This is a genomic window from Enterobacter genomosp. S (assembly GCF_001631805.1).
Taxonomy (GTDB): Bacteria; Pseudomonadota; Gammaproteobacteria; order Enterobacterales; family Enterobacteriaceae; genus Enterobacter; species Enterobacter quasihormaechei.
In genome coordinates, this window is sequence record NZ_LVVA01000004.1 from 57,672 (window position 1) to 111,822 (window position 54,151).

The 54,151-nt window shown below is 56.7% G+C and carries 48 protein-coding genes, 1 pseudogene and 1 riboswitch; of the genes and pseudogenes, 26 read left to right on the plus strand and 23 right to left on the minus strand.

Annotated features, from left to right (window positions below):
* Positions 1–105 precede the first annotated feature (105 nt).
* A complete protein-coding gene (rhaS, locus tag A3466_RS05250) occupies positions 106–942 on the plus strand; it encodes an HTH-type transcriptional activator RhaS (RefSeq protein ID WP_063449704.1) in 837 nt (278 codons plus the stop codon).
* Between the two features lie 73 nt (positions 943–1,015).
* Entirely contained in the window at positions 1,016–1,864 is an 849-nt protein-coding gene (gene rhaR, locus A3466_RS05255; protein WP_063449705.1) for an HTH-type transcriptional activator RhaR, read from the plus strand.
* Here the strand turns inward: rhaR and rhaT are convergent, their stop codons facing one another.
* Positions 1,865–2,899, minus strand: a complete 1,035-nt coding sequence (rhaT, locus tag A3466_RS05260) for an L-rhamnose/proton symporter RhaT (RefSeq protein ID WP_063449706.1) — start codon at positions 2,897–2,899, stop codon at positions 1,865–1,867.
* A gap of 288 nt (positions 2,900–3,187) precedes the next feature.
* On the opposite strand from rhaT, the gene sodA reads away from it, so the two are divergent.
* Both sodA and yiiM read left to right on the plus strand, forming a co-directional pair.
* Positions 3,188–3,808 (plus strand): superoxide dismutase [Mn], encoded by a 621-nt coding sequence (gene sodA / locus A3466_RS05265; RefSeq protein ID WP_003861999.1) that lies wholly within the window; start codon positions 3,188–3,190, stop codon positions 3,806–3,808.
* Between the two features lie 71 nt (positions 3,809–3,879).
* On the plus strand, positions 3,880–4,554 hold the full coding sequence (gene yiiM, locus A3466_RS05270; RefSeq protein WP_063449707.1) for a 6-hydroxyaminopurine reductase: 675 nt from the start codon (positions 3,880–3,882) through the stop codon (positions 4,552–4,554).
* A 52-nt stretch (positions 4,555–4,606) separates the two neighbouring features.
* On the opposite strand, the gene cpxA is transcribed toward yiiM, so the two are convergent.
* Both cpxA and cpxR read right to left on the minus strand, forming a co-directional pair.
* Positions 4,607–5,980, minus strand: a complete 1,374-nt coding sequence (cpxA, locus tag A3466_RS05275; protein ID WP_063449708.1) for an envelope stress sensor histidine kinase CpxA — start codon at positions 5,978–5,980, stop codon at positions 4,607–4,609.
* Positions 5,977–6,675 (minus strand): envelope stress response regulator transcription factor CpxR, encoded by a 699-nt coding sequence (cpxR, locus tag A3466_RS05280; protein WP_003862004.1) that lies wholly within the window; start codon positions 6,673–6,675, stop codon positions 5,977–5,979. The genes cpxA and cpxR overlap by 4 nt, the downstream gene beginning before the upstream one ends.
* 150 nt (positions 6,676–6,825) lie before the next feature.
* Between cpxR and cpxP the strand changes: the two genes are divergently transcribed.
* From cpxP to A3466_RS05310, 6 genes are all read left to right on the plus strand, one after another.
* Positions 6,826–7,332, plus strand: coding sequence for a cell-envelope stress modulator CpxP (gene cpxP / locus A3466_RS05285; protein ID WP_063449709.1), 507 nt, complete (start codon positions 6,826–6,828; stop codon positions 7,330–7,332).
* Positions 7,333–7,485: 153 nt separating this feature from the next.
* Positions 7,486–8,370 carry a CDF family cation-efflux transporter FieF gene (gene fieF / locus A3466_RS05290; protein ID WP_063449710.1) on the plus strand — a complete coding sequence of 295 codons (885 nt, stop codon included), beginning with the start codon at positions 7,486–7,488 and terminating at the stop codon, positions 8,368–8,370.
* 184 nt (positions 8,371–8,554) lie between these two features.
* Positions 8,555–9,517, plus strand: coding sequence for a 6-phosphofructokinase (pfkA, locus tag A3466_RS05295; RefSeq protein WP_003862009.1), 963 nt, complete (start codon positions 8,555–8,557; stop codon positions 9,515–9,517).
* A 212-nt stretch (positions 9,518–9,729) separates the two neighbouring features.
* The gene (locus A3466_RS05300; protein WP_063449711.1) at positions 9,730–10,719 is read left to right on the plus strand and encodes a sulfate ABC transporter substrate-binding protein; all 990 of its coding nucleotides are present in this window, start codon (positions 9,730–9,732) and stop codon (positions 10,717–10,719) included.
* 111 nt (positions 10,720–10,830) lie between these two features.
* On the plus strand, positions 10,831–11,574 hold the full coding sequence (locus A3466_RS05305; RefSeq protein WP_063449712.1) for a CDP-diacylglycerol diphosphatase: 744 nt from the start codon (positions 10,831–10,833) through the stop codon (positions 11,572–11,574).
* Between the two features lie 73 nt (positions 11,575–11,647).
* Positions 11,648–12,952, plus strand: coding sequence for an SLC13 family permease (locus tag A3466_RS05310; RefSeq protein WP_063449713.1), 1,305 nt, complete (start codon positions 11,648–11,650; stop codon positions 12,950–12,952).
* Positions 12,953–13,033: 81 nt separating this feature from the next.
* On the opposite strand, the gene tpiA is transcribed toward A3466_RS05310, so the two are convergent.
* Together tpiA and A3466_RS05320 are read right to left on the minus strand one after the other, a co-directional pair.
* Positions 13,034–13,801, minus strand: coding sequence for a triose-phosphate isomerase (gene tpiA / locus A3466_RS05315; protein ID WP_063449714.1), 768 nt, complete (start codon positions 13,799–13,801; stop codon positions 13,034–13,036).
* Positions 13,802–13,912: 111 nt separating this feature from the next.
* Positions 13,913–14,509, minus strand: a complete 597-nt coding sequence (locus A3466_RS05320) for a DUF1454 family protein (RefSeq protein ID WP_063449715.1) — start codon at positions 14,507–14,509, stop codon at positions 13,913–13,915.
* A gap of 112 nt (positions 14,510–14,621) precedes the next feature.
* Here A3466_RS05320 and A3466_RS05325 point away from each other — a divergent pair, with 112 nt between their 5' ends.
* Complete coding sequence (locus tag A3466_RS05325; protein ID WP_063449716.1) at positions 14,622–15,041, plus strand: DUF805 domain-containing protein; 420 nt, start codon at positions 14,622–14,624, stop codon at positions 15,039–15,041.
* Here the strand turns inward: A3466_RS05325 and fpr are convergent, their stop codons facing one another.
* The 4 genes from fpr to A3466_RS05345 all read right to left on the minus strand — a co-directional run bounded on the left by fpr (position 15,042) and on the right by A3466_RS05345 (position 19,394).
* Entirely contained in the window at positions 15,042–15,788 is a 747-nt protein-coding gene (gene fpr, locus A3466_RS05330) for a ferredoxin--NADP(+) reductase (RefSeq protein WP_063449717.1), read from the minus strand.
* 96 nt (positions 15,789–15,884) lie between these two features.
* Positions 15,885–16,895 carry a class II fructose-bisphosphatase gene (glpX, locus tag A3466_RS05335; protein ID WP_063449718.1) on the minus strand — a complete coding sequence of 337 codons (1,011 nt, stop codon included), beginning with the start codon at positions 16,893–16,895 and terminating at the stop codon, positions 15,885–15,887.
* 123 nt (positions 16,896–17,018) lie between these two features.
* Entirely contained in the window at positions 17,019–18,527 is a 1,509-nt protein-coding gene (gene glpK / locus A3466_RS05340) for a glycerol kinase GlpK (RefSeq protein ID WP_063449719.1), read from the minus strand.
* Between the two features lie 21 nt (positions 18,528–18,548).
* Positions 18,549–19,394: an MIP/aquaporin family protein gene (locus tag A3466_RS05345; RefSeq protein WP_010436934.1), complete on the minus strand. Its 846-nt coding sequence runs from the start codon at positions 19,392–19,394 to the stop codon at positions 18,549–18,551.
* Positions 19,395–19,793: 399 nt separating this feature from the next.
* Here A3466_RS05345 and zapB point away from each other — a divergent pair, with 399 nt between their 5' ends.
* Positions 19,794–20,033: a septal ring assembly protein ZapB gene (zapB, locus tag A3466_RS05350; protein ID WP_022649799.1), complete on the plus strand. Its 240-nt coding sequence runs from the start codon at positions 19,794–19,796 to the stop codon at positions 20,031–20,033.
* Between the two features lie 81 nt (positions 20,034–20,114).
* On the opposite strand, the gene rraA is transcribed toward zapB, so the two are convergent.
* The 7 genes from rraA to priA form a co-directional block, all read right to left on the minus strand.
* Positions 20,115–20,600, minus strand: coding sequence for a ribonuclease E activity regulator RraA (gene rraA / locus A3466_RS05355; RefSeq protein WP_003862032.1), 486 nt, complete (start codon positions 20,598–20,600; stop codon positions 20,115–20,117).
* Positions 20,601–20,692: 92 nt separating this feature from the next.
* The gene (gene menA / locus A3466_RS05360; protein WP_102750818.1) at positions 20,693–21,619 is read right to left on the minus strand and encodes a 1,4-dihydroxy-2-naphthoate polyprenyltransferase; all 927 of its coding nucleotides are present in this window, start codon (positions 21,617–21,619) and stop codon (positions 20,693–20,695) included.
* Positions 21,620–21,682: 63 nt separating this feature from the next.
* Positions 21,683–23,014, minus strand: a complete 1,332-nt coding sequence (gene hslU / locus A3466_RS05365; protein WP_063449721.1) for an HslU--HslV peptidase ATPase subunit — start codon at positions 23,012–23,014, stop codon at positions 21,683–21,685.
* Positions 23,015–23,023: 9 nt separating this feature from the next.
* Positions 23,024–23,554, minus strand: a complete 531-nt coding sequence (gene hslV / locus A3466_RS05370) for an ATP-dependent protease subunit HslV (RefSeq protein WP_022649795.1) — start codon at positions 23,552–23,554, stop codon at positions 23,024–23,026.
* Between the two features lie 94 nt (positions 23,555–23,648).
* Positions 23,649–24,617, minus strand: a complete 969-nt coding sequence (gene ftsN, locus A3466_RS05375) for a cell division protein FtsN (RefSeq protein WP_017383099.1) — start codon at positions 24,615–24,617, stop codon at positions 23,649–23,651.
* A 92-nt stretch (positions 24,618–24,709) separates the two neighbouring features.
* Positions 24,710–25,735 carry a DNA-binding transcriptional regulator CytR gene (gene cytR / locus A3466_RS05380; RefSeq protein WP_003862038.1) on the minus strand — a complete coding sequence of 342 codons (1,026 nt, stop codon included), beginning with the start codon at positions 25,733–25,735 and terminating at the stop codon, positions 24,710–24,712.
* 119 nt (positions 25,736–25,854) lie between these two features.
* The gene (gene priA / locus A3466_RS05385) at positions 25,855–28,050 is read right to left on the minus strand and encodes a primosomal protein N' (protein WP_063449722.1); all 2,196 of its coding nucleotides are present in this window, start codon (positions 28,048–28,050) and stop codon (positions 25,855–25,857) included.
* Between the two features lie 200 nt (positions 28,051–28,250).
* On the opposite strand from priA, the gene rpmE reads away from it, so the two are divergent.
* Together rpmE and A3466_RS05395 are read left to right on the plus strand one after the other, a co-directional pair.
* Entirely contained in the window at positions 28,251–28,463 is a 213-nt protein-coding gene (rpmE, locus tag A3466_RS05390) for a 50S ribosomal protein L31 (protein WP_003862040.1), read from the plus strand.
* A 320-nt stretch (positions 28,464–28,783) separates the two neighbouring features.
* Positions 28,784–29,464, plus strand: a complete 681-nt coding sequence (locus tag A3466_RS05395; RefSeq protein WP_063449723.1) for an oligogalacturonate-specific porin KdgM family protein — start codon at positions 28,784–28,786, stop codon at positions 29,462–29,464.
* A gap of 42 nt (positions 29,465–29,506) precedes the next feature.
* Here A3466_RS05395 and metJ read toward each other — a convergent pair whose 3' ends face one another.
* Positions 29,507–29,824: a met regulon transcriptional regulator MetJ gene (gene metJ / locus A3466_RS05400; RefSeq protein WP_015966498.1), complete on the minus strand. Its 318-nt coding sequence runs from the start codon at positions 29,822–29,824 to the stop codon at positions 29,507–29,509.
* 276 nt (positions 29,825–30,100) lie between these two features.
* On the opposite strand from metJ, the gene metB reads away from it, so the two are divergent.
* From metB to katG, 4 genes are all read left to right on the plus strand, one after another.
* Positions 30,101–31,261, plus strand: coding sequence for a cystathionine gamma-synthase (gene metB, locus A3466_RS05405; protein ID WP_063449724.1), 1,161 nt, complete (start codon positions 30,101–30,103; stop codon positions 31,259–31,261).
* 2 nt (positions 31,262–31,263) lie between these two features.
* The gene (locus A3466_RS05410; protein WP_063449725.1) at positions 31,264–33,696 is read left to right on the plus strand and encodes a bifunctional aspartate kinase/homoserine dehydrogenase II; all 2,433 of its coding nucleotides are present in this window, start codon (positions 31,264–31,266) and stop codon (positions 33,694–33,696) included.
* Positions 33,697–33,922: 226 nt separating this feature from the next.
* On the plus strand, positions 33,923–34,813 hold the full coding sequence (gene metF, locus A3466_RS05415) for a methylenetetrahydrofolate reductase (protein ID WP_063449726.1): 891 nt from the start codon (positions 33,923–33,925) through the stop codon (positions 34,811–34,813).
* Positions 34,814–34,957: 144 nt separating this feature from the next.
* Positions 34,958–37,138 carry a catalase/peroxidase HPI gene (gene katG / locus A3466_RS05420; protein ID WP_063449727.1) on the plus strand — a complete coding sequence of 727 codons (2,181 nt, stop codon included), beginning with the start codon at positions 34,958–34,960 and terminating at the stop codon, positions 37,136–37,138.
* Positions 37,139–37,180: 42 nt separating this feature from the next.
* On the opposite strand, the gene gldA is transcribed toward katG, so the two are convergent.
* The 4 genes and pseudogenes from gldA to argE all read right to left on the minus strand — a co-directional run bounded on the left by gldA (position 37,181) and on the right by argE (position 42,546).
* On the minus strand, positions 37,181–38,284 hold the full coding sequence (gene gldA, locus A3466_RS05425; RefSeq protein ID WP_063449728.1) for a bifunctional L-1,2-propanediol dehydrogenase/glycerol dehydrogenase: 1,104 nt from the start codon (positions 38,282–38,284) through the stop codon (positions 37,181–37,183).
* A 12-nt stretch (positions 38,285–38,296) separates the two neighbouring features.
* Positions 38,297–38,404: pseudogene (locus A3466_RS23620) on the minus strand (fructose-bisphosphate aldolase); the annotation flags it as partial.
* A gap of 67 nt (positions 38,405–38,471) precedes the next feature.
* Positions 38,472–41,123 (minus strand): phosphoenolpyruvate carboxylase, encoded by a 2,652-nt coding sequence (ppc, locus tag A3466_RS05430; protein ID WP_063449729.1) that lies wholly within the window; start codon positions 41,121–41,123, stop codon positions 38,472–38,474.
* 271 nt (positions 41,124–41,394) lie between these two features.
* Positions 41,395–42,546: an acetylornithine deacetylase gene (argE, locus tag A3466_RS05435; protein WP_058610676.1), complete on the minus strand. Its 1,152-nt coding sequence runs from the start codon at positions 42,544–42,546 to the stop codon at positions 41,395–41,397.
* Positions 42,547–42,634: 88 nt separating this feature from the next.
* Here argE and argC point away from each other — a divergent pair, with 88 nt between their 5' ends.
* From argC to oxyR, 4 genes are all read left to right on the plus strand, one after another.
* The gene (gene argC / locus A3466_RS05440; protein WP_063449730.1) at positions 42,635–43,639 is read left to right on the plus strand and encodes an N-acetyl-gamma-glutamyl-phosphate reductase; all 1,005 of its coding nucleotides are present in this window, start codon (positions 42,635–42,637) and stop codon (positions 43,637–43,639) included.
* Positions 43,640–43,645: 6 nt separating this feature from the next.
* Positions 43,646–44,422: an acetylglutamate kinase gene (argB, locus tag A3466_RS05445; protein WP_120286575.1), complete on the plus strand. Its 777-nt coding sequence runs from the start codon at positions 43,646–43,648 to the stop codon at positions 44,420–44,422.
* Positions 44,423–44,527: 105 nt separating this feature from the next.
* Positions 44,528–45,901 (plus strand): argininosuccinate lyase, encoded by a 1,374-nt coding sequence (argH, locus tag A3466_RS05450; protein ID WP_063449732.1) that lies wholly within the window; start codon positions 44,528–44,530, stop codon positions 45,899–45,901.
* 293 nt (positions 45,902–46,194) lie between these two features.
* Positions 46,195–47,112, plus strand: a complete 918-nt coding sequence (gene oxyR, locus A3466_RS05455; RefSeq protein WP_003862055.1) for a DNA-binding transcriptional regulator OxyR — start codon at positions 46,195–46,197, stop codon at positions 47,110–47,112.
* Here the strand turns inward: oxyR and sthA are convergent.
* A complete protein-coding gene (sthA, locus tag A3466_RS05460; RefSeq protein WP_003862057.1) occupies positions 47,095–48,495 on the minus strand; it encodes a Si-specific NAD(P)(+) transhydrogenase in 1,401 nt (466 codons plus the stop codon). The genes oxyR and sthA overlap by 18 nt on opposite strands.
* Before the next feature lie 196 nt (positions 48,496–48,691).
* Here sthA and fabR point away from each other — a divergent pair, with 196 nt between their 5' ends.
* Positions 48,692–49,330, plus strand: coding sequence for an HTH-type transcriptional repressor FabR (gene fabR, locus A3466_RS05465; RefSeq protein WP_003862059.1), 639 nt, complete (start codon positions 48,692–48,694; stop codon positions 49,328–49,330).
* Between the two features lie 9 nt (positions 49,331–49,339).
* Entirely contained in the window at positions 49,340–49,699 is a 360-nt protein-coding gene (locus A3466_RS05470; protein ID WP_006808647.1) for a YijD family membrane protein, read from the plus strand.
* A 54-nt stretch (positions 49,700–49,753) separates the two neighbouring features.
* Here A3466_RS05470 and trmA read toward each other — a convergent pair whose 3' ends face one another.
* Positions 49,754–50,854 (minus strand): tRNA (uridine(54)-C5)-methyltransferase TrmA, encoded by a 1,101-nt coding sequence (trmA, locus tag A3466_RS05475; RefSeq protein WP_063449733.1) that lies wholly within the window; start codon positions 50,852–50,854, stop codon positions 49,754–49,756.
* Positions 50,855–50,958: 104 nt separating this feature from the next.
* A riboswitch (cobalamin riboswitch) is annotated at positions 50,959–51,133 on the plus strand.
* A gap of 66 nt (positions 51,134–51,199) precedes the next feature.
* On the opposite strand from trmA, the gene btuB reads away from it, so the two are divergent.
* Positions 51,200–53,050: a TonB-dependent vitamin B12 receptor BtuB gene (btuB, locus tag A3466_RS05480; RefSeq protein WP_063449734.1), complete on the plus strand. Its 1,851-nt coding sequence runs from the start codon at positions 51,200–51,202 to the stop codon at positions 53,048–53,050.
* Positions 52,995–53,846, plus strand: coding sequence for a glutamate racemase (gene murI / locus A3466_RS05485; protein ID WP_032608099.1), 852 nt, complete (start codon positions 52,995–52,997; stop codon positions 53,844–53,846). The genes btuB and murI overlap by 56 nt, the downstream gene beginning before the upstream one ends.
* Positions 53,847–54,151 lie beyond the last annotated feature (305 nt).

Below are 54,151 nucleotides of genomic sequence, written 5' to 3' on the forward strand. Positions count from 1 at the left end.
TTGAAAAACCGGCAGCTTTTGCGCGGTTTACTGTCAAAAATTTAAGGTGAGCGTGGAAGGCCTTAATTACTATTTTGAGAACTTTTCTCATTGGTGGGGACCGTTATGACCGTACTGCACAGCGTCGATTTTTTTCCTTCGGGAGCTTCTCCGGTCGCGATTGAGCCACGGCTTCCTCAGGCTGCATTTCCTGAGCATCATCATGATTTTCATGAGATTGTGATTGTTGAGCACGGAACAGGCATCCACGTGTTTAACGGTCAGCCGTATACCATCAGCGGCGGTACGGTGTGCTTCGTGCGCGACCACGACAGGCACCTGTATGAACATACCGACAACCTGTGCCTGACCAACGTGCTCTATCGTTCTCCGGACGCGTTCCAGTTTCTCTCCGGGCTGAATCAGCTGTTGCCGCAAGAGAAGGATGGCCACTACCCGTCGCACTGGCGGGTGAATCAGTCCACGTTGCAGCAGGTGCGTCAGCTGGTGAGCCAGATGGAGCAGAGCGAGGACGCAGAGGAGACGCACGCGATTGCCACCCGCGAGCTGCTGTTTATGCAGCTGCTGGTGCTGCTGCGCCGCAGCAGCCTGGTGGAAGGGATGGAAAATAACGACGCGCGGCTGAACCAGCTCATGGCCTGGCTGGAAGATCATTTCGCTGAAGATGTCTGCTGGGAAACGCTGGCAGACGACTTTTCGCTCTCGCTGCGCACGCTGCATCGTCAGCTCAAGCAGCATACCGGGCTTACGCCGCAGCGTTACCTTAACCGTCTGCGCCTGATCAAAGCGCGCCATCTTTTACGCCATACCGATGAAAGCGTCACGGATATCGCTTATCGCTGCGGTTTCGGCGACAGTAACCACTTTTCGACGCTGTTTCGCCGGGAATTTAGCTGGTCGCCGCGCGATATTCGTCAGGGGAAAGACGCGTTGCTTCAGTAACGCGAGGGCAGTCACCGTTTTTTTGCCGCAAAAAGGCTAATAATGTCCGGTTATTCGCCCTAGAGGTTGTGGTGTGGCTGCTCAGTTAATTCTTCGCAAAGATGATTTTTTTGCCTCCGCGAGTCAGGCCGTCGCGGTGGCGGACCGCTACCCGCAAAATGTCTTTGCCGAGCACACCCACGAGTTCTGCGAGCTGGTGATGGTGTGGCGTGGCAATGGCTTACACGTTCTCAACGACCGGCCCTACCGCATCACGCGCGGGGATCTGTTTTACATACGCGCCGAAGACAAACACGCCTACGCCTCGGTTAACGATCTGGTGTTGCAGAACGTCATCTACTGCCCTGACAGGCTTAAACTGAATGTCGACTGGGCGGGCAACATTCCGGGCTTTCTGAATGCCGGAGGCGAACCGCACTGGCGCTTAAGCAGCAGCGGCATGGCTCAGGTGCGCCAGACAATTTCCCAGCTGGAGCAGGAGAGCCAGAAGAGCGACCCGGTGGCGAACCAGATGTCGGAGCTGCTTTTCGCCCAGCTGGTGATGACCCTGAAGCGCCATCGTTACGCCACGGATAATCCCTCCGCCACCACGCAGGAAGCGCTGCTGGATAAGCTGATCGCCCGGCTTGCGGGCAGTCTGAACAAGAGTTTCGTGCTGGAAAAATTCTGCGAGCAGGAGCAGTGCAGCGAGCGCGCGCTGCGCCAGCAGTTCCGCACCCAGACGGGAATGACGATAAACCATTACCTGCGCCAGCTGCGCATCTGCCACGCCCAGTATCTGTTACAGCATACCGAGCTGATGGTCAGCGAAGTGGCGATGCGCTGCGGATTTGAGGACAGTAATTACTTTTCGGTGGTGTTTAACCGCGAGGTGGGGATGACGCCGGTTCAGTGGCGTCATCGCAGTCGAAAGGCGGCGTAATCAGTTCGCCATGCCGAGGCCGACAATGTTGGCGGCGATAATAATCACCACGCAGCCCAGGCTCAGCACGCCAACCGGACGACGCCCGGCGTTGTTCCACTCCTTCAGCACCAGCCCAACCAGCCCGCCGCACAGCACGTAGAAGCTCATGTGCAGCATCCAGCTCATATAGTCATACTGCGCCGGAATGCTGGCGTGGCCCCAGGCGTAGAAGAAGAATTGCAGATACCACATCAGGCCGCCGAGCGCGGAGAGCAGAACGTTGGTAAGGATCAGGGGTTTTGCCAGCGAGAAGTCGGCTTTTACCGACAGATTTTTCACTTTTGCCAGACGAATGAAGCAGAAGCCGAGGTTTACCAGCGCGCCGCCGCCCATGATCACCACGTAGCTTGGCAGGGCAACATACAGCGGGTCGACGCCCAGCGCCGCAGCGGCCTCGTGCATCGGTTTGGCGGCATTCATGGCGAACGACATGCCCGCCGAGAAGACGCCGCACATCACCGCCAGCATCAGCCCTTTCTTCAGGTTGAACTCTTCGGCTCTGATGCCCATCTTGCGTTCTTTTAGCTGGCCTGCGCGGGTGACGATCCCCACGCCGATCACCGCCACCAGCACGCCCAGCAGCGTCATCCGGCCGCCCTGGGTGTTGATCAGCACGTCGAAATGGCCGTTAAGAATGGGCGTCATCAGGGTGCCCACTATCAGCGTAATGCCAATCGCGATGCCAATCCCCATCGACATGCCGAGGTAACGCATGGTGAGGCCGTAGTTGATATTACCGATGCCCCACATCGCGCCGAACAGAAACACCGGCAGTAACGTGGAGGCGTTGAAGGAGGAGAAGTAGCCCCAGAAATCGGGCAGCAGCACGGCGCTGATGGTCCACGGCAAAATCAGCCAGGAGACCGTACCGCCAACGGACCACATGGTTTCCCATGACCAGCCTTTAACCTTTTTAAACGGGGCATAGAAACAGGCAGCACTGGCCGCGCCTATCAAATGCCAGAAAATACCCATCGTAATCGCATGATTCATTTAATTATCCTCATCGTTTTTATTGTCGGTGGCTTCCCGCCGACTTGATGAGTGTAAAAATTAGGCGGTTTGGGAACCTTCAGAAGGTTGCCGCACTTTTGTGGAGGGTGGCAATCAGCACGTTAAGCGCGTGAGCAGACTCACAATTTTGTGATTCATCGAAATTGTAATAACCATATAAAAACTACGGCATTGATAATCATTTTCAATATCATTTAATTAACTATAATGAACCAACTGCTTACGCGGCATTAACAGCTGTGCCGCCCGACAATAATGGAGAGGATTATGAGTTATACACTGCCATCCCTGCCGTATGCCTACGACGCACTGGAACCGCATTTCGACAAGCAGACGATGGAAATCCATCACACTAAACACCACCAGACCTACGTGAACAACGCGAATGCTGCGCTGGAAAGCCTGCCAGAGTTCGCTAATCTGCCTGTTGAAGAGCTGATCACCAAGCTGGACCAGCTGCCAGCAGACAAGAAAACCGTACTGCGTAACAACGCGGGCGGTCACGCTAACCACAGCCTGTTCTGGAAAGGCCTGAAAACCGGCACCACCCTTCAGGGCGACCTGAAAGCGGCAATCGAGCGCGACTTCGGCTCCGTTGACAACTTCAAAGCGGAATTCGAAAAAGCCGCTGCAACCCGCTTCGGCTCTGGCTGGGCGTGGCTGGTTCTGAAAGGTGACAAACTGGCGGTCGTTTCTACTGCAAACCAGGACTCCCCGCTGATGGGTGAAGCCATCTCTGGCGCATCCGGCTTCCCAATTCTGGGCCTGGACGTGTGGGAACACGCTTACTACCTGAAGTTCCAGAACCGTCGCCCTGACTACATCAAAGCGTTCTGGGATGTCGTGAACTGGGACGAAGCCGCAGCGCGTTTCGCCGCTAAAAAATAAGGTTGCATTGACGCCTGTGAGAAGCGAGTCTGATGACTCGCTTTTTTTGTATCTGCGTAATGGAGGCAGCGATGCATTACCCGGTGAACGTGTTTACAGGCAAGGTAAGGGAGTACGACGGCAGCCGCCCGAGCGCCATCGCCAAAGTGCAGGTCGACGGTGAGCTGTCGCTGACCGAGCTCGGGCTGGTGGGCGACCAGCAGGCCGAAAAGAAAATCCACGGCGGACCCGATCGCGCGCTGTGCCACTATCCGCGCGAGCACTATCAGCACTGGAAAACCGAATTTCCTGAACAGGCGGACCTCTTCGTCGCGCCCGCGTTTGGCGAAAATCTCTCAACGGAAGGGCTGACGGAAAAGAACGTCTTTATTGGCGATATTTACCGCTGGGGCGATGCCCTGATTCAGGTCACCCAGCCGCGCTCGCCGTGCTTTAAGCTCAACTACCATTTCGGTATTCAGGATATGTCGGCCCAGCTGCAAAACGTGGGCAAAACTGGCTGGCTGTATCGCGTTGTGCAGGCGGGAGAGGTTTCGGCGGACGCGCCGCTTGAGCTCGCGTCGCGCCTGAGTGAGGTGTCGGTGTACGAGGCCTGCGCGATTGCCTGGCATATGCCGTTTGACGATGAACAGTATCATCGCCTGCTGTCGGCGGCGGGGTTGTCTACCAGCTGGACAAGAACGATGCAGAAGCGGCGTATAAGCGGGAAGATCGAGAGCAGTTCGCGGAGATTGTGGGGGAAATAGGTTCCGTAGAAAGGAGGCCGGGTAAGGCGAAGCCGCCACCCGGCACATACCGTTACGAACGCTTATACAGCGGTAGCCACAGCGTTAACCGCAGCCCGCCCAACGGGCTGTCATCGGCTTTCACCCAGCCGCGGTGCTGCTGCATGGCGGTTTCTACAATCGCCAGCCCCAGCCCCGTGCCGCCAGACTCGCGGTCGCGCGCTTCGTCGGTGCGGTAGAACGGACGGAAAATCTGTTCGCGATCTTCCGGACTGACGCCTGGGCCATCGTCATCGACAATGACGGTAATCCCGTCTTTATCCACCGAAAACGCCACTTCAATCTTCGTGTGCGAATAGCGCAGGGCGTTACGCACGATATTCTCCAGCGCGCTTTCCAGCGTGTTGGGGTTACCGTAGAGCGGCCACGGGCCCGGCGGGAAGTTGACGGTGAACGATTTCCCCATCTGCTCCGCTTCGAACGCTGCGTTGTCCAGCACCTCGTGCCACAGGTGATTGGCTTTCACCGTTTCGCTCACCAGCGCGTTTTTCTGCTGGTTACGCGACATCACCAGCAGATCGTTGATCATGCTGTCCAGACGATGCGCTTCCGTCTCAATACGCTCCAGCTCTTTGCTCTCACCGCTGCGGCGGCGCAGCAGGGCGGTGCCCAGCTGTAAGCGAGTGAGCGGCGTACGCAGTTCGTGTGAGATGTCCGACAGCAGGCGTTGCTGGGCAGTCATCATCCGATCGAGCGCGCTGACCATCTGGTTAAAACTGGTCCCGGCGGCCAGGAACTCCTGCGGCCCGGATTCCAGCTCCGGATGCTGTCTGAGATTGCCTTGCGCCACTTCGTCCGCCGCGTTTTTCAGCTTACGCGCCGGTTTCGCCAGGCTCCACGCCAGCCATAACAGCAGCGGAGAACTGACCAGCATCGTGACGATCAGCAGCAAAAGCGGACGGTCAAACAGCAGGTTGATGAAGTCGGACTGGGAACTGCTCGCAGGGCGAATCAGGTAGAGCTGATAGTTATCTTCCCCATCCCGTACCGAGAAAGGGCCGACCATCTCTACCCGACCATATTTCTTTTTCTGTGGGTGATCGGCGTTATCCGCCTGGCCAATAAAGTTGCGGATGATCTGCATCTCATTGCGATCGGCCCCAATCACGCGACCCTCGCTGGTAACCAGCAGCAGCCGTTGTCCGGGGGGCGCCCACTTGTCGATAGCGCGAAACAGCCTGCGCCACCACATAAAATCGTTCGGCGGATCGTTTGCCAGCTCCGCTTCCACGTGCTGCTCGATCATCACGCCCTGACGTTGCTCGCTGTCGAGAAGCTCCGTCATCTGGCGTGAGTCGAGTTTTGGCAACATCAAAACGAGCATTAAAACCAGTGCCAGCGTCAGCCAGAAGATGGCGAAGATGCGGGCGGTTAAGCTGCCTATCATGAAGCGGAAACCATCAGATAACCGCGACCACGCAGGGTTTTAAACCATGGGTGACCGTCTTTACGCTCCGGCAGCTTACGGCGCAGGTTCGAGATATGCATATCGATGGCGCGGTCAAACGGGGTAAGGCGTTTGCCGAGCACTTCCTGGCTTAAGTGTTCACGCGACACCACCTGGCCGAGATGCTGCGCCAGCAGATACAGCAGGGTGAACTCGGTGCCAGTTAGCTCCAGCGTTTCACCGTCGAAGCTCGCTTCCTGGCGGCCCGGGTTCAGGCTCAGGGAGTCCACTTCCAGCGTAGGTGAACTGTTGTCGGTATTCTGCTGCTGCTCGCTCCAGTGAGAACGGCGCAGGATCGCACGAATACGGGCCACCAGTTCACGGTCGTTGAACGGCTTAGGTAAGTAGTCATCCGCGCCCAGCTCAAGGCCGAGGACGCGGTCAAGCTCGCTGCCGCGTGCGGTCAGCATAATAACGGGGGTCTGGTGTGTCTGGCGAAGCTCTTTCAACGTATCAATGCCGTTTTTCTTCGGCATCATGACGTCGAGCAAAAGTAAATCGATGCTGTCGTCAAGGAGACTCAGCGCCTGTTCCCCATCATGGGCAACCAGGACGTTGAAACCTTCCATGTCGAGCAACTCCTTTAAAAGAGATGTGAGCTCTCGGTCATCATCAACTAACAGGATTTTATTCATTGTTTAAATACCTCCGAGGCAGAAATTACGACATCAAGGCTATCTAATCCATGACTTTACGTTGTTTTACACCCCCTGACGCATGTTTGCAGCCTGAATCGTAGACTGTCTCTCGTTGAATCGCGACACGAAAGATTTTGGGAGCAAGTGATGCGCAAAGTTACCGCTGCCGTCATGGCCTCAACGCTGGCCTTCAGTGCGTTTAGCCAGGCTGCTGTAGCTATCATCAGCGATAACGGTTCCTCGGTAGAGGGCGCAACGCAGCACAGCAGCCAAAACCATATGTTTGACGGCATAAGTTTAACCGAACATCAGCGTCAACAGATGCGAGATCTGATGCAGAGGGCACGACACGATCAGCCCCCTGTTAATGTTAGCGAAATGGAGACAATGCATCGCCTTGTCACCGCAGAAAATTTTGACGAAAGCGCTGTACGCGCTCAGGCCGAAAAAATGGCGCAGGAACAGGTTGCCCGCCAGGTAGAAATGGCGAAGGTTCGCAATCAGATGTTCCACCTGCTAACGCCCGAGCAGCAAGCGGTTTTGAACACCAAACATCAGCAACGTATGAACCAGTTGCGTGAGGTTGCACGGATGCAGCGAAGCTCAGATATGACGCTTTTCAGTAGCAATAGCAGTACCCGTAGTAACCAGTAAACCCTGTTTTCCTTGCCATAGACACCATCCCTGTCTTCCCCCACATGATGTGGGGGTTTTTTTTGCCCGTCGTTCAGGTTTGTTAACGCTTTATTCATCCTTTCACTCCACCGCCATCCGTTATACTAGCGCCATGGCATGACAGGAGTGTTTATGAATCAATCCTATGGACGGCTGGTAAGCCGGGCCGCAATAGCCGCGACGGTGACGGCGTCGTGTTTGCTGATCATTAAAATCTTCGCGTGGTGGTACACCGGCTCGGTCAGTATTCTGGCGGCGCTGGTGGATTCTCTGGTGGATATTGCCGCCTCGCTGACCAATCTGCTGGTGGTGCGCTACTCGCTGCAACCGGCGGATGAAGAGCATACGTTTGGGCACGGCAAGGCGGAATCGCTGGCCGCGCTGGCGCAAAGCATGTTTATTTCGGGCTCCGCGCTTTTTCTGTTTTTGACCGGCATTCAGCACCTTATTTCGCCTTCCCCTATGAACGATCCGGGCGTTGGCGTGGTCGTAACGGTAGTTGCACTTATAAGCACACTTGTTCTTGTAACGTTCCAGCGCTGGGTCGTACGCAAAACACAAAGCCAGGCTGTACGGGCCGATATGCTTCATTATCAGTCTGATGTTATGATGAATGGGGCTATTCTTATTGCGCTTGGTCTGGCCTGGTATGGCTGGCATCGGGCGGATGCGTTGTTTGCGTTAGGGATAGGGATCTATATTTTATACAGCGCGTTGCGGATGGGGTATGACGCGGTACAGTCGCTTCTTGACCGTGCGCTTCCGGACGCAGAACGTGATGAAATTTATGCCATCGTGACCAACTGGCCTGGCGTCAGTGGCGCTCACGATCTTCGTACGAGGCAGTCAGGGCCGACCCGCTTTATTCAGATTCATTTGGAAATGGAAGACAACCTGCCACTGGTTCAGGCGCATATGGTCGCTGAACAGGTGGAGCAGGCGATTTTGCAGCGTTACCCTGGGTCAGACGTCATTATTCACCAGGATCCGTGCTCTGTCGTACCCAGGGCGTTTTGAGCTTTCGTAATTCGTTGTAAAAAAGAGAGCCAGACCAGCATTTTGTGGATAAATTACCACCATATGGCCTGACCTGAATCAATTCAGCTGGAAGGGATTGATATACTATTTGCAGTATTCGACGGTTGAACAGTTTCTTCCGGCAGCAGATTTCAATTTTGCATTCCTAAGTTCAGAGGTAGTCATGATTAAGAAAATCGGTGTGTTGACAAGCGGCGGTGATGCGCCGGGCATGAACGCGGCAATCCGTGGGGTTGTCCGTGCAGCGCTGACGGAAGGTCTGGAAGTTTTTGGTATCTATGACGGTTACCTGGGCCTGTATGAAGACCGCATGGTTCAGCTGGACCGCTACAGCGTGTCTGACATGATCAACCGTGGCGGTACTTTCCTCGGTTCTGCGCGCTTCCCGGAATTCCGTGACGAACACATCCGCGAAGTGGCTATCGAAAACATGAAAAAACGTGGCCTGGACGCGCTGGTGGTTATCGGCGGCGACGGCTCGTATATGGGTGCAAAACGTCTGACGGAAATGGGCTTCCCGTGTATCGGCCTGCCTGGCACCATCGATAACGACATTAAAGGCACCGACTACACCATCGGTTACTTCACCGCGCTGGGCACCGTTGTGGAAGCGATTGACCGCCTGCGTGACACCTCTTCCTCTCACCAGCGTATTTCCATCGTTGAAGTGATGGGCCGTTACTGCGGTGACCTGACTCTGGCGGCGGCAATTGCCGGTGGCTGTGAGTTCGTGGTGGTTCCGGAAGTGGAATTCAGCCGTGAAGATCTGGTCGCTGAGATCAAAGCCGGTATCGCGAAAGGTAAGAAACACGCGATCGTTGCCATCACCGAGCACATCTGTGACGTTGACGAACTGGCGAAGTACATCGAAACCGAAACCAAACGCGAAACCCGCGCGACCGTTCTGGGTCACATTCAGCGCGGCGGTTCCCCGGGCCCATACGACCGTATCCTGGCGTCCCGCATGGGTGCGTACGCGATTGAGCTGCTGCTTCAGGGCCACGGCGGCCGCTGCGTTGGTATTCAGAACGAGAAACTGGTTCACCATGACATCATCGACGCCATTGAAAACATGAAGCGTCCGTTCAAAGGTGACTGGCTGGACTGCGCGAAAAAACTGTACTGATTCGTTGTGTTTGTTATGTCCGGTGGCGCTGCGCTTACCGGGCTTACGTAGCGACAAATGTAGGCCGGGTAAGGCGAAGCCGCCACCCGGCTTTTTTGTGCCCCTCCTTTTTTATTCCTCCACGTTATAGCCAATCTTTTTTTATTCTTTAATCATCGGTTAGCTTTCTGGCACGCTGCATTCATCAAAACACTGCATAAGAGAGCTGGGCGATGAAGAAATGGGGCGTGGGGTTAACATTATTGCTGGCATCGACCAGCGTTCTGGCAAAGGACATTCAGTTACTGAACGTGTCGTACGACCCGACGCGTGAGCTGTACGACCAGTACAACAAAGCTTTTGCGGCGCACTGGAAGCAGGAAACCGGCGATAACGTGGTGGTTCGCCAGTCTCACGGCGGTTCCGGTAAGCAGGCGACATCGGTGATCAACGGCATTGAAGCCGATGTGGTTACCCTGGCGCTGGCTTACGATGTGGACGCCATTGCGGAGCGCGGCCGTATCGACAAAAACTGGATCAAACGCCTGCCGGACAACTCTGCACCCTACACCTCGACCATTGTCTTCCTGGTGCGTAAAGGCAACCCGAAACAGATTAAGGACTGGAACGACCTGGTGAAACCGGGCGTGTCGGTCATCACGCCGAACCCGAAAAGCTCCGGCGGCGCACGCTGGAACTACCTGGCGGCCTGGGGCTATGCGCTGCACCACAACAACGGTGACCAGGCGAAAGCACAGGAATTCGTGAAAGCGTTGTTCAAAAACGTCGAGGTGCTGGACTCCGGCGCGCGCGGCGCAACCAATACCTTCGTTGAGCGCGGCATCGGCGACGTGCTGATCGCCTGGGAAAACGAAGCCCTGCTGGCAACCCACGAGCTGGGTAAAGACAAGTTTGAAATCGTGACCCCGAGCGAATCCATCCTCGCTGAACCGACCGTCTCCGTAGTCGATAAGGTTGTTGATAAGAAAGGGACCAAAGCGGTGGCGGAAGCCTACCTGAAGTACCTTTACTCACCGGAAGGTCAGGAAATTGCGGCGAAAAACTTCTATCGCCCGCGCGATGAGGCCATCGCGAAGAAATACGAGAACGCCTTCCCGAAACTGAAGCTGTTTACGATCGATGATGTTTTTGGCGGCTGGACCAAAGCGCAGAAAGAGCATTTCTCCAGCGGCGGCACCTTCGACCAAATCAGCAAGCGCTAGGCGTTTCACAAAGCACGACACGGTAACCCGGTGTGAGAAATCCGCCGGGTTTTTTATTTGGTCATCATTTTGCGTTACTCTTTTGCCTTTACTGAAAACAGGGAACGCGTTGTGAAAAAAATTATCTTACTGATTCTGATCGTTATCGCCCTTGCCGCAGGCGGCGTGTACTGGATGAAAGCGGGTAATCCGAATGCGTTGCGCCATATCGTGCTCGACCAGTGTGTGCCCAACCAGCTGCAAAACCGGAACCCGGCACCGTGTGCACAGGTGAAGCCGGACGCTGGCTACGTGGTGTTTAAAGACCGCAACGGGCCGCTGCAATACCTCCTGATGCCCACGTACCGTATTAACGGCACCGAAAGCCCGCTGCTGACTGAGCCTCAGACGCCGAATTTCTTCTGGCTGGCGTGGCAGTCGCGTAACTTTATGAGCATGAAGCGGGGGGCCGACGTGCCTGACAGCGCCATTTCGCTGACCATCAACTCCCCGACCGGGCGCACGCAAAACCATTTCCATATCCACATCTCCTGCCTGCGCCCGGACGTGCGCGAGAAGCTGAACGCGGCGCAGGGGCAAATCAGCACCCAGTGGCTACCTTTCCCCGGCGGGCTGGAAGGGCATGAGTACCTTGCCCGTCGGGTGACGGAGAATGAACTGGTGCAGCGCAGCCCGTTTATGATGCTGGCGGAAGAGCTGCCGGAAGCCCGCGACCATATGGGACGCTTCGCGCTGGCGATGGCGCAGCAGTCGGACGGCTCGTTTGTACTGCTGGCGACCGAGCGTAACCTGCTGACCTTTAACCGCGCGTCGGCTGAGGAATTACAGGATCATCAATGCGATATCCTGAAGTGACCCCACCATAAATAGCGTTTACTCGCCCTGCCTGTCGCCGTAGACTTGCTGAAAAATTCTACAGGAGACAGGCATGTCGCTCTGGTTAACGCATCCTCTGCTGCTTCCCTCGCTGATCGTCGGCGTCACCATCGTGCTGTGGGCGACGTCGCTGTTGCCAGAATTTATTACCGCGCTGCTGTTCTTCACGGCGGCGATGACCGCCAGAATCGCCCCGCCGGAGGCGATCTTCGGCGGCTTTGCCTCGTCGGCTTTCTGGCTGGTGTTCAGCGGCTTTGTGCTCGGCGTGGCGATCCGGAAAACCGGCCTGGCGGACAGGGCCGCCCGGGCGCTGTCGGCAAAGCTTACCGACTCCTGGGTGCTGATGGTGGCGAGCGTTGTGCTCCTGAGCTATGCCCTGGCGTTCGTCATGCCCTCGAACATGGGGCGTATTGCCCTGCTGATGCCAATTGTTGCCGCAATGGCGAAGCGGGCCGGCATTCCTGATGGCTCGCGGGCGTGGTTTGGCCTCGCGCTTGCCGTAGGCTTTGGCACCTTTCAGCTTTCGGCCACCATCCTGCCCGCCAATGTTCCCAACCTGGTGATGAGCGGCGCGGCGGAGGGTTCATACGGTATCCACCTCAATTATGTCCCTTATTTGCTGCTGCACACGCCGGTGCTGGGCATTCTCAAAGGCCTGATCCTGATTGGCCTGATCTGCTGGCTGTTCCCCGGCAGCCCGAAACCGGCGAAGGATCTGGCGCCATCGGAACCGATGGGGCGTGACGAAAAACGGCTCGCCTGGCTGCTGGCGGCGGTGCTGGTGATGTGGGTGACGGAGAGCTGGCACGGCGTGGGCCCAGCGTGGACGGGGCTGGCAGCCTCGGTCATCGTCATGCTACCGCGCATTGGTTTTATTACCGGCGAGGAGTTCTCCGCCGGGGTGAATATGCGTACCTGTATCTACGTCGCGGGTATTCTCGGGCTGGCGATTACGGTGACGCAAACCGGTATTGGAGCGGCAGTGGGGGAGGCGTTGCTGCATATCATGCCGCTGGATGCAGACAAACCGTTTATCAGCTTCCTGGCGCTGACGGGGATCACCACGGCGCTCAACTTCATTATGACCGCCAACGGCGTTCCGGCGCTGTACACCACGCTGGCGCAGAGCTTTTCGGACGCGACCGGCTTCCCGCTGCTGTCGGTGATCATGATTCAGGTGCTGGGGTATTCCACGCCGCTGCTGCCGTATCAGGCGTCGCCGATTGTGGTGGCGATGGGCTTAGGGAAAGTGCCTGCGAAGGCGGGGATGGTGCTCTGCCTGGCGCTGGCGATAGCGACGTATCTAGTGCTGCTGCCGCTGGATTATCTGTGGTTTAGCCTGCTGGGACGCCTGTAAAAAAGCCCGGTGGCGCTGATGCTTACCGGGCCTACAGAACCGTAGGGCGGGTTAGCGAAGCGCCACCCGCCACAAAGGCAATTACGCCTGCTTAGCCGCTTCTGCTGCTTTAACGATCACCGCGAAAGCGTCAGCCTTCAGGGATGCGCCGCCAACCAGCGCGCCATCGATGTCTGGCTGGGTGAACAGCTCAGCAGCGTTGGATGCGTTAACGGAACCGCCGTACTGGATGATCACTTGCTCAGCCACTTTCGCGTCTGCTTTCGCAATGTGGTCACGGATGAACTTGTGCACCGCCTGAGCCTGCGCAGGAGTTGCAGATTTGCCGGTACCGATCGCCCAGACTGGCTCGTAAGCGATAACCGCGCCTTCGAACGCTGCCGCGCCCTGCGTTTTCAGCACGGCGTCGATCTGACGCGCGCACACTTCTTCGGTTTTGCCCGCTTCGTTTTCAGCTTCGGTTTCACCGATGCACAGCACCGGGATCAGATCCTGCTCTTTCAGCACGGCGAATTTCTTCGCGATGAACTCGTCAGATTCTTTGTGGTAGGTGCGACGCTCGGAGTGGCCGATGATGATGTATTTCGCGCCGATGTCTTTCAGCATTTCAGCGGAGGTTTCACCGGTGAATGCGCCGGACAGGTTAACGTCAACGTTCTGCGCGCCCAGCACGATGTGGCTGCCGTCAGCGGCACGTTTAGCCAGATCCAGGTACATATCCGGCGGAGCGATAGCAACCGCGCAGCCGGTCACGCCAGCCAGCTCTTTACGCAGGTTAGCAACCAGTTCGTTTACCATGTGGCGGCTGCCGTTCAGTTTCCAGTTACCCATCACTAAAGGATGTCGCATTTCAATTCTCCACGCTCAATAAGCGAATTAAGGAATATGGCCACCCTTAAGGGCAGCATGGTCTGTGAATCAGTATAGAGATTTTCCCTCGAAAGGCTTTGCTTTTTGTCATTAATTCGCCCCCTCGAGTGCGTCTGATAACGCCAGCTTAATCGGTTCAACCGCGAAGGTCAGCCCCTTTTCGCCGTTGTCTGCGACGACATAGCGAACGGCGCCTTCCGTATCGGCGTAATAGCGTTTGTTTTTCCCGGCGGTAAGCAATTTTTGCAACTTTTGCTGGCTCTGCGCTTTGGTGAAGGTGGGGGTAAAGGCGCGCAGGATGGCGCTCATGTACTCCAGCGCTTTCGCTTTCGCCGCTTTCTGCTCTGGCCCCTGAATCGGCAGCCAGGTGATCTGCATACTTTTGATTTTTAACGTTCCGCGCTCAAGGGCAGTGGAAGCATACAGATTCTCGTTAATTTTGCTGGCGGCGCGGGTCAGGGTCGGCGTATCGCGGGCACCGTCAATCGCACGAAACTCCCCCAGCGCAAGCGAGGGGTTTTCTTTGTTGAAGGCCTCGCGGAACTGGCTGATAGATTGATCGAAAGAGGGGGCGCCCGCCAGAAGATAGGGCGCGGTGACCGGGGAGGCCGTTTCCGCAGCGAACAGGGGGAAACTGGCGCTCAGCATCGCTAAACACAAATAAAGAGAGTGTGCCGAACTTTTCATCAACATTGCCCCTGGCCGTCATTGCCCATGATTAAAACGATATCTGGTTGGCTTGTCAAAAGGTCACAACTCCAGGGTAAAATGCGGGCTAAACAATAATAAGGAACCTTACATGACCATACAGCAGTGGCTGTTTTCATTCAAAGGGCGTATTGGACGCCGTGACTTCTGGATCTGGATGGCAGCGTGGCTTATCGCCATGCTGCTTCTGTTTTTCGTTGCCTACAACGCCTGGCTGAGCACGCAAACTGCGGCGTTTGCGCTGGTCTGTTTGCTGTGGCCAACTGCGGCGGTGGTGGTGAAGCGTTTGCACGATCGTGGCCGTTCCGGCGCATGGGCTTTCCTGATTATCCTGGCGTGGATGCTGGTGGCGGGGAACTGGGCGATGCTGCCTTCCATCCTCCCGTGGGTGGTGGGCAGACTGCTGCCGACGGTTATCTTTGTGATGATGGTTGTCGAACTGGGCGCGTTTATCGGCACCCAGAGCGAGAACAAATACGGTAAAGATACCCTTGAGGTGAAGTACCGCTGATCACCAGTAGTGTTCAGCGGTCATGTGGCCCGGCCGGCGGCGAAGGTGCTTCGTCATCTGCCGGGTATCTTTCAGCAGCTGCTGCGTATCGCGCACCATCTGCGGGTTGCCGCACAGCATCACGTGGCTGGTTTCGGTATTCATCGGTAAACCCACTGCCTCTTCCAGCGCGCCGCTTTCAAACAGCGCCGGAACGCGGCCGGTTAACGAGCCGGCTGCGGTTTCGCGGCTGACCACCGTCTGAATCTTTAATTTCCCGCCGTAACGCTGTTCCAGCGCCTGCATCTGCGGCAAATAGCTCAGGTCGGCGGCGTAACGCGCGGCGTGGACCAGCACGATGTTCTTAAAGCGCTCCAGATCTTTGCCGTACTCCAGGATAGAGAGATAAGGGCCGATGGCCGTACCGGTCGCCAGCATCCAGAGCGTTTCACAATCCGGAATTTCATCCAGCACAAAGAAGCCTGCCGCGTCGCTGACAATCTGCACCTCATCGCCCGGTTTCAGCGCAGCAAGGCGCGGGCTGAGCTTGCCGTCCGGAACGGTGACCAGATAGAACTCGAGATCCGGGTTATCAGGCGCGTTAACGTAAGAGTAGGCGCGCTGTACGCGTTCACCGTCGATATCCAGCCCGAGCTTTGCAAACTGCCCGGCGGTAAACGGATGAACGGGCGCGTGCAGCGTGAGGCTAAATAGCGCATCGGTCCAGAACTGTACCTTTGTGACTTTACCTGTTACCCAGTCCGCCATGATCTTCTCCTGTGCTGTGTCTCTCTTCTATCTTCCGTACTTGTGGGAAACATTTCCAGCCTATTCGGGCCGGAAAGCTCTATCGATCAAACGGTTTTACAGAATGTGCGTCTGCACGTCCGGGTCTTTGCGATCGAGATAATGAATGGACTGAATGCGGCGAATGGTGCGGGATTTACCGCGGATCAGCAGGGTTTCGGTGGTGGCCATGTTGCCCTTGCGGGTGATGCCGTCCAGCAGATCGCCTTTGGTGATGCCAGTCGCTGAGAAGACCACGTTATCGCTGCGGGCCATATCGCTCAGGGCGAGCACTTTATTGGCTTCGATGCCCATCGCGGCACAGCGCGCCAGCTCGTCTTCACCGATGCGGCGGTTCTCGTCGCTGTCGCCTTTAACCTCATGGCGTGGCAGCAGGCGCGCCTGCATATCACCGTCCAGCGCGCGGATTACTGCCGCAGAGACCACGCCTTCCGGCGCGCCGCCGATGCCGTAAAGCACGTCGACTTCGCTGTCCGGCATGCAGGTCAGAATAGAGGCGGCTACGTCGCCATCCGGAATGGCAAACACGCGCACGCCGAGTGCTTGCAGATAAGAGATGGTGGCGTCGTGGCGCGGTTTCGCCAGAATGGTCACGGTGAGTTCGTTGAGCGGTTTACCCAGCGCCGCCGCGATATTGCGCAGGTTGGCATCCAGCGGCAGGCTGAGGTCGATTGCGCCTTTCGCGCCTGGGCCGACAATCAGCTTTTCCATGTACATGTCCGGCGCGTTGAGGAAGCAGCCTTTATCGCCCACGGCCAGCACCGCCAGCGCATTGGCCTGGCCCATCGCCGTCATGCGCGTGCCTTCAATCGGGTCGACCGCAATATCTACCGCATCGCCTTTGCCGGTCCCGACTTTTTCACCGATGTAGAGCATCGGGGCTTCGTCGATTTCGCCTTCGCCAATGACGATAGTACCGTCGATATTGACCTGATTAAGCACAATGCGCATGGCGTGGACGGCTGCGCCGTCTGCGGTATTTTTGTCGCCACGACCCAGCCACTTATAGCCTGCAAGGGCGGCAGCTTCGGTGACGCGGGAAAACTCGATAGCAAGTTCACGTTTCATGAGGTACTCGTACAATCAAAAGGAATTGCACGAAGTTTATCACAGAGTGGAGAGGGGCGAGGGGGCCGGTGCGGTCGGAGCCCCTCACCTTAACCCTCTCCCCAGAGGAGAGGGAATATAGGCTTACTCGTCGTGCTCTTCCCATGCCAGGGCACGTTTCACCGCTTTCTTCCATCCGCTGTAGCGGTAGTTGCGCTCGGTGGTTTCGATCCCAGGACGGAATTCGCGTTCGATTACCGCTTTTTCCTGAAGCTCATCGAGGTTTTGCCAGAAGCCAACCGCCAGGCCTGCCAGATACGCCGCGCCAAGCGCCGTCACTTCTCGCACCTCAGGACGCTCAACGCGGGTGCCCAGAATGTCGGACTGGAACTGCATCAGGAAGTTGTTGGCCACCGCGCCGCCGTCCACGCGCAGGGCGTGCAGACGAATGCCGGAGTCAGCCTGCATCGCTTCCAGCACGTCGCGCGTCTGGTAGGCGATGGATTCCAGGGTCGCACGGATGATGTGGTTTGAGTTCACACCACGCGTCAGGCCGAAAATCGCGCCGCGGGCGTACGGATCCCAGTACGGTGCGCCCAGACCGGTAAACGCGGGCACCACGTATACGCCGTTGGTGTCTTTTACCTTAGTCGCGAAGTATTCGGAGTCAAACGCATCGCTGATCAGCTTCATCTCGTCGCGCAGCCACTGAATGGAGGCGCCCGCCATGAATACCGCCCCTTCCAGGGCATAGTTCACCTCACCGCGTGGGCCGCAGGCGATGGTGGTCAGCAGACCGTTTTCTGATTTCACCGCTTTCTCACCGGTGTTCATCAGCATAAAGCAGCCGGTACCGTACGTGTTCTTCGCCATCCCTTCCTTAACGCACAGCTGGCCGAACAGCGCCGCCTGCTGGTCACCGGCGATACCGGCGATAGGAATACGCGTGCCGCCTTTACCGCCGATGTTGGTCTGGCCGTACACTTCTGAAGATTTACGCACCTGTGGCAGCATGGCGCGCGGAATGTCCAGCGCGTCCAGCATCTTGTCATCCCACTCCAGGGTGTTGATGTTGAACAGCATGGTGCGCGAGGCGTTGGTGTAGTCGGTGACGTGAACGCGTCCCTGAGTCATCTTCCAGATAAGCCAGGTATCGACGGTGCCGAACAGCAACTCGCCACGTCGTGCGCGCTCGCGTGAACCTTCCACATGGTCGAGGATCCACTTCACTTTGGTGCCGGAGAAATAGGGGTCAATGACCAGACCGGTTGCGCTGCGGATGTACTCTTCCATCCCGTCGCGCTTCAGCTTTTCGCAGATCTCTGACGTGCGGCGGCACTGCCAGACAATGGCGTTGTAGATAGGCTTACCGGTTTCGCGCTCCCAGACAACGGTGGTTTCACGCTGGTTGGTGATACCGATAGCGGCAATCTCGTCAGAACTGATGTCGGCTTTTGCCAGCACTTCCACCAGCGTGGAGCTTTGTGACGCCCAGATCTCCATTGGGTCGTGTTCTACCCAGCCTGGACGCGGATAAATTTGCTCAAATTCGCGTTGAGACACGCTGACAATGTTCGCGTCGTGATCCATTACGACAGCGCGGGAGCTGGTAGTGCCCTGGTCGAGCGCAACGATATATTTTTTTTCGGTCATGGTATGTGTCCCGTAGTCAGATTACAGCGAAGCTTTTTGTTGTGCGGTGGAAGTCGTCTCTTTTTCCTCTTCCACACAGGTGTCGCACGGTAAGTGGCGACCAATCAATTTGCGATAGCCGAATGCGCCCAGCGCTGCCCCTACGATTGGCCCGAACAGCGGAACCAGGAAGTAAGGAATGTCCTTGCCACCAGTGAAGGCGACGTCGCCCCATCCGGCAAAGAAGGCGAAGGTTTTTGGGCCCAGATCGCGCGCCGGGTTCATCGCAAAGCCGGTCAGCGGCCCCATCGACGCACCGATAACCGCAATCAGCAGGCCAATCAGCAGCGGCGCCAGCGGGCCGCGCGGAATGCCGTTTCCGTCGTCGCCCAGCGCCATAATGACGCCCATCAGAATAGCGGTTATCACCATTTCAACTGCGAACGCCTGCACAAAATTAATATGCGGATTCGGATAAGTTGAGAAAATGCCCGCCAGATCAAGACTTTCGACACTACCACGCACCATGTGGTGCGTCTGCTCGAAGTCGATGAAAAGATTGTAATAAAGCCCGTAAACTAACGCCGCTGCGCAAAAGGCGCCGGCAAATTGTGAAATGATGAAAGGGACAACTTTGCGTCCGTCAAAGCACGCGAACAGCCATAATGCGATGGTCACCGCCGGGTTAAGATGTGCGCCGGAAACGCCTGCGGTTAGGTAGATGGCCATCGCCACGCCCAGACCCCAGATAATACTGATTTCCCACTGACCAAAACTGGCACCCGCCACTTTCAGTGCAGCGACACAGCCTACTCCGAAGAATATCAACAACCCGGTACCCAGAAACTCGGCAATGCACTGGCCTTTTAAGGTTGATGTCTGACTCATAATCGGAATCCTGCAAAAGAGTAATGTTTATTGTTTGCGTGACCGCCCGTGACAGTCACGGTGTCCTGTAGACACAGTGTTAATTTATCGTTAACGAGCACAAACGAGAAATATCGAAATCGAAATGTGTGGTCTGTGTCAATAAAATGAGCGTTTTCGCGCCATAAAGCGCGTTTTTGCATCAGATAATGATTGTGGGCTGAATCATTTCTTTAACTTATGGGTTAACAACTTAGGGGTATATGCGGCGAACGCACCAGGACGAGGCCGAAAAGTGTTGCAAACCGCGATCTGCGTGGCATGCCGCTGGACAGGGGCGACGGCGCTCCATACAATCGGAACATATGTTGTGCGCGTTTATCTTAAAGCGTCGCCTTGCAATTCAGGAGAGGTAGGATCATGTCTTTAGAAGTGTTTGAGAAACTGGAATCGAAAGTACAGCAGGCGATTGACACCATCACGCTGCTGCAAATGGAAATTGAAGAGCTGAAAGAGAAGAACAACTCCCTGTCTCAGGAAGTTCAGAACGCTCAGCACAGCCGCGAAGAACTGGAGCGCGAAAACAACCAGCTGCGCGAACAGCAGAACGGCTGGCAGGATCGCTTGCAGGCGCTGCTGGGACGTATGGAAGAAGTCTGATTTCCTTTGGGAATGAATTGAGTAGGCCGGGTAAGGCGAAGCCGCCACCCGGCTTTTTTATAGAGCTCGCTTACCGATTAACTACTCAATATCCAGCGCATCCTCGGAAAGGATAATCCCGGTATTGTCGGCATAAAGGTGGTCGCCGGAGAAGAAGGTTACGCCGCCGAAATTGACGCGCACGTCGCTTTCGCCGATGCCTTCACCCGCTGCGCCAACCGGAATGGCGGCAATGGCCTGAATACCGATATCCAGGTCTTCCAGATCGTCCACCTGGCGCACGGAGCCGTAGACCACAATCCCTTCCCACTCGTTTTGCACAGCAAGGCGGGCGAGGTCTGCATCGATCAGTGCGCGGCGTACTGAACCGCCACCGTCCACCAGCAGGACGCGGCCACGGCCGTTCTCTTCGAGCAGATCGTACAGCAACCCGTTGTCCTCGAAACATTTCACCGTGATGATTTGCCCGCCAAATGACGACCGTCCGCCAAAGTTGGAAAACAGGGGTTCAACGACGTTGACATCTTCCTGGTAGATGTCGCAAAGCTCGGAGGTATCGTATTTCATAGGTTTAACGCTCTGTTGCTGCGAATGTGTTCAGTATATCGTGCGAAATGCGTTGTTGGCAAAATCATCAATTGTTAATTGATATTTGTCAGCTAACTCAGCGTCTGGCTTAAGACAATCCCGATGACGAACAGCAGGTTAGTCAGCAATGCGCCTTTTACCGTGCGTTCCAGCATCGGCGGCATAGCGGCCGGGCTAAGTTCACGCATCACGTAACGGGCCTGCTTAATCAACAGCGGTGCGGCGAGCACGAACAGCCAGCCCCACAGGCTGTGCAGAGAAATCAGGTTGAACAGCGCCAGGCAGACCAGCGCGCCGATGAGCAGGCAAGCGTGATAGCGGCGTGCATTCACCGGTCCCAGACGCACCGCAAGGGTGTTTTTACCGTTCTCGCGGTCGCTGTCGATGTCGCGCAGGTTATTGATGTTTAGCACCGCTGTCGCCAGCAGGCCACAGGCGGTCGCGGGCAGGAACAGGGCAGGGATCACCGTATGTGCCTGCAAATACCAGCTTCCCATCACGCTTAGCCAGCCGAAGAAAACCAGCACGGAGATATCGCCCAGGCCAATGTACCCGTAAGGGCGCGTGCCGACGGTATAGGTAATGGCCGCGATAATGGCGAGCAGGCCCAGCACCAGAAAGCCAATGAAGTCGCTGGTGGTTTTCGAGGCGACCGTCACCAGCGCCAGCCCGGACAGGCAAATTAACACCACGGTGATGATCAACGCCCGCTTCATCTGTGCCTGGGTGATCACCCCTTTTTGCATCCCGCGCAGCGGCCCGATACGGTCAGGCTTGTCGCTGCCTTTTACCGCATCGCCATAATCATTCGCGAGGTTAGAGAGGATTTGCAGCAGCCCGGCGGTAATGAGCGCCAGACCTGCCACCAGCGGATCGAAATGCCCCTGCCACCAGGCAAGCGCGGTGCCGACAATAATGGCGGCAAAAGCCAGAGGAAGCGTTTTAGGGCGCAGACTTTCGAGCCACGCCTGCGTACGGCTGATATCAGTCATAGTTATTTAGCCAATAAAAAATGGGGGCAATAGCCCCCATCAACAGTGATGAAAATGCATTGAACGCGATTATAGAATAAAACGGCTCAGATCTTCATCTGCCACTAACGCATCCAGGTGTTTGCTCACATAGTCTGCGTCAATGGTAATGCTTTGACCGTTAAGGTCGCTCGCATCATAAGAGATGTCTTCCATCAGGCGTTCCAGCACGGTGTGCAGACGACGCGCACCGATGTTCTCGGTGGTCTCGTTGACCTGCCACGCGGCCTGGGCGATGCGCTTGATACCGTCATCGGTAAATTCAATGTTCACGCCTTCGGTCGCCATCAGCGCTTTGTACTGTACGGTCACAGAAGCGTTTGGCTCGGTCAGGATACGTTCGAAATCTTCGGTGGTCAGCGCCTGCAACTCAACGCGGATAGGCAGACGACCCTGGAGTTCCGGGATCAGGTCAGACGGACTGGCAATCTGGAACGCACCGGAGGCGATAAACAGAATGTGGTCAGTTTTCACCATGCCGTGCTTGGTGGAAACGGTGCAACCTTCTACCAGCGGCAGCAGGTCGCGCTGAACGCCTTCGCGGGAAACATCCGGGCCGGACGCGTTGCCGCGCTTACAAATTTTGTCGATTTCGTCGATAAAGACGATACCATGCTGCTCAACGGCGTCGATAGCGTCCTGTTTCAGCTCTTCAGGGTTAACCAGCTTCGCGGCTTCTTCTTCAATCAGCAGCTTCATCGCGTCTTTGATTTTCAGCTTACGTGCTTTTTGCTTCTGGCCGCCCAGGTTCTGGAACATGGACTGCAACTGGCTGGTCATCTCTTCCATGCCCGGAGGCGCCATGATTTCGACGCCCATCGGCGCAGCAGCGAGATCGATCTCAATCTCTTTATCGTCCAGTTCACCCTCGCGCAGCTTTTTGCGGAATGCCTGACGCGCAGCAGAAGGTTCAGCCTGCTGTTCAGCCTGTCCCCAGTTGTTTTTTGCCGGTGGGATCAGCACGTCGAGAATGCGCTCTTCGGCCATCTCTTCGGCGCGATAGCGGTTTTTCTCGATCGCCTGGACGCGCACCATCTTAATTGCCGAATCGGTCAAATCACGGATGATGGAGTCCACTTCTTTGCCCACATAGCCCACTTCGGTGAACTTGGTGGCTTCCACTTTGATGAACGGCGCATTAGCCAGCTTGGCCAGACGACGGGCGATTTCGGTTTTACCCACCCCGGTCGGGCCGATCATCAGGATGTTTTTCGGCGTTACTTCGTGGCGTAGCTCTTCGTCGAGCTGCATGCGACGCCAGCGGTTACGCAGTGCGATAGCCACGGAGCGCTTGGCGTTGTCCTGGCCGATAATGTGTTTGTTCAGTTCGCTGACAATTTCGCGTGGGGTCATTTCAGACATGGGCGATCCTTACGCTTTGGAGGTCAATTCTTCGATGGTGTGATTGTGGTTGGTATAGATGCAGATATCACCTGCAATATCCAACGCTTTCACCGCGATATCGCGCGCGTTCATGTCGGTATTTTCCAACAGCGCACGGGCTGCGGCCTGGGCGTACGGGCCGCCAGAGCCGATGGCAATCAGGTCGTTTTCAGGCTGAACCACGTCACCGTTACCGGTGATGATCAGCGAGGCGTTTTCGTCGGCCACGGCCAGCAGCGCTTCGAGCTTGCGCAGCATGCGGTCGGTACGCCAGTCTTTTGCCAGCTCAACGGCGGCTTTCACCAGATGACCCTGATGCATTTCCAGTTTGCGTTCAAACAGTTCAAACAGCGTGAAGGCATCCGCCGTGCCGCCCGCGAAACCAGCGATCACTTTGTCGTTATAAAGACGACGGACTTTCTTCACGTTGCCTTTCATGACGGTATTACCCAGCGTGGCCTGGCCATCACCGGCAATTACCACCTGGCCGTTACGGCGTACACTTACTATTGTTGTCACGAGCAGACCCCCTGGTTACAGATTCGGGAAACAGAAGCCCTGAGCCTGTGCTCAGGGCTGAATTAAATGATAGATGGGGGGGATTTCGGGGGTTTCAACCCCCGGAGGCGAGTCGAATGCAGTTTGTGTGGCCAGCCACTTTCAAACGGGAAATGGTGCCGTCTGCGTTTTCTTTGCCTTTGACCGGGCCAATCACCACGCGATTCCAGCCGTTATTGGTGGTAATGCGTGAGTCAAATCCTTCAAATGCCAGCTGAGCACGCACCGTTTCGGCCTGCTCGGCGCCTTTAAATGAACCGCACTGAACCATCCAGCGGCGTTCATCTTTTTTCTCCGCCGTCTGCTTCGGCGCCTCGGTCTCTTTGGTGACCGGGGCAGCCTGCTGCGTTTTTGGCTGTTGCGCAGTGGTATGCGCAGGCGTCTGTAACAGATCCTGATACGGCTGTGCCGTTTGCTTCTGCGGCTGCGCTTTCGGCTGCTGCTGGACAGGCTGCGTTTGCACGGTACGCGTCTGTTGCTGCGGTTGGGTGCGCGGCTGCTGTACCGGCTGCGTTTGCGTCCACTGCTGCTGCTGCGTTTGCTGCTGAGCCTGACGCTGGCGCTGCAACGTTTGCTGACGCTGCGCCGGGGTTTGTTCGTTCCACGGCACTTCGTTCAGCTGCGTAGGCTGCTGGCGCATGTCTGCCTGCATCTGAGCGAGCAACTGACGCTGTTCGTCCGTTAGCTGATCGGCATTCTTCACTTCACCCCCGGCAGAAGGTTCGGTAGGCGCACGTACGCCTGGCTGGCGGCTTTCCAGCTCTTTAATGTAGCGCCAGCGCTCTTCAGGCTTCGGAGGCAGGCCGTTACCGACGACCTTGTTGCCCTGAAGGGCTTCAGACTCTTCTTTTTTATGATGCGTAATGAAGTAGAGGCCGCCAATAAAGGCCACCAGCACGGCCGCAGCAATGGCGACCATGGCTGGAGAGACAGCAGACAGGCTACGTTGCTTGCTTTTTGAACTACTCTTTTTGCGTCGCGAAGGTGCCGGCTGGCCGCGACGTACATAATCTCGTTGTGCCACTATCGTTTCGCTGTATTTATTCGTTCGTCAGCCCGCCATGTTACTTAAGCGACGGGGCTTTGACCAGATAAGGGTGTAGAAAGGTATTTACTTTAAGTTAATGCCTGGGTAGAGCCGCGCACAATCAGCTCACAATCCAGTAGCCGTGACCCGCTGCTAACTGTCTGACCGTGCAGCTGATCCAGCAAAAGCAGCATCGCTTCCCGGCCAATGTCATACCGCGGTTGTGCAACGGTCGAAAGCGGCGGATCGCAAAATTCTGAAAGCGAAATATTATCAAAGCCGATAATCGACAGGTCCTGCGGCACGCGCAGGCCGTGACGTTTGGCGTAAGATAATGCGCCCAGCGCCATCACGTCGCTGTGGCAGAACACCGCGGTAGGCGGTTCTGGCAAGGCCAGCAATTTTTCCAGCGCCTGCCCACCCGCTTCAAAGGTGAAATCACCGCGCGCAATGTAGTGCGGATCGACGATAGCCCCGGTACGGCGCAGCGCCTGAACGTAGCCCTGCAACCGGTAATGACACAGCGGCATCTCTTCTGGCCCGGCAATACACCCGATACGCTTATGCCCCAGCTCCTGAAGATAGTTCACGGCGTTGAACGCGGCGGTGAGGTTGTCGATATGTACGGTCGGCAGCTCCAGCTCCGGTGCAAACTCGTTCGCCATGACCATCGGCGGTAGATTGCGCTGTTCTTCGATGCTGGCATCAAACGGCAGGCGCGAGCCAAGCAGCAGCATGCCGTCAATTTGCTTGGTGATGATCAGGTCGATGAACGTTTTTTCCTGCTGGTTCTGGTGGGCACAGTCACCAATCAGCACCAGATAGCCCTGGGCGGCGGCGGTAACCTCAATGCCGCGAATGATTTCGCTGAAGAAGGGATCGCAAATGTCCGGCACGATCACCAGGATGGTGCGGGATTCATTGCGTTTAACGTTGCGTCCCATGGCTTGCGGGAAATAACCCACCTCAAGCGCCGCCTTTTCAACCCGGTTTCGGGTTGCCTGGGAGACTTTGTCAGGGTTCATCAATGCGCGGGATACGGTTGCTGTTGAGACTTGTGCTTTCTCGGCAACGTCTTTCATGGTCGCCGAGGCAACCTCTTTCCTGGACTTCAACGTCTTCTCCTCGCCTGAACACCGAACTGCGTACAGCACCATTTTTACAGATAGTTAATGGAATCGGTTACAGAATTTTCATAAAAAGTGTGAGGCGAGTTAAATTTTTCGATCCGCATTCAGCCTTCAATCGGATCGACGTCCAGAACCCACTTCACTTTTCGCGCTTCCGGCAGGGTATTAATCAGCGCCAGTGTGCCGCTGACGATCTGCTGTAAACGGATACGCGAAGGGTGCTGAAGCAAGAGTTGCCAGCGGAAACGGCCACCGCGTTTCGGGGCAAGCGCAGGGACCGGACCTAAAATCCACAGCTGATTATCCACCAGCGGGCTGGCTTGCAGGAGGTTTCTCAGCTGTTGCAGGAACAGCGGCGCCTGCTGGTTGTTATGATCTTCCGCACGGATGATGACGTGGCTGGTCCACGGGGGAAGCTGCATCGTCTGGCGTTCAGCCAGCGCCTGGTCTGCGAAGGCGTCATAGCCTTTATGCAGCAGGGTTTGCAGCAGCGGATGTTCAGGGTGGTGCGTTTGCAGTACGACCTCGCCCTGTTTACCCGCGCGTCCGGCGCGCCCGGCAACCTGGGTATAAAGCTGGGCGAAACGCTCGGCGGAGCGGAAATCTGCCGAGAACAGCGCGCCGTCGACGTCCAGCAGGGCGACCAGCGTCACGTCCGGGAAGTGGTGCCCTTTCGCCAGCATCTGAGTGCCAATCAGGATGCGCGCCCCGCCGCGATGCACTTCCGCCAGCTGCTGCTCCAGCGCTCCTTTACGGCTGGTGGTGTCCCGGTCGATACGGGAGATGGGCACGTCCGGGAAGAAGGGCGCGAGTGCCTGTTCAAGCTGTTCTGTTCCCAGACCGACCGGGACGATGTGCGTTGAGCCGCAGGAGGGGCACTGGCGGGGAACCGGACGCTGGCTGTCGCAGTGATGGCAGCGCAGGTGGCGCTGGGCCTGGTGGAAGGTGTAGTAGTGATCGCAGCGCGGGCACTCGGCAATCCAGCCGCAGTCGTGGCACAGCAGGGCGGGGGCAAATCCGCGACGGTTGAGGAACAGAATGACCTGGTTCCCCGCCTGCAAATGCTGGCGCATGCGGGTGATAAGCGCGGGCGCTAGCCCCGCCTGGACCTGCTGGCCTTTCAGATCCAGTACGTGCTGAATGGCCGGGCGGGCATTCCCTGCGCGGCGCGTCAGGCGCAGCATGTGGTATTTACGCTGGCGCACGTTGTGCAGCGTTTCGAGCGCAGGCGTGGCAGACCCGAGAATAATGGGGATTTGCTCGCTGTGGGCGCGGTACACGGCTAAGTCGCGGGCGTGATAGCGCCAGCCTTCCTGCTGTTTATAGGAGCTGTCGTGTTCTTCATCAATCACGATAACGCCGAGGTTTTTAAACGGCGTAAACAGTGAGGAGCGGGTGCCGATAACAATCGCCGCTTCGCCATTTTTCGCCTTCAGCCAGGCGCTGAGGCGCTCGCTGTCGTTCAGGCCGGAGTGCAGCACCTCAACGGGCGCGTTAAAGCGTTCACGGAAGCGGGCGATGGTTTGCGGCGTCAGGCCGATTTCCGGCACCATCACTAGCGCTTGTTTCCCCTGCGCGAGCACGTTTTCCAGCACGCTCAGATAAACTTCGGTTTTACCGGAGCCGGTGACGCCCGCCAGCAGCCAGGCGGAGAAACGATCGGCGGCGCTGTGAATCGCGCCCACGGCGGTGGCCTGCTCGGTATTCAGACGCAGGCGATCGCCCGACACGGAAAAGCCATCGCGCCAGTCGTGAAGGGCAGGTGCTTCGCTGGCCAGCTCGCTCAGCCCTTTCTTCCTTAATGCCTGTAACGCGGTTTCGCTCACCTCAAGCTCGTCGATCTGATGGCGCCAGATTTTTCCCTGACGCAGCGCGGCCAGCGCCTGCTGCTGTTTCTGCGAGCGCTTCAGGCTATTAATGTCGACCGCCTGACCCTGCTCGGTGGCAAACCAGTACCACATGGGCGCATGGCTGGCGCGCTTGCCCTGACGCAGCATGATGGGCAGGGCGTGGAACAGGACGTCGCCAACCGGATGATGATAGTAATCCGCCGCCCACAGCAGCAGCCGCCAGGTACTTGAAGAGTAAACCGGTTCATCGTCCAGCACCTCAACGACCGATTTCAGCTCGTTAAGGGGCAGTTCGCTTTTATCGCTGATGGACACGACGATCCCGACGCGCTGCTGTTTGCCAAACGGCACGGTCACACGACAGCCCGCTTTGGCGCTCATGCTGTCGGGCAGCAGGTAGTCAAAGGTGCGGGGAAGCGGAACGGGCAGGGCAACGTGAGCGACGGGCATCGAATCTTCCTGACTTGAAAAGTGGCGCGTTAGTATACACATTAGTGAAAGCGGCGTGCGGATCAGTTTGCATACGTTGGTCAAATTCTGTATGATTCGCCGCCTTTGGTGTATTTTACGCCAAAGAACTTACATTCAACATCGCGTGGTGTCTGGCGTTAGGGCTGGAAGAGCGACGCGGCCTTAACTGAGGTTCTCCCATGAAAAAAGATATTCACCCGAAATACGAAATGATTACTGCAAACTGCTCTTGCGGTAACTCTATCCAGATCCGCTCCACCGTGGGTCACGATCTGAACCTGGACGTGTGCGGCAAATGCCACCCGTTCTACACTGGTAAGCAGCGTGATGTTGCAACCGGTGGCCGTGTTGACCGCTTCAACAAGCGTTTCAGCATCCCGGGCGCTAAATAAGCATCCAGAAGAAACCGCCTCCGGGCGGTTTTTTTGTGCCTGTAATATCTCACTTGAATTAATTTTAAATTTATATTCCCACCTTAAATATATATTTTAAATTTCCCGAAAAATAAACATCGTCATTCAATATAATCCTATTTATACGGATAGTGAGCTTTATCTCTGTATTCTTGGCCTGTTTGCCATTTTATCGCCTTACATGGCAATAAATAAAAGGTTTCCCTCTGCGGGTAAAATTACACTGCGCTCGACATATATTCTTATTTGCCATTTGAGCAGCGATGGCTTTCAGGGTGTATTTACGTGAGGGAAAAAGGATGAAGCTGAAGCAATTGTTATTCGTGCTTCCATTACTATCGTGCGCGGCGCAGGCGGGGTATGTGGATTACCGACACGAGTATTACGATGATGGACGTAACTATGATCGTGTATACATGTCACACCGTTTCGGTACGGGCTTTGGGGTAGCTGTAGAGGCCGTCTCACGCTCCGATGAAAAGCAATCTAATGATGCGCTCACTAATATGGAGAGCAACAGCAACGAATATACTGCCAGCTATCAGTTCACCTGGCAGGGATTTATCTGGCAGCCGGGTGTCGCCGTTGAAATGGGCGACGATATGGCTATTTATAAACCGTATTTACGCGTGCAGTATAATATTAACGAAAGCTGGTGGACGGCGTTCCGTTATCGTTCTGAATATACTCGCCGTAATGCAGACGGTAAAGATGACCGTATGGTATATCGCCCCGAAATGTGGCTGGGATATAATATCGAAAACTGGATGTTCGAACTGAACGGAATTTATAAGTTCGCCGACAATGAAGATCTGTATAACAACAAAAAAGAGGATTATGAATATAACTTCCGCGTGGCGTATAACATCGATTCGTGGGTGCCATTTGTGAAAGTGGGTAATGTCTCTTCCGGCTACAACACCGCTACCACTGACGACCGACAGACGCGTCTGCGTGTAGGCTTAGGCTACAACTTCTGAGCAACCATCCCGCTGAGTACCCTCAGCGGGATCGCACCGCAGTTAGTATTCCCACGTCTCCGGGTCGATGCCCAGTTCACGCATGATCACCTTCGCCTCTTCCGGGATTTCATCACTGCGCTCTTTGCGCAAATCTTCATCGTTTGGCAACGGTTGACCGGTAAACGCATGCAGGAACGCTTCGCACAGCAGTTCGCTGTTGGTGGCGTGACGCAGGTTGTTCACCTGACGACGCGTGCGTTCATCGGTGAGGATCTTCAACACCTTCAGAGGAATGGAAACCGTGATTTTCTTGACTTGCTCACTCTTCTTACCGTGCTCAGCGTATGGGCTGATATATTCGCCGCTCCATTCAGCCATGAGATACCTTTAATCCTCTCAGTCATTAATCTAAAGGCGCAAAACCGGCAACTGACGGGTTTTGAACCGTACTCTTGCGTAGTTTACCGTAGAGACGATACCGAGGCACGGATATTGCCGCTGTAGCGTGTCCTAAAGCATATAATTTTAACGGCTATTTGCGCATTGCTCAATCTATACGCAAAGAAGTTTAGATGTCCAGATGTATTGACGTCCATACTTTCAATGTTTACTCTGGTGCCTGACTTTTCACCTCATTCGCCAGGAAGCCTCACCATGACGCGTAAACAGGCCACCATCGCAGTGCGTAGCGGATTGAACGATGACGAGCAGTACGGCTGCGTTGTCCCGCCGATTCATCTCTCCAGTACCTACAATTTCACCGGATTTAATGAACCCCGCGCGCATGATTACTCGCGTCGCGGCAATCCTACGCGTGACGTCACTCAGCGCGCGCTGGCGGAACTGGAAGGCGGCGCGGGTGCGGTATTAACCAATACCGGCATGTCTGCTATTCACCTGGTGACCACGGTGTTCCTGAAGCCTGGCGATCTGCTTGTAGCACCGCACGACTGTTACGGCGGCAGCTATCGTCTGTTTGACAGCCTGGCAAAGCGTGGCTGCTACCGCGTGTTGTTTGTCGATCAAAACGACGAACAGGCGCTGAAACAGGCGCTTGCCGAGCAGCCGAAGCTGGTTCTGGTGGAAAGTCCAAGCAACCCATTGTTGCGCGTTGTCGACATTGCGAAAATTTGTCAGCTCGCAAGGGATGCGGGAGCGATAAGTGTAGTGGATAATACGTTCCTCAGTCCGGCCCTTCAGAACCCACTGGCACTGGGTGCCGATCTGGTGTTGCATTCATGCACTAAATATCTGAACGGCCATTCTGACGTGGTGGCGGGCGTGGTGATTGCAAAAGATCCCGACGTTGTTACGGAACTGGCATGGTGGGCCAATAATATCGGCGTCACCGCGGGCGCGTTCGACAGCTACCTGCTGTTACGCGGCATCCGCACGCTGTCGCCGCGTATGGACGTGGCGCAGCGCAATGCCCAGGCGATCGTGGATTTCCTGCAAACCCAGCCGCTGGTGAAGAAGCTTTATCACCCGTCGCTGCCGGAAAACCAGGGGCACGAAATTGCCGCGCGCCAGCAGAAGGGATTTGGCGCGATGTTAAGTTTTGAACTGGATGGTGACGAGCAAACGCTGCGTCGCTTCCTGAGCGGGTTGTCATTGTTTACGCTGGCGGAATCCTTAGGGGGAGTTGAGAGCTTGATCTCCCACGCCGCAACCATGACGCACGCAGGTATGGCACCGGAAGCACGTGCCGCCGCCGGGATTTCCGAGACGCTGCTGCGTATCTCGACCGGTATTGAAGATTCTGAAGATTTAATTGCCGACCTGGAAAATGGCTTCCGGGTCGCAGCCAAGGGGTAATCATGAGTGTGATAGCGCAGGCAGGGGCGAAGGGTCGTCAGCTGCACAAGTTTGGTGGTAGTAGTCTTGCTGATGTGAAATGTTACCTGCGTGTCGCAGGGATCATGACCGAGTATTCACAGCCGGGGGACATGATGGTTGTCTCCGCGGCGGGCAGCACCACCAACCAGTTGATCAGCTGGCTGAAACTGAGCCAGACCGATCGCCTCTCTGCGCATCAGGTGCAACAGTCTTTACGTCGTTACCAGAGCGAGCTGATTGCCGGCCTGCTGCCTGCGGACGTGGCGGACGGGCTGATTAGTGCCTTCACGCACGACCTTGAGCGTCTGGCGGCCCTGCTGGACAGCGGGATCACCGATGCGGTGTATGCCGAAGTGGTGGGTCACGGTGAAGTGTGGTCTGCGCGCCTGATGGCCGCCGTGCTGCAACATCTTGGCGTGGACGCCGCCTGGCTCGACGCGCGTGATTTCCTGCGTGCTGAACGCGCCGCACAGCCGCAGGTGGACGAAGGGCTGTCCTATCCGCTGCTGCAACAGTTGCTGGTGCAACATCCCGGGAAACGTATTGTCGTCACCGGCTTTATCAGCCGCAGCAACGCGGGCGAAACCGTACTGCTGGGCCGCAACGGCTCTGACTACTCGGCAACGCAGATCGGTGCCCTGGCGGGCGTATCCCGCGTCACCATCTGGAGCGATGTCGCGGGTGTGTACAGCGCGGATCCGCGTAAAGTAAAAGATGCCTGCCTGCTGCCGCTGCTGCGTCTCGACGAAGCGAGCGAGCTGGCGCGTCTGGCGGCCCCGGTACTGCATGCGCGCACGCTACAGCCGGTTTCCGGCAGCGACATTGACCTGCAACTACGCTGTAGCTACACGCCGGATCAGGGCTCCACCCGCATTGAGCGCGTGCTGGCATCCGGCACGGGGGCGCGTATTGTCACCAGTCATGATGACATCTGCCTGATTGAGTTCCAGGTGCCTGCGGGCCAGGACTTCAGGCTGGCGCATAAAGATATCGATACGATCCTGAAACGTGCGCAGGTACGTCCGCTGGCCGTTGGCGTGCATAATGACCGCCAGCTGTTGCAGTTCTGCTATACCGCCGAAGTGGTGGACAGCGCATTAAAAATTCTTGATGAAGCGGGCCTGCCGGGCGAGCTTCGCCTGCGTCAGGGGCTGGCGCTGGTGGCGATGGTGGGCGCGGGCGTCACCCGTAATCCGCTGCACTGCCACCGCTTCTGGCAGCAGCTAAAAGGCCAGCCGGTTGAGTTTACCTGGCAGTCGGAAGAGGGCATCAGCCTGGTTGCCGTGCTGCGTAAAGGGCCAACTGAGAGCCTGATTCAGGGCCTGCACACCTCGTTGTTCCGCGCGGAGAAACGCATCGGCCTGGTGCTGTTCGGGAAAGGGAATATCGGTTCCCGCTGGCTGGAGCTGTTCGCCCGTGAGCAGGTGACGCTTTCGGCGCGTACCGGATTCGAATTTATTCTTGCGGGCGTGGTGGACAGCCGCCGCAGCCTGCTGAACTACGAAGGGCTGGACGCCAGCCGGGCGCTGGCCTTCTTTAACGATGAAGCCGTTGAGCAGGATGAAGAGTCGCTGTTCCTGTGGATGCGCGCGCACCCGTATGACGATCTGGTGGTACTGGACGTTACCGCCAGCGAACAGCTGGCCGATCAGTATCTGGATTTCGCCAGCCACGGTTTCCACGTCATCAGCGCCAACAAGCTGGCGGGAGCGAGCAGTACCGATAAATACCGCCAGATCCACGACGCGTTCGAAAAAACGGGCCGTCACTGGCTTTACAACGCCACCGTTGGCGCAGGTCTGCCGGTTAACCATACCGTGCGTGACCTGATTGAAAGCGGCGACAGCATTCTGGCGCTGAGCGGCATATTCTCCGGCACGCTCTCCTGGCTGTTTTTGCAGTTTGATGGCACCGTTCCGTTCACCGACCTGGTGGATCAAGCGTGGCAGCAGGGCTTAACCGAGCCGGATCCGCGCGTTGACCTTGCCGGTAAAGACGTGATGCGCAAGCTGGTGATCCTGGCGCGTGAAGCGGGCTACGACATTGAACCGGGTCAGGTGCGCGTTGAGTCGCTGGTGCCTGCGTGCTGCGAGGAAGGGTCCGTTGATCACTTCTTCGAGAACGGCGATGAGCTGAACGAGCAGATGGTGCAGCGCCTGGAAGCGGCAAACGAGATGGGCCTGGTGCTGCGCTACGTGGCACGCTTCGAGGCGAACGGTAAAGCGCGCGTGGGCGTGGAGGCGGTGCGTCCTGAGCATCCGCTGGCCGCCCTGCTGCCGTGCGATAACGTCTTCGCCATCGAAAGCCGCTGGTACCGCGATAACCCGCTTGTGATCCGTGGCCCGGGCGCGGGACGCGATGTCACCGCCGGGGCAATCCAGTCTGACATCAACCGTCTGGCTAAGCTGCTGTAATCTCGCTTGTTTCCTCTCCCTGTGGGAGAGGGTTAGGGTGAGGGCAGCAGACCGCACTCACCCCCATCATGAACGCCCCTCATCTTCCCTGAGCAATCCTCACCGTTATTGTTGATTATTTCAGTTGACGCCACTCCGCTTTTCCGTCATTTTTACATCTGGACGTCTAAACGTATAGAAGTTCATAGCACAATAAACAACGACACGCGAAAGGTAGAGGTAAGGTATGAGCTTTTTTCACGCCAACCAGCGGGAAGCCCTGAATCAGAGCCTGGCAGAAGTTAACGGCCAGATTAACGTCTCTTTTGAATTTTTCCCGCCGCGCACCAGTGAAATGGAGCAAACCCTGTGGAGCTCTATCGATCGCCTGAGCAGTCTTAAACCGAAGTTTGTTTCCGTAACCTACGGGGCCAACTCCGGCGAGCGTGACCGCACGCACAGCATCATTAAGGGCATTAAAGACCGAACCGGCCTGGAAGCGGCGCCGCACCTGACCTGTATCGACGCCACCCGCGACGAGCTGCGCGCCATCGCTCAGGACTACTGGAATAACGGCATTCGCCACATTGTGGCCCTGCGCGGCGACCTTCCGCCGGGCAGCGGTAAGCCAGAGATGTTTGCTGCCGATCTGGTCGGGCTGCTGAAAGAGGTGGCGGACTTCGATATTTCCGTTGCGGCGTATCCTGAAGTACACCCGGAAGCAAAAAGCGCCCAGGCCGACCTGCTGAACCTGAAGCGTAAAGTGGAGGCCGGTGCCAACCGCGCGATTACTCAGTTCTTCTTTGACGTGGAAAGCTATCTGCGCTTTCGCGACCGCTGCGTCTCGGCGGGTATTGATGTTGAAATCATCCCGGGCATTTTGCCGGTCTCGAACTTCAAACAGGCGAAGAAGTTCGCCGATATGACTAACGTTCGCATTCCGCTGTGGATGTCCAAAATGTACGAAGGGCTGGACGACGATCCGGAAACGCGCAAGCTGGTGGGCGCCAATATCGCCATGGACATGGTGAAGATCTTGAGCCGCGAAGGGGTGAAGGATTTCCACTTCTACACGCTGAACCGCGCGGAAATGAGTTACGCCATTTGCCACACGCTGGGCGTTCGTCCTGCCCTGTAAAGCAAAATCCCTCACAAAGATGAGGGATTTTTAATCGAACCGATAGTTAAAAGGTATTAACTATCGAATCTGTGGATTAATTCAACTATCTCTTATCGCTAGTGGTGTATATCGTAACGGTAACACTGTAAAGGGAGCATAGCGATGAGCATGTCAGACGAGACCAATAACGCGGCATCCGCCGGCAAATGTCCGTTCCATCAGGGCGGCGTCGATCATAGCGCGGGTGCAGGTACCAGCAGCAAAGAGTGGTGGCCTAAACAACTCCGCATCGATCTACTTAATCAACACTCCAGCCGTTCAAACCCACTGGGTGAAGACTTCGACTACCGCAAAGAATTCAGCAAGCTCGACTATTCTGCCCTTAAGGGCGATCTCAAGGCCCTGTTAACCGATTCTCAGCCGTGGTGGCCTGCCGACTGGGGCAGCTATGCGGGCCTGTTTATCCGTATGGCCTGGCACGGCGCGGGCACCTATCGCTCCGTGGACGGTCGCGGTGGCGCAGGTCGCGGTCAGCAGCGCTTCGCGCCCCTGAACTCCTGGCCGGATAACGTCAGCCTGGACAAGGCGCGCCGCCTGCTGTGGCCAGTCAAGCAAAAATACGGACAAAAAATCTCCTGGGCCGACCTGTTTATCCTCGCGGGTAACGTGGCGCTGGAGAACTCCGGCTTCCGCACCTTTGGTTTTGGTGCCGGGCGTGAAGACGTCTGGGAACCGGATCTGGACGTGAACTGGGGCGATGAAAAAGCCTGGCTGACCCACCGTGACCCGGAAGCGCTGGCGAAGCGCCCGCTGGCGGCCACTGAAATGGGCCTGATTTACGTTAATCCGGAAGGACCAAATGCCAGCGGTGAACCGTTGTCCGCGGCGGCAGCAATCCGCGCCACCTTTGGCAACATGGGCATGAACGATGAAGAGACCGTCGCACTGATTGCCGGCGGCCATACGCTCGGTAAAACGCACGGCGCAGGGGAAGCCACGCACGTGGGCACCGACCCGGAAGCGTCGCCGATTGAAGCGCAGGGCTTAGGCTGGACCAGCACCCACGGCACCGGAATTGGCGCTGACGCCATTACCTCCGGGCTGGAAGTCATCTGGTCGCAAACCCCGACCCAGTGGAGCAACTACTTCTTTGAGAACCTGTTCAAGTACGAATGGGTGCAGACCCGCAGCCCGGCGGGCGCGATTCAGTTTGAAGCCGTGGATGCGCCAGAGATCATGCCTGACCCGTTCGACCCGTCGAAAAAACGTAAGCCAACCATGCTGGTCACCGACCTGACGCTGCGTTTTGACCCGGAATTCGAGAAAATTTCCCGTCGCTTCCTGAACGATCCGCAGGCCTTCAACGAAGCCTTCGCGCGCGCGTGGTTCAAACTGACCCACCGCGATATGGGGCCAAAAGCGCGGTACATCGGCCCGGAAGTGCCGAAAGAAGATCTGATTTGGCAGGATCCACTGCCTCAGCCGGTGTTCCATCCAACGCAGGAAGATATCGAAAGCCTGAAAGCGGAAATCGCGGCCTCGGGACTCTCCGTGAGCGAGCTGGTTTCCGTGGCCTGGGCGTCGGCATCCACCTTCCGCGGCGGCGACAAGCGTGGCGGCGCCAACGGTGCACGTCTGGCGCTGGCGCCTCAGCGCGACTGGGACGTTAACGCCGCAGCGGTTCGCGCGCTGCCGGCGCTGGAAGCGATCCAGCGCACCACCAACAAAGCGTCACTTGCGGATATCATCGTGCTGGCGGGCGTTGTGGGCGTTGAGCAGGCAGCGAAAGCGGCAGGCGTTTACGTCAACGTGCCGTTCACGCCGGGCCGTGTGGATGCACGTCAGGACCAGACGGATATCGAGATGTTTAACCTGCTCGAGCCGATTGCCGACGGTTTCCGTAACTATCGCGCACAGGTGGATGTGTCTACCACCGAGTCGCTGCTGATCGACAAAGCCCAGCAGCTGACCCTGACCGCGCCGGAGCTGACGGTGCTGATCGGCGGCCTGCGCGTACTGGGTGCAAACTTCGACGGCAGCAAGAATGGCGTGTTCACTAACCGCGAGGGCGTGCTGAGCAACGATTTCTTCGTGAACCTGCTGGATATGAACACCCAGTGGAAAGCGATCGACGACTCAAACGAGCTGTTTGCCGGGAGCGATCGCGCCAGCGGCGAGGTGAAATACACCGCCACCCGCGCTGACCTGGTCTTCGGTTCAAACGCTGTCCTGCGCGCGCTGGCCGAGGTTTACGCCAGCAGCGATGCGCACGAAAAGTTCGTTCGTGATTTCGTTGCCGCGTGGGCGCGAGTGATGGATTTGGACCGGTTTGACGTGAAGTAACCCTTGTGCCGGGTGGCGGCTACGCCTTACCCGGCTTTTTTATTACTCCCACTCCTGGAGGAAACGCTGTCCGTACTGGTCCGCAACCAGCAGCGCCGCATACACCTGATCCGCCGTTACGCCGCCAGGCATGTTATGAATGGTTTCCCCTTCGGCACAGGACGCTTCCGCGATCAGCCGCATTTTGGCCGGGATATCCTCTTTGATGTTTAGCTGCGCCAGGGTGATCGGCAGCCCAACGCTGTGGCAAAGCGCGGCGACGGTCTCTATTTCTTCAACCGGCGCGTTCTCCAGAACCAGCTGCGTCAGCGTGCCGAACGCGACCTTTTCACCGTGGTAGAAATGATGTGCATCCGGTACCGCCGTCATGCCGTTGTGAATGGCGTGCGCCGCCGCCAGACCGCCGCTTTCAAAACCCACGCCGCTGAGATAGGTGTTGGCTTCGATAATGCGTTCCAGCGCGGGCGTCACCACGTGCTGCTCTGCCGCCAGCATCGCTTTCTCACCCTCTTCAACCAGCGTGTTGTAGCACAGCTCTGCCAGCGCTAGCGCCGCCTGCGTGCACTTGCCGCCCGCCATGGTCGTGGCGCCGCTGCGCGAGCAGGCGCGCGCTTCAAACCAGGTAGCCAGCGCGTCGCCAATCCCGGCGGCGAGCAGGCGAGCTGGTGCACCCGCCACCACTTTGGTGTCGACAATCACCATGTTCGGGTTGTGCGGCAGCATCAGATAACGCTCGAACTCACCGCTGTCGGTGTAAATCACGGACAGGGCGCTGCACGGCGCATCGGTGGAGGCGATGGTCGGGGCAACGGCAACCGGAACGTTCATAAAGTGCGCAAGCGCTTTGGCAGTATCCAGCGTTTTACCGCCGCCGATACCCAGCACTGCCAGACAGTCGGCGCTGTCGGCCAGTTTTTTCAGACGATCGATTTCATTTTGCGAACATTCGCCGCCAAACGGCGCAATTTCGGCATGGAGATCGGCTTGTCTGAAGCTCTGGCGCAGGGTTTCTTCAGCAAAACCCAGCACAAACTTATCGCCCACCACCAGCCAGCGGGCTGCCAGCGGCTTCAGATAGTCGCCGAGACGGGTGAGCACATCAGCACCCTGGATGTATTTTCCCGGGGATTGAATAATACGGTCCATAACATTACTCCCTTAGCGTTTGAGGTAAATCCTGTCCTGTTCGAACGGCTCTGAGAGTGACTCTACTCCCGGCGTGCCGGACATTTGTTGCGCTATGTCTAAGGGAAGCGTGATTGCCTTACGGGCGGTAGGGAAGAGGGAAGCTCGAGATGTGCCCGGCAGGCTTAGCGCTGCCGGGCATTAAGCATTAACCGGTGTTACGCATACCCGCCGCAACGCCGGCAATCGTCACCATCAGCGCCTGTTCAACGCGCGGATCCGGCTCTTTACCTTCCTCTTCCGCCAGGCGGGAACGGTGCAGCAGTTCAGCCTGTAAAACGTTCAGCGGGTCGGTGTAGATGTTACGCAACTGGATTGATTCGGCGATCCACGGCAGGTCTTCCATCAGGTGGGAATCGTTGGCGATATCCAGCACCACCTTGATGTCGCCTTCCAGCAGTTCGCGCAGCTCTTTACCCAGCGTCCACAGCTCTGGTTTCACCAGGCGCTGATCGTAGTATTCCGCCAGCCACAGGTCGGCTTTCGAGAAGACCATCTCCAGCATGCCCAGGCGAGTGGAGAAGAACGGCCAGTCGCGGCACATGGTTTCCAGCTCGCTCTGCTTACCGTCTTCCACCACTTTTTGCAGCGCCGCACCGGCACCCAGCCAGGCGGGCAGCATTAAGCGGTTTTGCGTCCAGGCGAAGATCCACGGAATGGCGCGTAGGGACTCGACGCCGCCGGTCGGGCGACGCTTGGCCGGACGCGAACCCAGCGGTAGTTTACCCAGCTCCTGCTCAGGCGTTGCTGAACGGAAGTAAGGCACGAAGTCTTTGTTTTCACGCACGTAGCCGCGGTACAGATCGCAGGAGATGTCTGACAGCTCGTCCATGATGCGGCACCAGGACTCTTTTGGCTCCGGCGGTGGCAGCAGGTTGGCTTCCAGGATCGCGCTGGTATAGAGCGACAGGCTGCTGATGGTCACTTCCGGCAGGCCGTACTTAAAGCGGATCATCTCGCCCTGCTCGGTCACGCGCAGGCCGCCTTTCAGGCTTCCCGGCGGTTGAGAGAGCAGCGCTGCGTGGGCAGGCGCACCGCCACGGCCAATGGAGCCGCCGCGCCCGTGGAACAGGGTCAGCTCAATACCGGCTTTCTCGCAGGTTTTGATCAGCGCATCCTGCGCCTGATACTGCGCCCAGGAAGCGGCCATCACGCCCGCATCTTTCGCGGAGTCGGAATAGCCAATCATCACCATCTGTTTGCCCTGAATAAAGCCGCGATACCAGTCGATGTTCAGCAACTGGGTCATCACGTCGTTGGCGTTGTTCAGGTCGTCGAGGGTCTCAAACAGCGGCGCGACAGGCAGAGCGTAGTCGATGCCCGCTTCTTTCAGCAGAAGGTGAACGCCCAGCACGTCGGACGGGGTTTTCGCCATGGAGATCACATAGGCGGCCACCGATCCTTTCGGCGCATCCACGATCGCTTTACAGGTGTTGAGCACTTCGCGGGTATCATTGCTTGGCTCCCAGTTGCGCGGCAGCAGAGGGCGCTTGGAGTTCAGCTCGCGGATCAGGAACGCCTGCTTGTCGGCTTCTGACCAGCTTTCATAGTCGCCGATGCCGAGATAGCGGGTCAGTTCGCCCAGCGCTTCGGTATGGCGGGTACTTTCCTGACGGACGTCGATACGCACCAGCGGTACGCCGAAACACTTCACGCGGCGCAGGGTATCGAGCAGTTCGCCATTCGCAATAATGCCCATTCCGCAGGCCTGGAGCGATTTATAACAGGCATACAGCGGTTCCCAGAGCTGTTCGTTCTGGCTCAGCAGACCTTCTGGCTTTGGCAGGCGCTGGCCTTTCAGGCGCGCTTCCAGCCAGGCCTGAGTTGCAAGCAGCTGACCGCGCAGTTTTTTCATCAGGAAACGGTACGGCTCGCTGGCACCTTCTTCACCGGCCAGCGCACGCAGTTCCGGCGTTGCTTCTACCATCGACAGCTCGGAGATCAGCACCTGAATATCTTTCAGGAACAGGTCGGTCGCTTTCCAGCGGCTCAGCAGCAGGACGTGACGGGTGATTTCCGCCGTCACGTTCGGGTTGCCGTCGCGGTCACCGCCCATCCAGGAGGTAAAGCGAACCGGCACAAAGTCTACCGGCAGGCGATAGCCGAGGTTCTCTTCCAGCTGTTCGTTCAGCTCGCGCAGGTAGTTAGGCACCCCTTCCCACAGGCTGTTTTCCACCACCGCAAAGCCCCATTTGGCTTCGTCGACCGGGCTTGGGCGATGCTTACGAATTTCATCGGTGTGCCAGGACTGGGCAATCAGCTGGCGCAGACGGCGCATCAGCTGGTTACGTTCGTAGTCGGCAATGTCTTTGTTATCCAGCTGCTTCAGGCAGTTGTTCACTTCCACCATTTTGTGGATCAGCGTACGACGGGTGATTTCGGTTGGGTGAGCGGTCAGAACCAGCTCCAGCGAAAGGGATTCCACCGCGTTTTTGATGGTCGCTTCGTTGAGGTCGGGCTGGTCTTTGAGTTTACGAAGGGTGCGGGCAATGACTTCCGGGTTGCTGGCCGCTTCGCCTTTTGGCGAAATGCTGTGATATTGCTCAGCGGTGTTTGCCAGGTTCAGGAACTGGCTAAAGGCGCGGGCAACGGGCAGCAGCTCATCGTTAGAAAGGTTCTGCAAGGTGGTGAGCAGCTCCTGACGACTGGCCTCGTTACCGGCACGGGAAGATTTGGACAGCTTGCGGATGGTTTCAACGCGGTCGAGGATGTTCTCCCCTAATGCGTCTTTGATGGTATCTCCAAGCACTTTGCCGAGCATGCTGACATTACTACGCAACGCGGAATATTGTTCGTTCATAAAAACCCAGTCACCCCATCATTTTTGTTTATGCCCAGGCGAAAATCTTCTGGACATTATTTTGTCATCTCCCTTTATAAAGCCACGTAAAACCCCCGTCGTCAATTGCTGCGAAAACGGTTCAGCAAACGAATAAATGCGGGCAATTTACGAAATTTAATTCGCTTCGCGTCAGATAAGAGATGCTTATGGGAATGTGACGGTGATCATGCGATTTGTTGCCCTCACCCTAACCCTCTCCCACAGGGAGAGGGGACTTTTCGGTGCGGTTTTAATGCCAGCAGAAGTGATGCACAACCTGGGTAATCAGCTCGCGGGTGGGCTTGATGAAGCGGGTTTCCAGATATTCATCCGGCTGATGGGCCTGGTTAATGGAGCCAGGACCAAGGACCAGCGTCGGGCACAGGGTCTGAATAAACGGCGCTTCGGTGCAGTAGTTCACCACGTCGGTTTTCTCGCCGAGCAGTTTTTCCACGACCTGAACCAGCTGATGGTCTGGCGGGCATTCGTAGCCTGGAATCGGCGGATGCAGTTCAGAGACCGTCAGGCGTCCCGGCCAGCGCTCGCTCACCGGTGCTAGCGCTTCGTTCAGCAGGCCATCCAGATCGCTCAGCGTCATGCCCGGCAGCGGACGAATATCCATATGCAGTTCGCAGCAGGCACAGATACGGTTGGACGCATCGCCGCCGTGCAGGCTACCGAGGTTCAGCGTTGGATAAGGCACGGTAAACGCCTCGTAGTGATAACGCTCTTTCAAATCGTCGCGCAGGGTCATGATGCGGCCAATGGCGTCATGCATTAGCTCAATGGCGTTCACGCCGCGCGCCGGATCGCTGGAGTGACCGGACTGGCCCAGCACGCGCACCGCAGTAGAAATATGCCCTTTATGTGCACGAATCGGTTGCAGAGAGGTGGGCTCGCCGATGATCGCGCAGTCCGGGCGAATCGCTGTGTTTTCAGAGAAATAACGTGCGCCCGCCATGCTGGTCTCTTCATCGGCGGTCGCCAGAATGTAGAGCGGCTTTTTCAGGGTTGTCACGTCCACGTCACGCAGCGCGTCGAGGATAAAGGCGAAGAAGCCTTTCATGTCCGCCGTGCCGAGACCGTAGAGCTTGTTGTCGTGTTCGGTCAGCGTGAACGGATCCCGCGTCCAGCGGCCATCGTCAAACGGCACGGTGTCGGTATGACCGGCCAGCAGCAGGCCGCCCGCACCGGTTCCGGTACTGGCGAGCAGGTTAAATTTGTGGCGTGTTCCGGGAACGGGCTGAACCTCAACGTTAAACCCAAGATCGCTAAACCAACCCGCCAGCAGATTGATTAAAGACTCATTGCTCTGATCCAGCGCTTCTTCGGTCGCACTGATGGACGGTGTGGCAATCAGGGCGCGGTAGATCTCGATAAATGGCGGTAAGTTCATTTTCATTGTTGACACACCTTAGGTCGTGATAGTATCAATATTCATGCAATAAATGTGAATAAAAATACATTAACGTTGAGCATAAAGGAACCCGATGTTGAATACGCTGATTGTAGGCGCTAGCGGTTATGCGGGCGCAGAGCTTGTAAGCTACGTAAATCGCCACCCTCATATGACCATAACCGCTTTGACCGTGTCAGCGCAAAGCAATGATGCCGGAAAGTTAATTTCTGATTTGCATCCGCAGCTTAAAGGCATTGTCGATCTGCCGTTGCAGCCGATGTCCGACATCAGCGAGTTCACCGATGGCGTTGACGTGGTGTTTTTAGCCACGGCGCATGAAGTCAGCCACGACCTGGCGCCGCAATTTTTAGCGGCCGGCTGCGTGGTCTTTGACCTCTCCGGCGCATTTCGCGTAAACGACAGCGCGTTCTACGAAAAATATTACGGTTTCACCCATCAGCATCCGGATCTGCTTGAAAAAGCGGTGTACGGCCTGGCGGAGTGGAGCGTCGATAAACTGAAAGAAGCGAACCTCATTGCCGTGCCGGGCTGCTACCCGACGGCGGCTCAGCTCTCCCTGAAGCCATTGATCGACGCCGGTCTGTTGGATCTGCATCAGTGGCCGGTGATCAACGCCACCAGCGGCGTGAGCGGAGCAGGGCGCAAGGCCGCTATCTCCAACAGCTTCTGCGAAGTGAGCCTTCAGCCGTATGGCGTGTTTAATCACCGTCATCACCCTGAAATCACCACGCATCTGGGCGCGGAGGTGATCTTCACCCCGCACCTCGGCAGCTTCCCGCGCGGGATCCTCGAAACCATTACCTGCCGCCTGAAGCCGGGCGTGACCCAGGCGCAGGTGAGCGAGGCCTTCACGCAGGCATACGCGGATAAACCGCTGGTGCGTCTGTACGACAAAGGCGTGCCGGCATTGAAAAACGTGGTTGGCCTGCCGTTCTGCGACATCGGCTTTGCCGTACAGGGCGAGCATCTGATTGTGGTTGCCGCAGAAGATAACTTACTCAAAGGCGCTGCCGCACAGGCAATGCAGTGTGCAAATATTCGTTTCGGCTTCCCTGAAACGCAGGCTCTTATTTAAGGTGTGATGATGAACCCATTAATTATCAAACTCGGTGGTGTGCTGCTGGACAGCGAAGAAGCGCTGGAGCGCCTGTTTACCGCGCTGGTGAACTATCGCGAATCGCACCAGCGTCCGCTGGTGATTGTGCACGGCGGCGGCTGCGTGGTGGATGAGCTGATGAAAGGGCTGAATCTGCCGGTGAAAAAGAAAAATGGCCTGCGCGTCACCCCTGCTGACCAGATTGACATCATTACCGGCGCACTGGCGGGCACGGCGAACAAAACGCTGCTGGCATGGGCGAAGAAACACCATATCGCCTCCGTTGGCCTCTACCTGGGCGACGGTGACAGCGTAAAAGTGACCCAGCTTGACGAAGAGCTCGGCCATGTTGGACTGGCGCAGCCAGGTTCGCCTAAGCTGATTAACACCCTGCTGGAAGGCGGTTTTCTGCCGGTAGTGAGCTCTATCGGCGTGACCGAAGCAGGCGAGCTGATGAACGTTAACGCGGACCAGGCGGCAACCGCCCTGGCGGCCACGCTGGGCGCTGACCTGATCCTGCTCTCCGACGTGAGCGGCATTCTGGACGGCAAAGGCCAGCGTATTGCGGAAATGACCGCCGCAAAAGCCGAGCAGCTGATCGCTCAGGGCATTATTACCGACGGCATGATCGTTAAGGTGAATGCGGCGCTGGATGCGGCGCGCACGCTGGGTCGCCCGGTGGATATCGCCTCCTGGCGCCACGCGGAGCAGCTTCCGGCGCTGTTTAACGGTACGCCGATTGGTACGCGTATTCTGGCTTAAGATTCTGTGCCGGATGGCGCTTCGCTTATCCGGCCTATGTGAATTTTGTAAGCCCGGTAAGCGCAGCGCCACCGGGCAAAAATATCATCATTAAGGAAATTCGTTATGGCACTTTGGGGTGGGCGTTTTACACAGGCAGCGGATCAGCGGTTCAAACAGTTCAACGACTCTTTGCGCTTTGACTACCGCCTGGCCGAACAGGATATCGTCGGCTCTGTGGCCTGGTCCAAAGCGCTGGTGACCGTTGGCGTGCTGACCGCAGACGAACAGCAGCAGCTGGAAGAGGCGCTGAACAACCTGCTGGAAGAGGTGCGTCTGGATCCGCAGCAAATTCTCCAGAGCGATGCCGAAGATATTCACAGCTGGGTGGAAGGCAAACTGATCGACAAAGTCGGCCAGCTGGGTAAAAAACTGCATACCGGGCGTAGCCGTAATGACCAGGTTGCGACCGATCTGAAGCTGTGGTGCAAAGAGACCATAGGCGAACTGCTGGCGGCAAATCGTCAGTTGCAGGGCGCACTGGTGGAAACCGCCCAGAACAATCAGGACGCGGTGATGCCGGGTTATACTCATCTGCAACGCGCGCAGCCGGTGACGTTCGCGCACTGGTGTCTGGCCTACGTTGAGATGCTGGCGCGTGATGAAAGCCGGTTGCAGGATACCTTAACGCGTCTGGACGTAAGCCCGCTGGGCAGCGGCGCGCTGGCCGGTACGGCATATGAAATCGACCGCGAGCAGCTGGCAGGCTGGCTGGGCTTTGCTTCCGCCACCCGCAACAGCCTGGACAGCGTCTCTGACCGTGACCACGTGCTGGAGCTGCTGTCGAATGCGTCTATCGGGATGGTGCACCTGTCGCGCTTTGCCGAAGACCTGATCTTCTTTAACTCTGGCGAAGCGGGCTTCGTGGAGCTGTCCGACCGCGTGACCTCAGGCTCATCCCTGATGCCGCAGAAGAAAAACCCGGACGCGCTGGAGCTGATCCGCGGTAAGTGCGGTCGCGTGCAGGGCGCGCTCACCGGCATGATGATGACCCTGAAAGGGCTGCCGCTGGCGTATAACAAAGATATGCAGGAAGACAAAGAAGGGCTGTTCGACGCGCTCGACACCTGGCTGGACTGTCTGCACATGGGTGCGCTGGTGCTGGACGGCATTCAGGTGAAACGTCCGCGCTGTCAGGAAGCGGCGCAGCAGGGCTATGCTAACTCTACCGAGCTGGCGGACTACCTGGTGGCGAAAGGCGTACCGTTCCGTGAGGCGCACCATATTGTGGGCGAAGCGGTAGTGGAAGCGATTCGTCAGGGTAAAGCCCTTGAAGAGCTCGCGCTGGCCGACCTGCAAAAATTCAGCGCGGTTATCGGGGATGACGTTTATCCGATTCTGGCCCTGCAATCCTGCCTGGATAAGCGCGCAGCGAAAGGCGGCGTATCGCCGAAGCAGGTGGCGCAGGCGATTGCGGATGCGAAAAACCGCCTGATTTGATGCCTGAAACGTCGGGTGGCGGTTTCGCCTTACCCGACCTACAAAACCCCAGCCCAGCCCTGAGTTGGGCTTTTTTTTGCAAAAAAAAGCGGACCACGGGGTCCGCAAAAGTTCACGTTGGCTTTAGTTTTTCGAGTTTTGAGAGAAACTCGCTGACGGTGCGGGGACGTCAAGGGTCAAACACGGCCGCCTCGTCTATGTGGCGTATTATTCAACAGAATGCTTGATAGGGATAATCGTTCATTGCTATGCTATCTATCGCCATGAACTATCGTGGCGACGGAGGATGAATAATGAATATTCGTGATCTTGAATACCTGGTAGCGTTAGCCGAGCACCGCCATTTTCGCCGCGCGGCAGATTCCTGCCACGTCAGCCAGCCAACCCTGAGCGGACAGATCCGCAAGCTGGAAGATGAGCTGGGCGTAATGCTGCTGGAGCGCACCAGTCGTAAGGTACTGTTCACCCAGGCAGGACTGCTGCTGGTGGATCAGGCGCGCACCGTGCTGCGCGAGGTCAAAGTGCTCAAGGAAATGGCAAGCCAGCAGGGGGAGGCGATGTCCGGCCCGCTGCATATTGGCCTGATCCCAACCGTTGGCCCGTACCTGTTGCCGCAAATCATTCCAATGCTGCACCAGACGTTCCCGAAACTCGAAATGTACCTGCACGAAGCGCAAACCCATCAGCTGCTGGCGCAGCTGGACAGCGGCAAGCTCGACTGTGCGATTCTGGCGCTCGTTAAAGAGAGTGAAGCGTTTATTGAAGTCCCGCTGTTCGACGAACCGATGATGCTGGCGATCTATGAAGATCACCCGTGGGCGAACCGCGATCGCGTGCCGATGGCCGATCTGGCCGGGGAAAAGCTGCTGATGCTGGAAGACGGTCACTGCTTGCGCGATCAGGCGATGGGCTTCTGCTTCGAAGCGGGCGCTGACGAAGATACCCATTTCCGCGCAACCAGTCTGGAAACGCTGCGTAATATGGTGGCGGCGGGAAGCGGTATTACGCTGCTGCCGGCGCTGGCGGTGCCGCACGAGCGTAAACGCGATGGCGTGGTCTATCTGCCGTGCATCAAGCCGGAGCCGCGTCGTACCATTGGTCTGGTTTATCGTCCGGGGTCACCGCTGCGCAGCCGATATGAGCAGTTGGCAGAGGCCATCCGCGGTGCGATGGATGGCCATTTCGACAGCGCGTTAAAACAGGCGGTTTAAGCCGTTCAGCGCGGCTACCCGATAGGCTTCCGCCATGGTCGGGTAGTTAAAGGTGGTGTTAACGAAGTACTCAATGGTGTTGCCACCACCTTTTTGCTCCATGATCGCCTGGCCGATGTGAATGATTTCCGCCGCGCGTTCACCGAAGCAGTGAATACCGAGGATCTCTTTCGTCTCGCGATGGAACAGGATCTTCAGCGTACCCACGCTCATCCCCACGATTTGCGCCCGCGCCAGATGTTTAAACTGGGCACGACCCACCTCGTAAGGCACCTTCATGGCCGTCAGCTGCTGCTCGGTTTTCCCGACAGAACTGATTTCCGGAATGGTGTAGATACCCGTCGGGATATCTTCGATCAGATGCGCCGTCGCTTCACCTTTCACCAGCGCCTGTGCGGCGATGCGGCCCTGATCGTACGCGGCGGAGGCCAGGCTTGGGTAACCAATCACGTCGCCCACCGCGTATACGTGCGGCAGCGCGGTCTGATACATGCTGTTGACCTTCAGCTGACCGCGACTGTCGGTTTCGAGCCCGATATTCTCCAGTTGCAACGAATCCGTATTGCCGGTACGGCCGTTGGCGTACAGCAGGCAGTCTGCCTTCAGCTTCTTACCAGACTTCAGGTGCATGATCACACCGTCGTCGCAACCCTCAATCTTCTCGTACTCTTCGTTGTGGCGAATCACCACGCCGCTGTTCCAGAAGTGGTAGGAGAGAGAGTCGGACATCTCCTGATCGAGGAACGCCAGCAGACGGTCGCGGGTGTTAATCAGGTCAACTTTGACCTCCATTCCGCGGAAGATCGACGCATATTCACAGCCAATCACCCCCGCACCATAGATGATCACATGGCGTGGCTCGTGATGCAGGCTGAGGATGGAGTCGCTGTCGTAAATGCGCGGGTGCGAGAAGTCCACGTCTGCCGGATGGTACGGACGGGAACCGCAGGCGATCACAAATTTTTCAGCGGTGAGCGTCTCAACCGAACCGTCGTGGCACTCCAGCGCCAGGGTGTGTTCATCCACAAAATGGGCGTTGCCTTGCAGAATTTCACAGTGGTTGCGCTCATAGAAACCCTGACGCATGCGCGTCTGCTGGTTAATGACCGTGTCTGCGTGATTCAGGATATCGGCAAAGGAGGAACGAAGAAGTCGGGAGTGGTCGCTGTAAAGAGGGTTCTGGTTAAATTCGATAATGCGGCTAACGGCGTGGCGGAGGGCTTTCGAAGGGATGGTGCCCCAGTGGGTGCAACCGCCGCCAACATTATGGTAGCGCTCAATAACCGCTACTCTGGCTCCCTGTTTTACCAGACCCATAGCAGCACCTTCGCCGCCGGGGCCGGAACCAATAACTATTGCGTCGTAATCGTAGGAATGTGGCATGGCAAGGCTTACCTGTTCTTATACATAAAAGCAACAGAATCATAACATCATTGCCTGGGTAACCCAATTATCGTTGTGCTTTTTTCGGGCAGTGGAGCACAAACCGCGCGTAAACAATCATTCACAAAGCCAGGTAAACAGATTAATTTTATTCTCTGGTATAGTGCCAACGGGCCTTTGGAAGGATTCAAATATCGTGATGGGCGTAAGAGCACAACAAAAAGAGAAAACCCGGCGTTCGCTGGTGGAAGCCGCATTCAGTCAACTGAGTGCTGAGCGGAGTTTTGCCAGTTTGAGCCTGCGTGAAGTGGCGCGCGAGGCCGGGATTGCGCCAACGTCCTTCTATCGTCATTTCCGTGATGTGGATGAACTGGGCCTGACCATGGTCGACGAGAGCGGTTTAATGCTGCGCCAGCTTATGCGTCAGGCGCGTCAACGTATCGCCAAAGGCGGCAGCGTGATCCGCACCTCCGTGTCGACGTTTATGGAATTTATCGGCAATAACCCTAACGCGTTTCGCCTGCTGCTGCGTGAGCGTTCCGGGACGTCAGCCGCGTTTCGTGCCGCCGTCGCGCGTGAAATTCAGCACTTCATCGCGGAACTTGCCGACTATCTGGAACTCGAAAACCATATGCCGCGTGCGTTTACCGAAGCACAGGCTGAGGCGATGGTGACGATTGTGTTCAGCGCGGGTGCCGAAGCGCTCGACGTCAGCATTGAACAACGTAAGCAACTCGAAGAGCGACTGGTATTGCAACTGCGGATGATTTCTAAAGGTGCGTACTACTGGTATCGCCGTGAACAAGAGAAGTTGGCACATCAAAACGATGAGTGAAGGTGAGTAATGAAACAGTCAGGTCAGGATAAAGGAACGCTGTTGCTGGCATTGATCGCTGGCTTATCCATTAATGGTACGTTTGCGGCGGTTTTCAGCTCAATTGTACCGTTCTCGATTTTCCCGATTATCGCGCTGGTGCTGACGGTGTACTGCCTGCATCAACGTTATCTGAACCGCACCATGCCTGTCGGGTTACCGGGGCTGGCCGCAGCCAGTTTTATCCTGGGTGTGCTGCTGTACAGCACCGTGGTGCGTGCGGAATACCCGGATATTGGCTCTAACTTCCTGCCTGCGGTACTGTCCGTGGCGCTGGTGTTCTGGATTGGCTCGCGCATGCGTAGCCGCAAGAGCCAACTGCCAGAGTAATGAGTTCTGAGTAGGGCAGGTAAGCGAAGCGCCACCTGCCAAAACGCCGGCTAGTTACTTCGCCGTGAGCAGTACGCCGCACTCCATATGGTGCGTATACGGGAACTGATCGAACAGCGCCAGACGTTCAACCTTGTGCGTCTGGCTCAATGTTTCCAGATTCTTGCACAGCGTCTCCGGGTTACAGGAGATGTACAAAATACGCGGGTACGCCTGCACCATCTTCTCGGTTTCGCTGTCCAGGCCGCTGCGCGGCGGGTCGACAAAAATCGTCTCGCACTGGTAGCTCTTCAAATCAATGCCTTGCAGGCGGTTAAACTCACGTACGCCATTCATCGCCTGGGTAAACTCTTCTGCCGCCATACGAATGATTTGTACGTTATCGATGTGGTTAGCGGCGATGTTGTACTGCGCGGCCGCCACCGACGGTTTGGCAATTTCCGTTGCCAGCACGCGCTCGAAGTTACGCGCCAGCGCCAGCGAGAAGTTACCGTTACCGCAGTACAGTTCCAGCAGATCGCCCGTCGACCCTTCGGTCGCGTTCAGCGCCCACTCCAGCATCTGCACGTTCATGGCGGCGTTCGGCTGGGTGAAGCTGTTCTCCACCTGACGGTAAATCATCTCTTTACCCGCTACCGGCAGTCGCTCGTCGACGTAATCCTGATCCAGCATGATTTTGGTTTTGGTCGCGCGGCCGATCAGGTGCACGTTGATGTTCTGCGCGCGCAGCGCATCGCGCAGGGCTTCGGCCTGCTCGCGCCACTCGTCGGTCAGCGCTTTATGATAGAGCAGAGAGACAATGGCCTGATTGCTTTGGGTAGTCAGGTAGTCAATCTGGAACAGCTTGTTGCGCAGCACCGGATTGTTGCGCACGCCGTCAATCATCAGCGTCATCAGCTGGTTTATCAGTTCACTTGCCGCCGGAAAACTGTCTACGCGAATGCGGGATTTCGTCTGCTGATCGAAAATGATGTGGTACAGGTCATCGCCATCGTGCCAGATGCGAAACTCGGCGCGCATACGGTAGTGGCTGACCGGAGAACGAAACACCTCAGGAACGGGCGCGTTGAATGGCGTCATCATACTTTGCAGGCGGACAACTTTTTCTGCCAGCTGTGCGTCGTACTGTTCTGTCGGGAGGTGTTCTGGGGTCATGATGCATCCTGAGTGAGAAAGAATTACGCGGGGATTGTAGGGATTGTGCAGGGGATGTCCAGATTTAATGGCTAATAGCTATCTGGACATCTATACGTGTCTAATTGTAGCATTCTGTTTCCGGTCTCCTGAGAGTGAAAAGGGAATCCAGTGCAAATCTGGAGCTGACGCGCAGCGGTAAAGACTGGCTGGATGAGAGTTACAGACACTGTGAAAACGGGAAGTCTTCATCCATAAACGCCACCCAGCCCGAAGACCTGCCGGAACCACGTCGCATTTGGTTTCATCATCGCGTGCTATCGATGAGGCCTGCGGCATCCTTCTTATATTATGGATGCTTTAACAATGATTAAAAAAGTATCGCTGTTGACGGCGTTTTCCGTCACGGCATTTTCGGGCTGGGCGCAGGAAAGCGCTGACTCGTTGGTGGTGACAGCAAACCGTTTCGAACAACCGGCAAAAACCGTTCTGGCTCCGACATCCGTCGTGACGCGTGAGGATATTGAACGCTGGCAGGCAACGAGCGTTGTGGAAATCATGTCACGCCTGCCGGGCGTGGACATCGCACAAAGCGGTGGGATGGGGTCGGCCTCTTCTACGTTTATTCGCGGTACGGAATCCCGTCATGTTCTGGTGCTGATTGATGGCATCCCCCTGAACAATGCCGGGATCAGCAACGTTCCCGACTTAAGTCAGATCCCGACCTCGCTGATTCAGCGTATTGAGTACATTCGCGGCCCGCGTTCGGCGCTGTACGGCTCCGACGCGATTGGCGGCGTGATTAACATCATCACCGGGCGCGATAAGCCGGGCGCGGAAATTTCGGCGGGCGTTGGTTCAAAGGGGTATCAAAACTATAACGGTGCCTTCCAGCAGGTGTTCGATAAAACGAAAATCACCATGGCCGGGGATTATACCTATACCCGTGGTTTTGATATTGCCGCAAAAGATGCCCCGCGCCAGCCAGACCGCGATGGTTTTATGAGTAAATCTCTGTTTGGCTCGGTGGAACAGCAGTTTACCGACAGCGTCAGCGGGTTCTTCCGTGGCTTTGGCTACGATAACCGCTCCGCGTACGACGGTTACGATCACTATGGCGCGACCGGCATTGACGGGCGTCCGGACACGCGTCAGGTCTACAGCCAGAACTGGGACACCGGGTTGCGTTACAACCAGGGTATTTTCCAGTCACAGCTGGTGGCAGGCTATGGCCGCAGCAAAGACCAGAACTATGATCCGAAAAAAGGCCGCTACGCTGATTCCGCAACCATGGATGACGTGAAGCAGTACACCACCCAGTGGCTGAATACGGTTGAGGTGGGGCACGGCAATATCAGCGCGGGTCTGGACTGGCAGAAGCAGAAAACCCAGGCGGGAACGGGCTATCTGGAAAAAGGTTACGAACAGCGTAACACCGGCGTGTTCCTTTCAGCGATGCAACAGTTCAACAGCGTGACGCTGGAAGCGGCGGCGCGTAATGACGATAACTCTAACTTTGGCAATCATGCCACCTGGCAGACCAGCGCCGCATGGGAGTTCATCGACGGGTATCGCATCATCGGTTCTTACGGCACAGCGTATAAAGCGCCGACCATGAGCCAGATCCACAGTAAGGATTACGGCAATCCGGACCTGAAGCCAGAAGAGAGTAAGCAGTGGGAAGGTGGTTTTGAAGGCCTGACGGGGCCAGTAAACTGGCGCGTGACGGGTTATCGTAATGATATTGATAACCTGATTAACAGCGACCCGCGGACCTATCGTTATTACAACGTGGATGAGGCTCGCATCAAAGGGATTGAGGCGACGGCGCAGTTCGATACCGGACCGGTAGGGCACCAAATTTCCTATGACTACGTTGACCCGCGCAATGCGAAAACCAACGAAGTCCTGGCACGTCGCTCAAAGCAGCAGGTTAAGTATCAGCTTGACTGGCAGGTGTGGGACCTCGACTGGAATCTGGCGTACCGTTATCTGGGCACCCGCTATGACGTTGCCGTTGATCCCAATACCTATGCAACAGAACGCGTAAAAATGGGCGGCGTCAGCCTGTGGGATGTCGCGGTTTCATATCCTGTCACCTCTCATCTCACAGTTCGTGGTAAAATAGCCAACCTGTTCGATAAAGATTACGAGACAGTTTATGGCTACGAAACTGCAGGACGGGAATACACCTTGTCTGGCAGCTACACCTTCTGATCCGCGTCCCACCGTGCTGGTGTTTGATTCCGGCGTCGGTGGGCTTTCAGTCTATGATGAGATTCGACAGCTCCTGCCGGATCTGCATTACATCTACGCCTTCGATAACGTCGCGTTCCCGTATGGGGAAAAGAGTGAAGACTTTATCGTTGAGCGCGTGGTTGAAATCGTCACCGCGGTACAAAAGCGCTACCCCCTGGCGCTGGCGGTGATTGCCTGCAATACGGCAAGCACGGTCTCTCTTCCTGCCCTGCGCGAAAAATTCCCGTTTCCGGTTGTGGGCGTTGTGCCGGCAATTAAACCTGCTGCGCGTCTGACGGCGAACGGCATCGTGGGTTTGCTGGCGACGCGCGGTACGGTAAAACGTCCTTATACGCGCGAGCTTATTGAGCGCTTTGCCAATGAATGCCAGATCGCCATGCTCGGCTCCGCGGAGCTGGTGGAAATGGCGGAAGCGAAGCTGCACGGCGAGACGGTCTCGCTTGAAGAGCTGCGCCGCATTCTGCGTCCATGGCTGCGGATGCAGGAACCTCCGGATACGGTTGTTCTTGGATGTACCCATTTCCCGCTGTTACAGGAAGAGCTGTTAAAGGTTCTGCCTGAAGGAACCCGGCTGGTAGATTCCGGTGCGGCGATTGCGCGTCGGACGGCCTGGCTGCTGGAACACGAGGCGCCGGATGCGAAATCAGCGGAAGCGAACATCGCTTTCTGTATGGCGATAACAAAAGAAACTGAACAACTTTTGCCCGTTTTACAGCGTTACGGCTTCGAAACGCTCGAAAAACTGGCGCTGTAGCACGGTTTTGAGCAAAAAAGAGACGGTTGAACGTTTTTTTTCAAAGAGGGGTTGTCAACGTCTGAGAACTCCCTATAATGCGCCTCCACTGACACGGAACAACGGCTTACAAGCCGCCGGGACAGCGGGGTTCAGAGATGAACGCCAACAGAGAAAAGTAAAAATAATTACTTGACTCTGAATGAGGAAAACGTAATATACGGGACCTCGCAACGGTGAGCTGAAAGCCGCGTTGCAACTGCTCTTTAACAATTTATCAGACAATCTGTGTGGGCACTCAAAGTGACATGGATTCTTAACGTTAA

Bases quoted from the DNA above. Each gene is read 5' to 3' on its own strand.
- rhaS (WP_063449704.1), top strand. From the start codon at position 106: ATGACCGTACTGCACAGCGTCGATTTTTTTCCTTCGGGAGCTTCTCCG.
- rhaT (WP_063449706.1), bottom strand. From the start codon at position 2,899: ATGAATCATGCGATTACGATGGGTATTTTCTGGCATTTGATAGGCGCG.
- sodA (WP_003861999.1), top strand. From the start codon at position 3,188: ATGAGTTATACACTGCCATCCCTGCCGTATGCCTACGACGCACTGGAA.
- yiiM (WP_063449707.1), top strand. From the start codon at position 3,880: ATGCATTACCCGGTGAACGTGTTTACAGGCAAGGTAAGGGAGTACGAC.
- cpxA (WP_063449708.1), bottom strand. From the start codon at position 5,980: ATGATAGGCAGCTTAACCGCCCGCATCTTCGCCATCTTCTGGCTGACG.
- cpxR (WP_003862004.1), bottom strand. From the start codon at position 6,675: ATGAATAAAATCCTGTTAGTTGATGATGACCGAGAGCTCACATCTCTT.
- cpxP (WP_063449709.1), top strand. From the start codon at position 6,826: ATGCGCAAAGTTACCGCTGCCGTCATGGCCTCAACGCTGGCCTTCAGT.
- fieF (WP_063449710.1), top strand. From the start codon at position 7,486: ATGAATCAATCCTATGGACGGCTGGTAAGCCGGGCCGCAATAGCCGCG.
- pfkA (WP_003862009.1), top strand. From the start codon at position 8,555: ATGATTAAGAAAATCGGTGTGTTGACAAGCGGCGGTGATGCGCCGGGC.
- A3466_RS05300 (WP_063449711.1), top strand. From the start codon at position 9,730: ATGAAGAAATGGGGCGTGGGGTTAACATTATTGCTGGCATCGACCAGC.
- A3466_RS05310 (WP_063449713.1), top strand. From the start codon at position 11,648: ATGTCGCTCTGGTTAACGCATCCTCTGCTGCTTCCCTCGCTGATCGTC.
- tpiA (WP_063449714.1), bottom strand. From the start codon at position 13,801: ATGCGACATCCTTTAGTGATGGGTAACTGGAAACTGAACGGCAGCCGC.
- A3466_RS05320 (WP_063449715.1), bottom strand. From the start codon at position 14,509: ATGAAAAGTTCGGCACACTCTCTTTATTTGTGTTTAGCGATGCTGAGC.
- A3466_RS05325 (WP_063449716.1), top strand. From the start codon at position 14,622: ATGACCATACAGCAGTGGCTGTTTTCATTCAAAGGGCGTATTGGACGC.
- fpr (WP_063449717.1), bottom strand. From the start codon at position 15,788: ATGGCGGACTGGGTAACAGGTAAAGTCACAAAGGTACAGTTCTGGACC.
- glpX (WP_063449718.1), bottom strand. From the start codon at position 16,895: ATGAAACGTGAACTTGCTATCGAGTTTTCCCGCGTCACCGAAGCTGCC.
- glpK (WP_063449719.1), bottom strand. From the start codon at position 18,527: ATGACCGAAAAAAAATATATCGTTGCGCTCGACCAGGGCACTACCAGC.
- A3466_RS05345 (WP_010436934.1), bottom strand. From the start codon at position 19,394: ATGAGTCAGACATCAACCTTAAAAGGCCAGTGCATTGCCGAGTTTCTG.
- zapB (WP_022649799.1), top strand. From the start codon at position 19,794: ATGTCTTTAGAAGTGTTTGAGAAACTGGAATCGAAAGTACAGCAGGCG.
- rraA (WP_003862032.1), bottom strand. From the start codon at position 20,600: ATGAAATACGATACCTCCGAGCTTTGCGACATCTACCAGGAAGATGTC.
- hslU (WP_063449721.1), bottom strand. From the start codon at position 23,014: ATGTCTGAAATGACCCCACGCGAAATTGTCAGCGAACTGAACAAACAC.
- priA (WP_063449722.1), bottom strand. From the start codon at position 28,050: ATGCCCGTCGCTCACGTTGCCCTGCCCGTTCCGCTTCCCCGCACCTTT.
- rpmE (WP_003862040.1), top strand. From the start codon at position 28,251: ATGAAAAAAGATATTCACCCGAAATACGAAATGATTACTGCAAACTGC.
- A3466_RS05395 (WP_063449723.1), top strand. From the start codon at position 28,784: ATGAAGCTGAAGCAATTGTTATTCGTGCTTCCATTACTATCGTGCGCG.
- metJ (WP_015966498.1), bottom strand. From the start codon at position 29,824: ATGGCTGAATGGAGCGGCGAATATATCAGCCCATACGCTGAGCACGGT.
- metB (WP_063449724.1), top strand. From the start codon at position 30,101: ATGACGCGTAAACAGGCCACCATCGCAGTGCGTAGCGGATTGAACGAT.
- A3466_RS05410 (WP_063449725.1), top strand. From the start codon at position 31,264: ATGAGTGTGATAGCGCAGGCAGGGGCGAAGGGTCGTCAGCTGCACAAG.
- metF (WP_063449726.1), top strand. From the start codon at position 33,923: ATGAGCTTTTTTCACGCCAACCAGCGGGAAGCCCTGAATCAGAGCCTG.
- katG (WP_063449727.1), top strand. From the start codon at position 34,958: ATGAGCATGTCAGACGAGACCAATAACGCGGCATCCGCCGGCAAATGT.
- gldA (WP_063449728.1), bottom strand. From the start codon at position 38,284: ATGGACCGTATTATTCAATCCCCGGGAAAATACATCCAGGGTGCTGAT.
- ppc (WP_063449729.1), bottom strand. From the start codon at position 41,123: ATGAACGAACAATATTCCGCGTTGCGTAGTAATGTCAGCATGCTCGGC.
- argE (WP_058610676.1), bottom strand. From the start codon at position 42,546: ATGAAAATGAACTTACCGCCATTTATCGAGATCTACCGCGCCCTGATT.
- argC (WP_063449730.1), top strand. From the start codon at position 42,635: ATGTTGAATACGCTGATTGTAGGCGCTAGCGGTTATGCGGGCGCAGAG.
- argB (WP_120286575.1), top strand. From the start codon at position 43,646: ATGATGAACCCATTAATTATCAAACTCGGTGGTGTGCTGCTGGACAGC.
- argH (WP_063449732.1), top strand. From the start codon at position 44,528: ATGGCACTTTGGGGTGGGCGTTTTACACAGGCAGCGGATCAGCGGTTC.
- oxyR (WP_003862055.1), top strand. From the start codon at position 46,195: ATGAATATTCGTGATCTTGAATACCTGGTAGCGTTAGCCGAGCACCGC.
- sthA (WP_003862057.1), bottom strand. From the start codon at position 48,495: ATGCCACATTCCTACGATTACGACGCAATAGTTATTGGTTCCGGCCCC.
- A3466_RS05470 (WP_006808647.1), top strand. From the start codon at position 49,340: ATGAAACAGTCAGGTCAGGATAAAGGAACGCTGTTGCTGGCATTGATC.
- trmA (WP_063449733.1), bottom strand. From the start codon at position 50,854: ATGACCCCAGAACACCTCCCGACAGAACAGTACGACGCACAGCTGGCA.
- btuB (WP_063449734.1), top strand. From the start codon at position 51,200: ATGATTAAAAAAGTATCGCTGTTGACGGCGTTTTCCGTCACGGCATTT.
- murI (WP_032608099.1), top strand. From the start codon at position 52,995: ATGGCTACGAAACTGCAGGACGGGAATACACCTTGTCTGGCAGCTACA.